The following is a 47,113-nucleotide window of genomic DNA, read 5'->3' as shown; positions in this document are numbered from 1 at the left end:
AGTCCAATCGCGCCTACCAAACAAAATCCGCTCTGCTGGGCGGTCTGGAAGGGTCAACCGAAAGGTTGGCCCTTTTTTGCGTCTTGCGTTTGACGAATCTTCTTGCGCATCCTTTCCTGGGTGTTTCGGTTGCATCGGAGTATCAATGGTTCGGTTGCTGGCAGTCTCCGGAAGCCTTCGGGCGGCCTCTTCAAATTCCTCGTTGCTTCGTGCCGCCGAGAGGCTCAGTCCGCAAGGCGTGGCGATCCAGCATTATCTGGACGTGGGGCAGTTGCCGCATTTCGACCCCGACCTGGCCGACAATCCTCCGGCAATTGTTTTGGCGCTGCGGGAACTGATCGGTCGGGCAGATGGCATTCTGATCTCTTGCCCCGAATATGCGCGTGGCATTCCTGGCTCGTTCAAGAACGCGCTGGATTGGCTCGTCGCCAGTCACGAGTTTCCCGGCAAACCGGTGGCGCTATTCAATGCCTCGCCGCGGGCGAGTCATGCCCAGGCGGCGTTGAGGCTGGTGCTGGAAACGATGTCGGCCAATATCGTCGAGCCGGCGTCGATTACCGTGAATCTTCTGGCCAAAGAGATGGATGACGTGGGCATTGCGGCCGACCCGCAGATTCGCCAACAAATCGTTTCAGCCCTGGAGGCATTCAAGGGCTGGATCAATGAAGAGGCTCGGGTTCCGTAGGCGTCGCCGCTCGCCGAGTCGATGAGCTGGGGAGGCCGCGATGCCCGTCATCCCTGACGCTCATCGCGGGCAGGCTTGCTCCCGCAATCAGTCAGACTTGCGGTCCTGCCGGACATCGATAAAGGGCAGGGAGCCGCTCGGCAATACCGTTGTCGGCAGCACACCATTCCAGCGTTCCGCCTTGGTCAGCTCCACCAGATTCTGGTTGCTCGCCAGTGCCTGGGCGCGGGCCTTGATCGCTTCGGCTTCAGCCCGGCCACGCAGTTCGGTGGCCTGGGCATCGGCCTTGGCCTGCGCCAACTGTGCATCGGCCTCGGCTTGGGCCTGGGTCACGCGGATCTGTGCCTGGACCTGTTCGGTCGCCAGCTGTTGCTCGCGGGTCTTGACCTGCACTTCGGCGGCCATGCGCGCCTCGATGGCTTTCTCATAGGCATCGCTGAAGTCGATGTTCTCGACCTGAACACTGTCGATCATCACCGGCCCGGTGATCGCCGTCTTGATCGCGGCGGAAATATCATTGACCAGTTGCACGCGGTTCTGCACGGCGGCCACGGCGTTGAACTGGCCGAAGACGTTCTCGACCTGGGTCGGTACCTGGCGGCTGATCAAACGGTCGCGAATGCCCTCGATATCCTTGAACTGGGTATACACCTTGGCGACATCGGAAGGGGCGACGTGCCACGAGACCGAGACCTTGAGCTGCGCCGATTGCTGGTCCTTGCTGTAGGCCTGGAGATTTTCATAGGCCGAGACCTGGCTCTGGGTGCTGATCAGCTTGACCGTTTCAATGAAGGGCGTCTTGAACGACAGCCCGGGGTCCACCACGCCGACGAGCGCGCCGTTTCTCAGAAGCACGCCGCGCTCGGTTTCATCCACGGTGTACCAGCTGCCGAAAAACACAATGAGCAGGATCAATGCAGCCGCACCGCCAACCGCGCTGCCGATCATATTACGGGTCATATCTCGTTCCTTTGATGAGCGGGAAAGCACTCCCTGGATACGCTGCCTGGGTGTTCAGGAAGCGCGCCCCGCCAACATGGCCAATAGTGTTGAGGTTGCCTCGCCGCCGCGACGGTTCCGGGCACCTTTCGAGCCGCCCATATCGGCGGCCCGACATGATAACCACCTGGCCCGTTCCATTCTGAGAAGCGACTCTCAGACCTGAGTGCAATCTGCAATCGGTGTTTTGTCCCGCTTTGGGAGTCGTGACCCATCAGTCATTATTTTTTGGTGACATTGAAAAGCCATATTGACCTATTGTCGGACAATCTGTAGATTGCGCCGCCTGTGTCAAGGAGCGACAAAAAATGGCTAACGGAATAGTCCAGCCTACCTGTTTGTGCTTGTGCGATAAATTCCTGATCAATTCTCATTCTCGCCAGACGACCGTTCTGACGCAGGATGCGGCTGTCTCGATCAATCATTCCGAGTTACTCGACCGCGTTGGACGGGTGCGCAGCGTGCTGCGTCAACGGGCCCTCCAGCGTGGGCAGGTGGTGGCCATTGCCTTGGCGTCCAGCTTTGGCGTGCTGTCGATGGTGCTGGCAGCCTGGGCCGAAGGCCTGGCCATTTCCCTGCTGCCCCATGAATTGGGCGCATCCTCCGGCAAGCTTGATGACGGCCGCTTGAGTGCCATGCTTGAGCTGATCGAGCCGGCCCTGATTCTCTGCAGTGAGCCGATTCAGCAGCAGTTGCCCCACGAGTGGGCGAGTCGACTCCTGACGGATGTCGCCCTGGGCGAAGCGCAGGGCGCCGTGCAAGCGCTGCATAAGCCGGCGCGTTGTGTCCCCGCCGACCTGGCCATTCTGCAGTTCACTTCCGGTAGCACCGGCATGCCCAAGGCGGTGTGCATCAGCCAGGCCATGCTCAGCGCCAATTGCCAGGCGATTGCCGAGCGCGTCGGGGTCAGCCCGCAGGACCGGATGGTCAGTTGGTTGCCGTTGCACCACGACATGGGCCTGTCGGCGATCACCCTGGCCTGGTGGTGCGGTATCGATCTGGTCCTGATGCCGACACGTGAGTTTTCCCGGCAGCCGCTCGCCTGGTTGCAGGCGCTATCGCACTACAAAGGCACCTTGTCACCCGCGCCGACCTCGGCCTTTGCCTTGCTCAATCGTCTGGCGGGGCGTGTACGTGACGGTGAACTGGATCTGTCCGCCTGGCGTTATGCCTGGGTCGGTGCCGAGCCGGTCTTCCATGACCATCTGCGGCAGTTCGAAACCGCCTTCGCTCCTCATGGCCTGCGGTCCGGGGTGGTGCAACCGGCCTATGGCATGGCCGAAGCCGTGGTGGCGGTTTCACTCAACCCGCCGGGGCAGCCGCTACGTGTACGTTGGCTGGATACCCGGGCCTTGCATGCGCTCGGAGAGGTCATCGAGTTGAGCGAGGGGGCAGCGGGTGCCGCCGCTTACCTGGGCAATGGCCAGGTGGTCGATGGGGTCGAGTTGCGCGTTGCCGATGAGCACGGGCTCGCATTGGGCGAGGGCAGCCTGGGGCATATCGAGATTCGCGGGGCTTCGGTGATCAGCCAGTACCTGAAGGTCGAGCCGGTCCGCCACCAGGACAACGACTGGTACAGCACCGGCGACCTGGGCTTCCTGCTCGACAACGAAATCTATATCACCGGACGGACCAAGGACCTCATCACCCGCGCCGGCGTCAATGTCAGCCCGCAGATCATCGAGTGGGCCCTTGAAAGCACCCTCGGACTGGCCGCGGGGTCGGTCGCCGCCTTTTCCTGCATCGACGGCCGCCTGGCCAGGGAGAGCGTGGTGGTGGTCATGGCGAGCAACGCGCTGGCCGGACGCGAGCTGGACGATCTGCGTCGCGAGGTGGCACGTACGGCAGTCCGGCACGCGGGTGTCCAGGTCGATGACCTGGTGCTGATCCGGCGCGCGGATTTCCCCAGGACCACCAGTGGCAAGATCCAGCGCCAGGCCTTGTGTCGACGCTATCTCAGCGGCGAATTGAGCAGCGCTGCCGCGACCCCGAGCCCTCTTTCCATCTAACCCACTTAGCCGCATGGATTGCCTGCGTGCAAGGAGCACCTGTGTTCGACGTTATCTGTCAGACGATTCGTAGTCTTTCGCTGCAAGGCATTTTGCCGGCCCACCTCAACAGCATGCCGTTGCAGCGCGATGATGCGTTGCTCGACCTTGGGCTCGACTCCCTCAGCCAATTGACCTTGCTCTCCGAGCTGCGCGGGCGGCTGGAGGTGAGCATTCCGTCCGATCCCATCGACGGCATGACCACCTTGCACGAGCTGGCGCAAATGCTTGAAGGGGCGAATGTGTTCGACCTGTCTCCGGCCATCTGAGGGGGCATGAACATGTCCGGTATTCCCAATAAAGCGGCCAGCTGGTTCGTCAGTGCCAGGGCCGACACCCTGGCTATCCTGATCGGTGGCCCGCTGATTTCCGTGGCCTTGTTGCTGGCGATCCTGCACGGCCCGGCTTTTCTGATCGGGGCCTTGCTGTTCGCCCTGTTCCTGGATATCCCCCATGTACTGCACACTCATGTGCGGCTGCTCGCCGAGCCATTGGAGTACCGGCGGCACAAGGTGCGTTTCTGGACCAGCCTGGGGCTGATCAGTGCCCTGTGTCTCGGGCTGTATGCATTCGGCGCCTTTGCCTGGCTGGTGGCGATCTGGGTGTATTGGCAGCCGTATCATGTGTGCAAGCAACACTTCGGTGTGGCCGCGCTGTATGCGCGCAAGTCCGGTTACAAGCACTCGACCGCGCCGATTCGCGCGATGGTGCTGGCTGGATTCGCCGCGCCGCTGCTGTACCGGATCAGTCATGGTGGCTTTCATTTCGGTGACTACCAGCTCTTCGGGCAGGCGCTGCCCTTTGCCAATATCACCATCCCCACGCCCCCGATCGATCCGATCTGGGCTGCCTTGGCCTATGCCGTGTTCGCCTTCGTGACCCTGCGTTTTATCGGGATGCAATGGCGCCAGAGCCAGCGTGGCGAGGCCTTGCCCAGGTTCGTGCTGGTCATGCTGGCGGTCTCCCTGGGACTGTACAACGCCGCCTACCTGCTGGTGGGTGACCTGTACGCGCTGATCCTGATCGGTACCAGCATCCATGCCTTGCAATACCACCTGGTCTGCACTTCGACCGTGCAGGCCGGCTTGCGCAGAACCCGTGAGCAGCCGGTCCCGTCGGGGCTTCTCGGCGCCGGTCATCGTTGGGTCAGGCAGATGGGCGAGCGGCCCTGGATCTGGTTCGCCAGCCTGGGGATGGCCAGTCTGTTGGTGCTGAGCCTGGAAATGCCTTCGGTCGGGCTGCTGCCCTTGATCGTCGTCCTCCACCACTTCTATCTGGACGGTGTGATTTGGAAGCGTCCTTGAACCCTGGGGCGGCAGCGGCCGGGCAGGGCGAGCGCGGCTTTATCGAGTCCCTGCGGCCGCTGGTCGACGATCTGCGCCGTCATCAGCCCTGGCGTTACTGGCTGGACTTCGGCGTCAACATCGCGGCGTTCTGGGCATCCTTGTCCCTGCTGGAGGTGGCCGGTCCGTGGCTTCAGGCCGGGTGCTACCCGGTGGCGGTGTTCACCCTGTATCGCTGCGCGATGTTTATCCATGAGCTCAGTCATATGCCCCGGCGCGCGGTGCGCGGATTCAACCTGGCATGGAACCTGACCTGCGGCATCCCTTTGCTGCTGCCGTCGTTCCTCTACCTCAGCCATATGGACCATCACACGCTGGCGCGTTATGGCACCCGCCAGGATCCGGAGTACCTGCCGTTCGAGCGGCGCTTCGCCAGCAGCATGGCGACGCTGGCGTTGGGCACACTGTTGACCCCGTTATTGCTGTGGGTGCGCTTCGCCCTGGCAGGTCCCCTGTCCTGGTTTGTGCCGGCGTTGCGCCGGGTGGTGGTCGAACGCTACAGCGCGGTGACCTTGCATGCCGCCTACCGTAACAACCCGGCGCGGCTGTCCGCCAGCCAGACGTACAACCGCATGCTCGAAGGCCTGACCAGTTTGTATGCCTGGGCATTGGTCGCCACTGCGGGCACGACGTTACTCCCCTGGAGCCGGATCGGCTGGTTCCTGGCGGTGATCTACGGGGTGCTGTTCATCAATATGTTCCGCACCTGGCTGGCGCACCGCTACGCCTCGCCCGGCCATCCTGTCTCGTTGCAGTGGCAATTGAGCGATTCCACCACCCATGCCCGCCAGGGCGGCTGGATCGAGTTGCTCGAACCCCTGAGCCAGCGTTATCACGCGATGCACCACCTGTTCCCGGCGTTGCCTTATCACGCGCTCAAGACCGCCCATGACCGGGTCATGGCGGCAGACGGCGCGGCCGCCGACCTGTACCGGCAGACCGCCGCGGCGCACCCGGCACCGACTTCCACTCCTTACCCGACAGAGAATCCTTCATGAGCCGCTGGCAAGAAATCAGTCCCTTCGAACAGCATGTCAACCCGGCCATCGGCGAGTTGATCCGCCGGGTCGGGCTCGACAAGACCTTTGTCCGTGGTGAGGGCTGTCATCTCTATGACGCGGCAGGGAAGGCCTATCTGGATTTCCTCGGCGCCTATGGGGCGCTGCCCTTCGGGCATAGCCCTGATGTGTTGCTGGCGGAGCTGGCGAGCTTCCAGCACAGCCGCGAGCCGATCTTCGTCCAGCCGTCGTGCCTGGCCGCCAGCGGCCTGTTGGCCCAACGCCTGCTGGAGCTGGCACCGGGCAAGTACCGCAGCGTGACCTTCCAGAACAGCGGGGCGGAGACGGTCGAAGCGGCGTTGAAAGCCTGTCTGGTGAAGACCGGTCGCAAGCGCATCCTGTCGACCCATCAGAGCTTTCACGGCAAGACCCTGGGCGCGTTGTCCGCCACGGGTTCGGATAAATACCAGGAAGGTTTCCAGGCGCCGCTGCCGGGTTTCGACTTTGTCGATTACGGCGACATCCAGGCCATCGAGGCGCAATTGCAGCGCTATCCGGGAGCCTATGCGGCGATCATCGTCGAGCCGATCCAGGGCGAGGGCGGCATCAACCTGCCGCCAGCCGATTACCTCCAGGCTGTTCGTTCGGCCTGTGATCGCCACGGCACGTTGTTGATCATCGACGAAGTGCAGACCGGGCTCGGGCGGACCGGCAAGCTCTTCGCCAGCGAAGGCGTGCAGGCCGACTGCCTGCTGCTGGCCAAGGCCCTGGGCGGTGGCGTCATGCCGATCGGTGCCTGCCTGCTGGCTGACAACGCCTACAGCGAAGACTTCCAGAACAAACACTCCTCGACCTTTGGCGGCAACACCCTGGCCTGCCGTATCGGCCTGAAAGTATTGGACCTGTTGCGCGACCAGCCTGAGTTGCTGGACGGCGTCCGGGACAATGGTGCCTATCTGCTGGAGCAACTGCAGGCGCTGGCGCAGCGTTACCCGACGTTCATCCGCGAGGTGCGGGGCGCCGGTTACCTGATCGGTATCGAGTTCACCCTCGACCGTAGTCATTACCCGCAGTTTCACGGCGGTTTCACCGGCATCATGGGCGAACAGGAAAGCCTGGTCCCGGTGCTGGCCAGCTACCTGTTGAATGTCGAAGGTGTACGCGTGGCCCCGACGCTCAATGGCGCCAGCGTCATGCGCGTAGAGCCGCCATTGATTGCCGGGCGTGCCGAGTGCGAACACTTCCTGCAAGCCCTGGCGCGGACCCTGCAACTGGTGGCCGAAGGGCGCACCGGCACATTGCTCGCGCATCTGCTGGAAGCCGAGGCCGGTTTCCCTGGCGCCCGGGGCCTGCCCTTGCATGTGGCGCGCTTCGACGAGCCGGTCGCCGACAATCATTTCGCCTTTATCCTGCATCCGCTGGAACTGGAGAACTACGCCGAGTTCGATGAAAGCCTCAGTCATTACTCGCGCCATTCCCTGCAACTGCTCGAGGAGCGCCTCAACCCGCTGCTCGATCCGTTTTTCGTCTCCACGGTCGAACTGACTTCGCCGGCCACCGGGCGCAAGGTCAGCGGTGACCTGATCATGGTGCCGCGTTCGGCGGCGCAGATGGCGGCGATGCCGGTGGAAGAGTCCTGTGCCCTGATCGGCCAGGCCATCGACATGGCCAAGGGGCGCGGCGCCAAACTGGTGGGCCTGGGCGGACATACCTCGATCGTCACCGGCGGCGGCCTGCGCCTGCTGGACAAAGGCATCCCTCTGACCACCGGCAACACCTACACCTTGCTCACGGCGGTCGAGGCTGCCTGTCGTGCGGTGCACCTGACGGGGCGGCGCATGCAGGATATGCGCGTCGCGGTCATCGGTGCCACGGGCAGTATCGGTTCGGCCATCGCCCGGCTGATCGCCGGCCAGGCCGGCCAACTGACCCTGGTCGGCAATCCCAAGAGCGCACGCTTCAACACGCCGCGCTTCGCCTCGGTGATCACCCAACTGGTGGCCTATGGCGCGCAGAGCGTGGCGGCAGAAGGCAGTGTCCTGGCGCGAATTGCCCTGCGTCTGGAAGGCCAGGATGCCACTGAGCTGGGCCGTGTGTTGCTGGACGAAAACGGCAGCCGGACGCCGCTCAAGTGGAGCAACGATGTCCAGCAGTCGCTGGCGGATGCCGATCTGGTATTGATCGCCACCAACAGCGCCGAGCGTTTCATCAGCGCCGACGATATCGCCGTCGGCACCATCCTTTGCGACATCTCGCGACCGGCCAATGTCAGCCAGGACATCGCCGCTCGCCGGCCCGATGTCCTGGTGCTCGACGGTGGCATTGTCGAGATGCCGGGCGCTGCGCGACTGGGTTCGCGCTACGGGATCCCCGACGACCTGGCCTACGCTTGCATGGCCGAGACCATGATGCTTGCCCTCGAAGGCGAATGGCGTCATGCGAGCCTCGGGCTGGACCTGAGCAATGACGACCTGGAGCTGATCGAGGGCCTGGCGGGACGCCACGGTTTCAAGCTGGCGGGCTTGCGCAGTTTTGACAAAGCCTTGGACCCACAGGCCTGGCAGCGTTACGCCGAACGTTTCCAACCGGTTGCCGAACCCATCTGAAGAGAGAGCACCTCACATGCCCGTATTGGAAAAGACCACGTTGATCAAAGGGCGCAGTTGCGCCGAAGTGTTCGATTTTTGCCTGGAAGGCGCCAACTTCCCGAAGATTTTCCCGGAGCGGGTCACGCCGCTGGGCAAGATCGATATCGCCGACCTGCGCATCGAGCAGGGGCGCGAGTTCCGCTTCCGGCACTGGATGTTCGGTTTTATCCCGGCCAACTGGACCGTGCGCATTCGTGAGGTCAAGGACAACCAGCACTTCATCGACGAGATGATCAAGGGGCCGCTCAGTGCCTTTCGCCATGAGCATTTGGTCGAGGCTGCCGAGGGCGGCACGCTCTACACCGACCGTGTCACCTACCGGGCCATTGGCGGTGCGCTGCTGGAGCGGCTGTTCGTCAATGCCTATATGAACCGCATCTTCGAGGCGCGTCATCGGAACATGCAACAGCTGTTGGACATCGCATGATTGCCGTTCAAGTAGTCGACAGCGCCAAGCGCCTGAAGCAGTTCATCGAATTGCCGTTCCGGCTGTATGCCGATGACCCGCTGTGGATTGCGCCGTTGCGCAGTGACATGAAGCGGATGCTTTCGCCACGGCACAACCCGTTTTTCCGTGAGGCCGAGATCGAGCATTTCCTCGCGCTGGATGCCCAGGGACAAGTGCAGGGCCGGATCAGCGTGAGTATCCATGCCGCCTACAACGAGCGGTTTGGCGATGAGCACGTGTTCTTCGGTTTCTTCGAGGTCGCACCGGACCCCGCCGTGGCCGAGGCTTTGTTCGAAGCCGTCGGCAACTGGGCCAAGGCACGCGGCAAGTCGCGCCTGCTGGGCCCCTACAGCTACACCTCGACCCAGGATGCGGCGTTGCTGCTGGAGAACATCGACGGACGCGCACCGACGCTGCTGCAGACCTACAACCCGCTCTGGTACGCCGACACCCTCAAGCAACTGGGTTTCGAACTGGCCTTTACCTTCAGCACCTACGGTGTGACCGCCGACCAGTACAAAGTCCGGCGCAAGGCCAACCGCAGCGACCGGGTAATGCCGGGCAGCCAGTTCAGCGTACGTACCGCCACCCGCGCCGATCTGCGTGGCAACCTCGATGAAGTCCGTTGCCTGTTCAACAGTGCCTTCGCCGCGAACTACGAGGTGGCGCCGATTTCCGCGGCGAGCTTCAAGTTCCAGATCGACAGCATCAAGACCTTCATTGACCTGGAGGGCATCAAGCTGATCGAGCTGGAGGGCCGCGCCGTGGCGTTTTTCCTGATCCTGCCGGACCTCAACCAGATCCTCGACAAGCTCAAGGGCAGCCTGGGGCTGTTCGACCTGTTCAAGCTGGGCCATTACAGACGTAGCGTCGAAGGTGCGGTGATCGCGCTGATCGGCGCCGATCCCACCGTGCAGGGCAGTGGCCTGGGCCGGTTGATCGGCGAAGAGATCGTGCGTTATGCCGAACCGCGCTTTAGCCGCGTGGACACCATGTGGATCGATGACCGCAACCCTTCCAGCTATGTGCTGGCACGCAACCTGGGCATGCGTCGGACCAAACGCTATGGCGTATTCGGACTCGATCTCGTTGAACCATCGCTCTGAAACGGAGTTGTAAACCGTATGGATACCCCCCTGATTTCCCTCGCGGGATTGAAGAAGTACTACCCCAGCGGCGATGGCCGCAGCCTGGTGCTCAACCATATCGACCTGGAGATTGCGCGGGCCAGCATGACCGTGATCCGCGGTATCTCCGGCTCGGGCAAGACCACCTTGCTCAATATCCTCGGTGGCCTGGACCGGGTCGACGAAGGCCGGGTGCGGGTTGGCGATGCGTTGCTCGACTCCATGGACTTTGCCGCCTTGACCCGCTTTCGCGCCGAGCGGGTCGGGTTCATCTTTCAGTTCCACAACCTGATCCCGACGCTGACGGTCAAGGAAAACGTGCTGACCGGCCTGGAGCCGATCCGCACGGTCACCCCCCAGGACCATCGGCGAGCCGAGGAATACCTGCACAAGGTCGGGCTGCTGGAGCATGCCGAGAAGTTTCCCGCCAAGCTCTCCGGCGGGCAGCAGCAGCGCGTGGCGATTGCCCGGGCGCTGATCAAGGAACCGCAACTGATCCTCGCCGACGAGCCGACCGGCAGCCTGGATGAGGAAACCGGGATGCGGGTGTTCGAGTTGTTGCGCCAGATGCAGGAAGAGAAACAGGTGACGGTGGTGATCGTCACCCATAACCCGGCGTTGGGGCAGCATGCCGACCAGGTCTACGAAATGCGCTCCGGTCACCTGCACAGGGCCGTCCAATGAATATGCTGGTCCGGCATGTGCTGCGTTCGATCCTGGTCATTCGTTACCGGCTGCTGACCATCGCGCTGATCTGCGCCTCGACCTTCGGCGTGCTGGTGGGGGCCTACTCGGCAATCGACAGCCTGTTCAATACGGTGGAAGACATCCAGTCGTCGGCCTCGATGGCCGGGCTGGAAGTGATCTTCGCTCCTGACGAGCAGATCAACCTGCCGGCGTTCGACGACATCCCCGGGGTGAGCGCCACCTATCCGCGCCTGTTGATGCCCGGGCTGGTGCCGCTGGGCGGCGAGCAGCCGGTAGCGGCGCTGATGATCAGTTCGCCGGCGCAGGACTTTTCCACGGTCAACCGGCTCAAGGTGCTCGACGGTCGGCTGCCCGATGCCCAGGACGCCGCCGGTGTGGTGCTGGAGCGCAACTGCGCCGAGTTCCATGGCAAGCGGGTCGGCGACCGCTTCAATTTCGTGTCCGGACAGGCCGATTACCCGGTCGAGGTCGTCGGCATCGTCGAGAGCCCGGAATACCTGGTGGCGCCGTTGAATCCCAGCGTTTATGTGCCCAGCAACGGTTCGTTGTGCGTGGTGTTCGCCGACCAGGCGCTGATGCGCCAACAGCTGGGGTTCGCGGCGGTAAACAGCCTGCTCTTCAGCCTGTCGGCGGATGCCGACCTTAGCTTGATCAAGCATGCCGTGACCGAGCGGGCACAGACCCGCCTGGCGGTCGATTATGTGCTGCCGCGCCAGGAACAGTTCAGCCAGAAGTTCCTCGAGCTGGACCTCAACACCTTCAAGGTGTTCCTGCCCACGGTGGTGCTGATCTTTGCCCTGTCGTCGACCCTGGTGGTGTTCTTCCTGATGTACCAGTGGGCCAAGGAGGAGCGGCCGCTGATCGCCATGTTCCTCACCCTCGGCTATACCCGTCGGCAGGTCGCCTGCGCCTACAGCTTGCCGGCGTTGATGCTGATCGTGGCGGCGCTGCTGCTGGGTTGCGGTTTTGCCCTGTTCGACATGTACGCCTTCGGCCTGAACTACGCGCGGGCCATCGGCATGCCGAAACCGCACCTGGTGTTTCAACTGCCTTATCTGTGGCGCGCCGGCCTGGTGCTCTGCGGCACCGTGGCCCTGGGCATGTACCTGCCCATGCGCTCGATCCTGAGCATTACGCCAATGGACGCCCTGCGCGATGTCGGTGCTGGCCAGGAACAACCGCTGGCCCAGCGCATGGTTGCCTGCCTGCGGCATATCGGTGGTCCGTTCTGGTTCCGTTACTCCCTGCGCAACCTGCTGCGCAGCTGGCGTATCAGTCTGGTGACCGTGCTCGCCATGGCGGCGAGCATCGCGATCACCATCGCCTTCTACATTTCCCTGACCTCCATGGAACGAACCGCCATCAGCAACGTCGAGCGTGACAGCTGGAGTCGCGTGGTCGATCTGGATGTGCCTTGGTGGGATGAAGATATCGCCCGTCTGCAGGCGCTGGCGCCGGGCAGTCGCTGGTCGACCTTCGTCAAGGGCGGGGCCCAGGTCAGTGGCCGTGGGCAGTTGGACAATGCCAGCCTGCTGGGGATCGAGCCGGCCGACGGCGTACGCCATGTCAACCTGATGCAGGGCCGCATGCTTCTGGACGGCGATCGTGATGGCGTGGTGATCGAGCGTCGTATCGCGATTGCCCAAGGTGTCGGTCCCGGTGATCGGCTGACCCTCAAGGTCCGTGGCAACGACTACGCGACGACCGTCATCGGGGTGTTCTCCGGGGCCCTGCCAGGCGAGGTGATCACCAGCAAGGACTACGCCCGGCGGATGCTGGCGCTGGATGAGCAGTTTACCGGGGCCTATCTGGTCGACGCCGGTGCGTCCGGCCTGGGAGACGCGCAGATCTACGCGGTGCCGGGTGTGGTGCGGGTGACCTCCAAGCAGGACATCGTCGCGGCCATCCTCGAAATCAGCTCGCATATCTGGGTGATCATCCATATCTCGGCGCTGATGAGCATCGCGATTGCCTTGCTGTTCGCCGTGACCAGCATGAACTTCAGCATTGTCGGGCGGCGCGCTGAATACGGGGTGCTGCGCATCCTCGGTTTCAGCGACCGCAACGTGTCGCTGATCATGCTCTGTGAAACCTTCAGCATTGCCGTGCTCGCCGGCCTGGTCGCCATGCCCCTGGGCTACGGGTTGGGCGCGGTGCTCAACCATCGCCTGACCGATGTCTGGTTCAAGATCAATACCGACCCGGCGTCGAGCGATTTCCTGCGGGTGATCCTGCCCGCGCTGCTGATCATTCCCTTCGCGGCGATGCCCGCCATTCGCCATGTGTTGCGCATCCCCGCAGTCGACACCCTCAAACTCAGGAATTTCGGATGACTCGCCGATTGCTTGCCGTTTTACCCGTATTGCTGGCCTGCTCCGGGCCGGTGCTGGCCGATGATGCCCTGTCGATCATGCAGGACTCCGACCGGCGCATGAAGGCCCAGGATGAACAGATCGACTACCGCATGGAACTGTTCGAGGCCGACCACTTGACGTTCACCCGTCAGCTCACGCGGCTGGACAAGCGCATGAGCGACCGTACCGGCACCCTGGTGCGCTTCACGGCGCCGGCGGCGGTGAAGAACGTCGCGTTGTTGATCGAGGACAGCGGTGCGGCGACCAACGATATCTGGTCCTACACCCCCTCGACCAAGAACCTGCGACGCCTCGCCGGTTCGCAGAAGCAGAACTGGTTCATGGGCACCGACTTCACCTACGAGGACTTCGAGGACTACAAGCTGGCCAGCTACCAGTTCGCCAGTCTGGGCAAGCCCGAACCCTGCCTGAGTTGGCCGGCCTGCCGCCGGATTGAAGCTCGGGCGCAGACCGAAGAGGCGCGCATCTCGGGTTATTCGCGCAAGGTCTACTACCTCGAGGAGAGTAGCCGTTACCCGGTGCAGATCGACTACTTCGACGCCCAGGGCACGCTGGTCAAGCAGCTCAAGACCGATGGCCTGCAGGTGGTGAGCGGCTTCAGCCGCCCGACCGCCCAGACCATGTTCAACCTGGCCGCGAACAAGAGCACCCGGATGATCGTCGAGAAGGTCAGCATCAACCCCGGCATTGCCGAGGCCAATTTCACCCAGCGCGCCCTGCGCACCGAACATTGATCCGAGTACCCATCATGTCGACTCAACCCCTGGAAACCGTGGTCCTGGAACTGTTGGCCACGACCCTTGAACTGGACATCACCGAGCTGGATATCCAGCTCAGCATCGACGAACTGGGGCTCGACTCTTTGGACGTGCTGAAGCTGACATACGCCATCGAGAAGCGCTTCCAGGTCAACCTGTCCAGCTACAGCCACACCGACATCAGTTCGGTGGCGCGCCTGATCGAGATCCTCGCCGAGCAACTGGCGGGCCTGCGAGTCGCTTCATGAATGAGGTCGTGATCACGGGCGTCGGTTGTGTATCGCCCTTCGGTATTGGTCGGCAAGCGTTGTGGGACGGCCTGACCCAGGCGCACTGCGCGATTGCCCGGGTGCCCTGGTTGCCAGGGAGTTGCAATGCCGGTGCGCTGCCCGAGCAGGCGATGGAAGGCCGCTTCAGCGCCAATGAGTTGTTGATGTTCGACCGCTCGACCCAGTTCGCCCTGCTGGCCGGGCGCGAGGCGTTGGACATGGCGGCCCTGGACATGGCTGCGGTCGATGCCCATCGCTGTGCGGTGTACATGGGCACGGCGGTGGGCGGCAGCGACTCCTTGCACAGCGCCTACCTGGACCTTTACCAGGCCGGTAGCCAGACCCTGGCGCCCTGGACGGTGCCCCGAGTGATGGCGAATGCTGCGGCCAGTCACCTGAGCCTGCGCCACGGTTTCAAGGGCCCGGCGATGACCTTGAGCACCGCCTGTGCCTCTTCGACCCAGGCCATCGGCGAGGCCTATCGACTGCTGCGTCACGGCGATGCCGACCTGGTGCTGGCCGGCGGCACCGATGCCTGTCTCAACCCGCTGGTGTGGAAAGCCTGGGAAGCATTGCGGGCCATGGCGCCGGACACCTGCCGCCCGTTTTCCGCCGGTCGCCGCGGCATGGTGCTGGGTGAGGGCGGGGGTGTGCTGGTCATGGAAACCCTGGCCCATGCCCAGGCCCGTGGTGCGCCGGTGTTGGCTCGGGTGCTGGGCTACGGCGTCAACAGCGATGCCGGGGATCTGCTCAAACCGTCGGTGGACGGCCCCGCGCTGGCGATGCGTCAGGCGATGGCCAGCAGTGGGCTGGCGCCCGAAAGCTTCACCTATATCAATGCCCATGGCACCGGCACCTTGCTCAACGACCGCTGTGAAACGGCGGCGATACGCCAGGTGTTCGGTGCCCACGCGGATCGCTTGCAGGTGTCCTCGGTCAAGTCGGCCATCGGCCACCTGATGGGCGCCGCCGGTGTGGTGGAACTGATCGGCGGGTTGATGGCGACCTTGCAGGAGCGGATTCCGCCGACCCTGAATTACCAGGCGGCGGATGCCGAGTGCGATCTGGACTACGTCACCGAAGGCGCCCGCCCGGCCCGGGTCGACGCCTGGTTGAAAAACTCCTTTGCCTTCGGCGGACTCAATGTCTCCCTGGCCCTGGGGCGAGCCGTGGAGGCTGGACAATGATCCTGGTGACGGGCGCCAGCGGTTGCCTGGGCAGTCACATCGTACGAGCCTTGCTGGCCCGCGGGGAGAGGGTTGCCGTGCTGGTCCTGGCGAACGACCCGGCGCCGGCCCTGGCGCAGGTGAGTGACCGGGTGGCGTGGCGGGTGGCCGATCTGCTCGATCCGGCCAGCCTGGAACGTGCGCTTGACGGCGTGGAGCAGATCTATCACGCCGCCGGCCTGGCGCTGCCTTACGAAAGCGCCCGGGCGCGGATGTTTGCGGTCAATGTGCAAGGCACGGTCAATCTGCTGCACGCCGCACGCCGTGCCGGTGTGCGGCGGGTGTTGCATGTGTCGTCGATTGCCGCGGTGGGCTATCCGGCTGGCGAGGCCGATGAATACATGGCCTACAACGGTACCGCCTTCAAGCTGGCATACATGCACAGCAAGCGCGAGGCCGAGGAGCGGGTCCGACAGTTTTGCCGGGAAGGCATGGATATCGTCATCGCTTGCCCTTCGGCCGTCATCGCCCCGCACTGCGATGTGCTGCATGGCTGGGGCAAGGTCATGCTCGACCTGCGCCAGCGTCACCTGCCGTTTATCCCGCCTGGCGGAATCGCCGTGATCGGTGCCGAGGACCTGATGCAAGGGCTGCTGGCAATCATGGACAAGGGCCAGCGCGGCGAGCGCTACATCCTCAGCAGCCTGAACGTCAGTTATCGCGAATTGTTCACCGGCATGGGCCGTGCGCTGGGGGTGTCCGAGCCGCGCTGGCAGCCGGCGGGGGCGACCCTCAAGTGGATCGTGGCGCTGCTGCGGCCGCTGGATCTGCTGACCTCGATCATCCCCTTGCGGCTCTCGGCGGATGTGGTTCGCCTGCTGGGGATGAATGTCTACTACCGCACCCACAAGGCCCGCCAGCAGGTGGGGTTCGCACCTCGGCAGACGCTGGAACAACTGGTCGGCGAGACGGCCCGTTGGTTGTTGGCTCGACAGGAGATTGAGCAATGAAGGCATGGACGGCATTTGCCCAGGCGGCACGTCCCGACACCCCGGCTGTTGTCGAGCTGAATCTGTGGTTGCAGGACTGGGCCAAGCGCCTGGATTTCCGTCTGATGGACGTGCGCCGCTGTCTTGCGCCACATCTGGTGCTGGCCCTGGGCAATCGCGGGGTGCTCGGCATGCAAGTCGCCGGGGAGCAGGGCGGCTTGCTCGGTTTTTCGACGTTCGAGCTGTTGCGGGTACAGCGCCAACTGGGCGCCATCGATCTGACCCTGGCGTTTTTCGTCGGGCTCAATAACGGCCTGGGCATTCGCCCGATCCAGCGCTTCGGCTCAGCCACCGCGAAAGCCCGCTACCTGCCACAACTGGCGACTGGCCGGATGCTCGCCGCTTTTGCCCTGACCGAGCAGGGGGCGGGTTCCAACCCGCTGAACATGGCGGCGACGGCACGGCGCCAGGGCGAGCATTGGCGTCTGGACGGACGCAAGTCCTGGTGCGGTTCCGCCGCCTGGGCCGGCGTTATTTCGGTGTTTGCACGGCATCTGGATGAGCAGGGGCGCGATTGCGGCTTTATTGGTTTTTGCCTGGACGCCGAGCAGCCGGGCCTGCGCCAGGGCAGCGAGGCACTGACCCTCGGCCTCAAGGGCATGGTCCAGAACCAGGTGCATTTCGACGCCGTCGAGGCCCGTGCGGAGCAGGTGCTGGGCAGCCCGTTCGCCGGGATGGCGGTCGCCAGCGACACCATGGTCTTCGGTCGCCTGGGCATTGCCGCCACCTGCGTCGGCGCCTTGTGGCGCTGCGTGCAACTGATGACGCGCTACAGTACGCGCCGTTCCCTGGGCACCCAGCGGCTCTGGGATCACGAGCATACCCAGACGCTGATCGGTGGTGCCGTCTGCGCCGCAACCGCCTTGGGTGGTTGGGTCGATGACCTGGCCACGGGGCTGGATCAAGGGTTGCCGACACCGCCGGCCGAGGTGCTGGCGGCGGTCAAGTGGCTCGCCAGCGAACTGCTGGGTGAAGTCAGCGACAGCGCCTTGCAGATGCTCGGTGCTCGTGGTTACTGCGATAACAACCCCATCGGCCAGCTCTGGCGCGATGCACGTATCACTCGTCTGTTCGAGGGCCCGTCGCAGACGCTGGCGGCGTTTATCGGCCAGCGTGTCTTGGAGCAACCGGCCGTCATCAGGACTTACCTGGCATCGCTGCCCCACGGCCAACTTGCCCTCCAGCGCCTGGAAACCTGGATATCCAGCGAAAGACTGCCGCCGCGGGGCAGCGAGCGCTTGTCCGGACAGGTGCTCCAGCTGGGACAGTGTGTCGCCTGGCTGATGCTCTCGGCCCAGGCCCTGGAAGAACATTGCCGGCCCTGGGTGATGTCACGCCTGGCGGCGGCGGAACGCGACTGGGAACATCTGGTCTCGCCGGGTTTCTCCCTGGCGGGACTGGGCGACTGGGTCGACGCCCGGATCGGTGCTTTCGACCGGCCGCGAGCCGATGAGGAGGTTGCGCTCGATGAGCTGCTCGTGTGTGGGGATGGCGCATGATCAACAGAACCTTGAGCCTGGGTGCGCTGATGTTGTTGGTCAGTGTCGACAGCCAGGCCGGCGCTCTTGACGCCGTGGACTTCAACGGCCGACTGGAAACCCGCCAGGCCGTGACCCGTGAGGGTGAGTGGGGGCTGGACGAGTATTCCGCACTGCTGGGCAGTGCCTGGCAAGGCGATTCGGGCTGGCGGCTGAAGGCGCAGGTCAGGGCGCTGCAGGAGAACAAGCTCGACGGCGATTACCACGAGATCGAACCGCGCGAACTGTTCGCCGAATACCAGGGCGAACGCTGTACCTCGACCGTCGGCGTGCAGCAGGTGGTGTGGGGCAGCGCCGATCGTTTGCGGGTGCTGGATGTCATTCATCCTTTCGACCGGCGCGAAGGTTACTTCGGTGACTATGTCCAGCAGCGTCGCCCGCTGGCGATGCTCAACAGTGAGTGCTCGGTGTTCGAGGACCAGTCGCTGCAGGTGTTGTTGATCCCGCAGACCCGCAAGGACCTGCTGCCGGCCAGCGACGGGCGTTTCGCCGAACCTCGGGTCAACGACCTGCTGACCGGCGTGCCCCGCAGCGAGGCGTCCGATCCGGACTGGCGCAAGCCGGCGGACTGGACCCCGGCAGTGCGTTGGAGCGGCAATGCCGCCGGCGTCGACTACTCCCTGAATGCCTGGCATGGCTGGCAAACCGAAGACACCTTGACCCCCGAGCTCACGCGCAACGGCTTGAGTTATCGCGAGCAATTGCAGCGCCGTACCTTGTTCGGCGGGTCGTTTGCCGTGCCCGTCGGACCGGTGGTGGTCAAGGGCGAGGCGGCGCTCACCCCGGATGCCTATCGCTATTACCGGGCGCCGGAAGGGATCGTCGATGTGAAGAAGAACCGCCAGCAGCAGTTGTTGCTGGGCGTCGACTACCTGACCGGAGACTGGTTCTTCGGCGTGCAGTATTACAACCTGTGGAAAGACGATGTCGACCAGGCCCTCGACCAGGATCGCTCGGAAATCGTCAGCCTGGCGATACGCCGGGAAATGCTCCAGGGACGGCTCTACCTGACGGCTTACGTCGCCCAGGACCTGCGACAGTCCGCGCAGTATGCCGCCCTGGAAATGCGCTATGACCTCGATGCCCACTGGCAACTGCGTAGCGGGCTCGATGTATTTGACGGCAGCCGGAGCAGCTTTGGCTACTACGAGGAGCAGACCCGTTGGGTCAATGCCGTGCGTTATTCATTCTGAGCCCCTGGGTGCAATCGAAACGTCCTCCGTGCTGCTCGGCGGGGTGAAGGTCACTGCCCGTAACAGTGCCGAGCCCCGCCCAATTCCCCTCCTGCTTCCTTCCCGTTTTGACGCTGTGGGTGCACCACGAACAGTCATGACGCCCCAAAATCGATCAATCATCCGGCTTCTTTTCTCTCTCGCCCGATGCTCGACCTGTCTGGTGTGAGGTTTCCAAATAGGAAACTTGTTGGGCGGATAAGTTGCTCCATTCACACTTTTATACCTTTTGAATACACGCCTAAACGACTTTTTATAGCCATTTATCCCTGTTTATATGGGGTTATGTATTTTTGGCTCGGTTCTTGATAAGTGAAAATCAAGTTATCTAATTGGAAACTCAAGGATCGTCCAATGCCGAGCAAAAAAATCGAAATGCCTGCGGCTGAAACCGCGACCGGGTCATCGGGCAGCACCGATCCGTTCAATGTCGGCAGTCGTTTGCGGGCGTTGCGCCAGGCCAAGGGCATGTTGATCGATGAGGTGGCGCAGAAGGTCGGCGTCAGCAAGTCCTTCATCAGCCGCTTCGAGCGCGACACGGTGCAGGCCTCGGTGGCGACCTTGCTGCGGATCTGCGAAGCCATCGGCATCAAGCCGGGCGAGCTGTTCGAGCCGCCGTCCACCCGCTTCGTCGCGGCCGGGCAGGGCGCGCCCATCAGCCTGGGCGGCGAGGGCATGCGCGAGTACCTGATCTGCGGCGCCGGCAACGAACACATGATGGCGCTCTATTCGGTGATCGAGCCCGGCGGTGGTTCCGGCACCGAACCCTACACGATCAAGGCCGCTGCCGATCTGGTGCACGTCCAGAGCGGCTGCCTGGAGATGCGCGTCGCCGAGGAAACCTACCTGCTGCGCGCCGGCGACACCCTGACTTTCGCGCCGAGCGATCCGCACACCTGGGTCAACCCGTCGAAGGATGAAGTGTGCACGGCGCTGTGGGTCATCGTGCCGCCACCGGCCTGACCCCGCTGGTCTTTCTTTCCCACTGGCATGAGGAGCGAATCGATGTACAAGCTGGCAGTGACCGATCTGCATAAAAGCTACGGCGACCATCAGGTGATCAAGGGCGTCAGTCTTGCTGCCCGGTCCGGCGACGTGGTGAGCATCATCGGTTCCAGTGGCTCGGGCAAAAGTACCTTTCTGCGTTGCATCAATCTGCTGGAGCACCCCAGCGCCGGGACCATCCAGGTCAACGGCGAGCTGCTCAATACCCGCCGCGATCGGCGCAGCGGTTCGTTGCGGGCCCAGGACCCGGCGCAGTTGCAGCGCATGCGCGGACGCCTGGCCATGGTCTTCCAGAACTTCTGCCTGTGGTCGCACATGACCGTGCTGGAAAACGTCATGGAGGCGCCGATGTACGTGCACGGCCTGAGCAAGGCCGAGGCTCGCGAGCGTGGTGAAGCCTATCTGCACAAGGTCGGCCTGAAGCCCTCCTGTCATGGCCAGTATCCCGCGCAACTGTCTGGCGGCCAGCAGCAACGCGTGGCCATTGCCCGGGCCCTGTGCATGGAGCCCGAGGTGATGCTGTTCGACGAGCCGACTTCCGCGCTCGACCCCGAGCTGGTCGGTGAAGTGCTCAAGGTCATGCAGACCCTGGCCGAGGAGGGCCGGACCATGGTGGTGGTGACCCACGAGATGGGTTTTGCCCGGCATCTGTCGACCCAGGCGTTGTTCCTGCACCAGGGCCGAATCGAAGAACAGGGCACCCCGGCGCAGTTGTTCGAGCAGCCGCGCAGCGAGCGCTTGCAGCAGTTTCTTTCCGGCCGTTTGAAGTAGGACGCCGCCATGTCGCGAGTCATGAACGATGTACCGCTGGCCCTGGATCGTATCGATGTCGCGATCCTCGACATCCTCCGGGATGAAGGCCGTATCACCTACCAGGAACTCTCCGAACGGGTGCACCTGACGCCCCGCCCTTGTCTGGAGCGTGTGCGCAAGCTGGAGAAGCTCGGGGTTATCCGTGGCTACGGCGCGATTATCGACCTGCCACGGTTGTCGCCCGGCGTTTCGCTGCTGGTGATGGTGGCGCTCTCCAACCAGAACGGCCGTGTGGCGCAACGGGCTTTCGAGTCGAAGATGTGTGAAAGCCGTGAGGTGATCGAGTGCCAATTGGTCGGTGGCGCCTTTGATTATTGCCTGCGCATGCACTGCCGTGACCTGGAGCATTACCGGGTGCTGACCGAGCAATGGTTCAACGATGTCGAGCTGCATATCGATCGCCTGGTCAGCCATCCGACCCTGGCCTGCGTGAAGCAGTCGGTCGTGCCCGCGAGTGCTTTTCTGCCTTGAGCCGGAGCTCCAAAACACCCAGCCGAAGCCGCTGTAGCCGGTTCGGAAAAACAGCCGTATCCCGCGTGACAATCGGCGTTTACGACGGATAGATCCAAGGCCTCGACGTTAGCCTGTAACCCTGAAAAGACGCTGTTTCAACGGCGCTGCCATGCCGCTGTTCAACACTGCCAAACCTACGACCCAACCCTAGGACGCACTTATGAACCGTATTTCCAAGCTGTTGTTCGCCACCTTCTCAATGGCAGTCGCTACCGGCGCCCTGGCAGAGCCGATCACCATCGCCACCGACGCGACGTTCCCGCCCTTCGAATCGGTGGACGGCACCGGCAAGCTGGTCGGCTATGACGTCGAACTGGCCCAGGCCGTCTGTGATGCGGCCAAGCTCGATTGCAAGATTATCAACGCGGCCTGGGACGGCATGATTCCCGGCCTGATCAGCAACAAGTACGACGCACTGATCTCGCAACTCACCGTTACCCAGGCGCGGCGCAAGATCCTCGCGTTCAGCGATGTCTACGACCACCCGGTGTTTCGCTTTGTCGCGCACAAGGGCGCCAACCTGACGATCTCGCCCGAGGGCCTCAAGGGCAAGGTGATTGCGGTGCAGACCGGCACGCCGATGGATGCCTACGTCACCAAGAACTACACACAGAGCACCATCAAGCGCTACGACAGCGGCAGCGCGCCTTATCTCGAACTGAGCAGCGGGCGTGCCGATGTGCACATGAGTTATCAGGCGCAGATCACCCACAGCTTCCTGAAGGGTGACAGCGGCAAGGACTTCGAACTGGTCGGTCCGCTGTTTACCGGCAAGGACGCTCCCGAGTTCGGCGAAGGCGTGGCTATTGCCATCAACCAGAAGAACGCCACGTTGCTCAAGCAGATCAACGAGGGCCTGGGCGAAGTGCGTGACAGTGGCAAGCTCGACGCCCTCAACCGCAAATACTTCGGCGCGCAGTAACGCCCATGTTGAGCGACTACATCAGCAGTGTCTTGAGCGCCGGCTGGATCACTTTCCAGTTGGCCCTGACGTCCCTGGCCCTGGCGGTGGTCCTGGGTCTGGCCGGGGCGTTGTGCAAGCGTTCGGAGCATCGGACATTGCGCGTGCTGGCCGAGATCTACACCACCCTGGTGCGGGGCATTCCCGACCTGGTGCTGATGCTGTTGATGTTCTACAGCCTGCCGGCCTTGCTCAACCAATGGATCGGCGCGGCGGGTGGCCGGTACAACGTCGATCCGAGCCCGTTCCTGTCCGGGGCGCTGACCCTGGGGGTGATCTTCGGGGCCTATATGACCGAGACCTTTCGCGGTGCGCTGGAAGGGATTCCAGCGGGCCAGTTGGAGGCGGCGCAAGCCTATGGCCTGGGGCGGGTGAAGACCTTGCGCAGCATCATCCTGCCGCAGATGGTGCGCCTGGCCTTGCCCGGCTTCACCAATAACTGGCTGGTGCTGGTCAAGGCTACCGCGCTGGTCTCGCTGATCGGCCTGCAAGACATCATGTTCCGGGCCAAGGGCGCCGCCGAAGCCACCGGCAAGCCCTTCACTTTCTATCTGTTGGCGGGCGGTTTCTACCTGCTGATCGCGGTGCTGTCCCTGGCCCTGGTCGGCTGGCTGGGCAAACGTTACTCGCAAGGCGTTCGGGAGTTGGCGCGATGAATTGGGATGTGATCTACGACAACCTGGACCTCTATGCCCAGGGCCTGCAACTGACCTTGCTGCTGACCGTGGTTGCACTGGGCATCAGCTTCTTTCTCGCCCTGGCCCTGGCGGTGGCGCGCAACGCGGCCAACCCGTGGCTGCGTAATAGCGTGGCAGCCTACACCCTGGTGTTTCGCGGTACGCCGCTGCTGATCCAGCTGTTCCTGATCTACTACGGGCTGGCCCAGTTCGACCTGTTGCGTGGCAGCGTGTTGTGGGTCTGGCTGTCCAATCCGCTGTTCTGCGTGTTGCTGGCTTTTATCCTCAATACCACGGCCTACACCACGGAAATCTTCGCTGGCGGCCTGCGTCACTTGCCGCCCGGCGAGATCGAAGCGGCGCGGGCCTACGGCATGACGCCCTGGACCCTGCTGCGTCGCATCATGCTGCCGGCGATGCTGACCCGGACCCTGTCGTTGTACGGCAACGAGACCATCATGATGCTGCATGCCACCTCGCTTGCCAGCACCGTCACCCTGATGGAAATCACCGGGGTGGCGCGCAACATCACCCTCAATCACTACATCCAGTTCGAACCCTATGTCACCGCCGGCGCCCTGTACCTGGGCCTGACGATGGTGCTGGTGGTGGCTTTCCGTTTCGCACAACAGCGCTGGGCCAGCTATCTGCAACCACGTCGGGGCTGAGCGGTCGTTCCCCTCTTTGTCCAACTATCCGGAGACATCTGCCATGAGTACTCGCGACAAGCGTCAATTCGATCTGCTGGGCGTCCCTTTCGACGGGGAGTCGACCCTGGGCTGGCCGGGCTCGCGCTTCGCCCCGGCGCGGGTGCGGGAAAGCGCCAAGTGGATCAATATGCGGATCCAGGACGGCAAGGTCTATTGCCTGGAGACCGACAGCTTCATGGAGGTCGGCGAGCATCTGCTGGTGGATCGTGGTGATGTCGCGGTGGTCCCCCATGACACCCAGAAGACCTTCCTCGCCACCAGCCAGGCGGTGTGCCAATCGATCGAGGCCGGCCGGGTGCCGGTGGTCATCGGCGGCGACGACAGCCTGTTGTTCCCCGTGGCCCAGGGTGTCTGCCAGGCACTGGAAGGGCGTATCGGCGTGATCCATTTCGACGCGCACCTGGACCTGATGGATGACAGCGTCAAGCAAGGTCGCTTCAGTCAATCGAGCGGCATGCGTCGGGCCTTGGAGCTGGAACAGATCCATGCGCTGGACTGCATCCAGGTCTGCGAGCGGCACTTCAACTTTCCCGCTTCGGGTCGCTTCAAGCATGACAACGACCTGATCCACCTGAGTGCGCGGGAAGTCCTGCGGCTTGGTCCGCAGGCTACGGTCGAGCGGATTCTCGAGCGGGTCAAGGGGGCCGATCATCTGTTCCTGTCGTTCGACATCGATGCCATCGATCCGGCCTTCGCGCCTGGTGCCGGTGCTCACGAGCCGGGCGGTATCAGTTCCGCCGAAGCACTGGAGATGGTCGAGTTGCTCGCCCCGCACTGTGCGGCGATGGCCATTACCGAGGTCAATCCAACCACTGACGTCGGTGACATGACCTCGACCCTGGCGGCGTACCTGGCGTTCTCCTTCGCGGTGTATGGCAGCCAGGCGCGGGGCTGAAATTCATCGGCTCTTGGGGGCGCGGGCGGGGAACCACTTCTGGAAAAGTGAATCATAGCTATGTGCCATCTCGGCACTTCACAAGGACGCCCAGTGATGCTCGCTCGTTTCAAACCCTCGTTCACGATTCCCGCCACCGGCTTGTTGGTACTTCTGTTGGGTGGCATGGTGCTTCCTGCTCAGGCTGCGGTAGAGGTCGATAGCCTCAGTGCCTCGGGTTTTGATCATCTCGCTGCGACCCATGGCGGTACGGGTTCCGGGCATTCGCTGCGCAGCACCGACTTCACGGTGGATGATCTGCAAAAGATGCAAAGCCAGCAGAAGCACAATGCCGACGAACTGGAGAGCCTGAAGAAGATCATCAATGATCAGGCACGTGTCATCGAGGAGCTCAAGCGCAACAGTGGTGCCAGCTCCAGCTCCAGTTCGAACAGCAGCGATCTTTCCGGCCTCAAGCGCAGTGTCAGCGATCAGGATCGCACTATCGAAAAGCTGGCCAGCCAGGTGGACGATCTCAAGCGCAGTTCAGGCTCAAGCTCCAGTTCGAGCTCCAGCGAGTTGTCCAGTCTCAAGCGCGATGTCAGTGACCAGCAGCGCGATCTGGAAAGTCTGAAACGCAACGTCGATGACCTGAGCAGAAAGGTGAAGTGACGACAGCAGCAATGACCCTCGCTTGAGCCCTGCTTTGATCGTTCCCATGCCCCGGCGTGGGAACGCTCGATCAGTCAGGAACTGGCCGCTGACTTCGGCGTCCGTCGGGTCCTGCCTGTCTTGGTTCCCGCCGCCTTGCGCTTCTTCTTCCAGGGCGCCGCCCCTTGTGCCGCCATCCCGGCCGGCATCGTGATCTGCAACTTCAACTCGACACAGCGGCCCACCTGCTTGCTCATCCAGGCCGCCTGCTTGGCGACAAACTCTTCCAGGCTCATCTCGCCGCTTTGCACCATGTCCAGCGCCTGTTCCCAGATCGCCGTGGTGCCCGGGTCGGCAATCGCCCGGGGGACCGCATCGATCAGGCTGAAGGCCGCCGGGGTCGCCGACAGGCTTTTGCCGTGCTTGACCAGGTAACTGCGATCGAGCAGGCCCTGGATGATGCCGGCGCGGGTCGCTTCAGTGCCGATACCGGTGGTGTCCTTGAGTTTCTGTTTGAGGCGCGGGTCTTCCACATACTTGGCGACGTTTTTCATCGCCTTGATCAGGTCGCCCTCGGTGAAAGGTTTTGGCGGTTGGGTCCAGAGGTCCTTGAGGTCGATCCGGCTCACCGCGCACTCGGTGCCTTCGCGCAACGCCGGCAAGGCCTGAGGCTCGGGGGCTTCGCGGCCCTTGGCCGGCGCCAGGGCTTCAGGCAGGGCGCGTTTCCAGCCCGGCTCGACGATCTGTTTGCCCACGGCTCGCAATGCCTGCGCCGCACAGTCGAAATCGGCCTGGGTCCGGTCGTATTCGTGATTGGGCAGGAACTGCGCCAGGTAACGGGCGCGAATCAGGCTGTAGACGGCGCGCGGCTTGCCCTGCAAACGTTCCAGGCTGGCGCCCGTGCCCGTCGGGATAATGCCGTGGTGGGCGGTGACCTTGGCATCGTTCCAGGCTCGCGAACGGCGCGTCGGATCGAGATAGGGCGCCAGTTTGCCCAGGCTCGGATCAGCCCGTTCCAGCGCCGCCAATACCCGGCCGGCGTCGCCATGCTGACTCAGGGGCAGAAAGCCGCAATCGCTGCGCGGGTAGGTGATGACCTTGTGGGTTTCGTACAACGCCTGGGCAATATCCAGTGTCTCCTGGGCGCCCAGCCCAAGCCTTTTCGAACAGACTTCCTGCAAGGTGCCAAGGTCGAAGGGCAGGGGTGCAGCCTCGCGAATCCGCTCGGTCTTGAGCTTCACCACCCTGGCGCTGGACGCCGCGCTCATGTCTGCGGCCGCCTGTTGGGCGAGGGTCTGGTTGAGGCAACGGTCCTGATCGTCACAGGCGTCCTGCGGCGCTCGCCACTGTGCGATAAAGGGCTGGCCGTCGTGCAGCAGGTGCACGTCGATCGCCCAGTAAGCCACCGGCACGAAGTCGGCGATGCTGCGATCGCGGTCCACGACCAGGCGCAGGGTTGGTGTCTGTACCCGCCCCACCGGTAACACACCCTGATAACCGGACTGGCGGCCGAGCAGGGTGAACAGGCGGCTCATGTTCATGCCGATCAGCCAGTCGGCCCGCGAGCGGCCCAGGGCCGAGTGATAAAGCGAGAAGGTCTCGCCGCCGGGCTTGAGCGCCGCCAGCGCCTTGCGGATCGAGGCATCGTCCAGTGCCGACAGCCAGAGCCGCTGGATCGGCCCGCGATAGCGACAATGTTCGACCAGCTCACGGGCGATCATTTCCCCTTCACGGTCGGCGTCGGTGGCAATCACCAGCTCATCGGCCTCGCCCAGCAGGCGTTTGACCGCCTTGTACTGACTGGCGGTCTTGGGTTTGACCTGCATCTTCCATTTTTCCGGAACGATCGGCAGGTCGGCCAGCACCCAGCGTTTGTAGCGGGCGTCGTAGGCATCCGGCGGGGCGGTTTCCAGCAGATGGCCGATGCACCAGGTGACAGTGGCATTCGGCCCCACCCAGCAGCCGTCGCCACGGCGGGTCGCACCGAGCACGGCGGCAATATCCTTGGCCTGGGAGGGCTTTTCACAGAGGAACAACCGCATAACCACTCTCATTTCATCGCGGGGTCTTGAAGTTGCACAGCATGCTCAGTGTCGAGCGTTCGGGCAATCATTATCTGTATAAACATACAGCTTGTTGTATCAACTATAGTCCATGCGCGCAGATGGCAGGCAAGACTCAATTGTCCCTTTTATAGAATCAATGATTCTCGATTTAGGGTAATTGTCTCGATTTGTTCAGGCGCCTAAAGTGACATCCAAGCCAGGCAGCACAGTCCTCCCAGCGGAGCGCGCCAGGCCCGCCTGACAAAACGAACGCACCACTACTCGACATCAAAAGGAACGCGCCATGTCTATTCGTGAACTGCTGAACCCAACCAACTCCACCCTGATCCTGATCGACCACCAGCCGCAGATGTCCTTCGGTGTGCAATCGATCGATCGCCAGACCCTGAAGAACAACACCGTGGGCCTGGCCAAGGCGGCGAAGATCTTCAATGTCCCGACGATCTTCACCTCGGTGGAAACCAAGAGCTTCAGCGGCTACATCTGGCCGGAACTGCTGGCAGTGCACCCGGACCAGCAGCCCATCGAGCGCACCTCGATGAACTCCTGGGAAGACAAGAAATTCGTCGAGGCGGTGAAGGCCACCGGTCGCAAGAAACTGATCATGGCGGCACTGTGGACCGAGGTGTGCCTGAACTTCCCGGCCCTGGAAGCCCTGGCTGAAGGTTATGAGGTGTACATCGTCACCGACGCATCCGGTGGTACCACCCAGGAAGCCCATGACATGTCCGTGCAGCGGATGATTCAAGCCGGCGCCGTCCCGGTGACCTGGCAGCAGGTACTGCTGGAATTCCAGCGTGACTGGGCGCACAAGGAAACCTACGACGCGGTGATGGACCTGGTGCGCGAGCACAGCGGCGCCTACGGCATGGGTGTGGATTACGCCTACACCATGGTGCACAACGCGCCGCAACGCCAAGCCAAGTCGTGAAGTGAGTCGGGCGCGCGGGGCGTGCCCGACACCCCATTGCCTCGAGCTTTCACAGGGAGACCCGATATGGTCACTCGCCCCTTGTTGTCCTCTCGCACTTCGGCTGACTGGGCACTGCTCTGGTTACGCCTGGCCGGTTCGGCCTTGTTGTTACGGGTCCATGGCTTGCCCAAGCTGCTGGACTTCCAGCATCAACTGACATTGATCGAAGACCCTTTCGGCCTGGGCGCGCACCTGACCCTGAGCCTGGCAATTTTCGCCGAGGTGTTGTGCCCGTTGCTGATCATCCTTGGCCTGCTGACCCGCCTGGCCACGCTGCCGGTGCTGTTCCTGCTGCTGGTTTCACTGGTGTGGGTGCATCCGGAGTGGAGCCTGGCCGAAGGGCAATTTGCCTGGCTGCTATTGATCGTCTTCGCCGCGTTGCTGATCGGCGGCTCCGGGGCCCTTGCACTGGACCCGCGCCTCACCGCGTTCACCCGCCTGCGGAGCCTCCGTCCATGAATATCGAATTGCTGGACGGTGTGGTGACCCTGTTGGTCCGCCACCGGATCAAGAAAGGCCAGGACCAGGCCTATGAAACCTGGCTGCGCCGCATCGTCACCATGGCGCGCAGTTATCCGGGGCACCTCGGTGTCGATGTGGTGCGTGGGCATAGCCACGGGCAAACGTTGTTTACCAGCGTGCTGCGTTTCGCCTCTACCGAACAACTGCAACGCTGGCTGGACTCCAATGACCGACGTGAGCTGGTGGCGGAGGCCCAGCCCATGCTGGCCGACGGCGATCAGACCGAAATCAACGCCGACCGCGAGTTCTGGTTCACCCCGGCCGAAGTCGGTTCGCCCAGTCCGGTGCCGCGTTGGAAGCAGGCTTGCGTGACCTTCCTGGTGATCCTGCCGCTGAGTTTTGTCGTACCGATGTTGTGGCGCCCGCTGTTCACACTGCTGCCCTGGTTGGGTGGCTATGTGCAAGCCAATGTGCTGATCACCCTGAGCATCGTGTTGTTGGTGGTCTATGTGTTCATGCCCCGTGTGACCCGCCTGTTCAGCCGCTGGCTGCAACCGGCCAGCCACTGATTTCGCTGACCGTTACATTCCGTCAAGCAAGGAGAACTGATATGAGCAATGTGATCGCTGACCTGATTCTGCACAACGGCCGCCTGCACACTGTCGACCGCGCCCAACCCAAGGCCACGGCGGTGGCGATCAAGGACGGGCGCTTTATCGCCGTGGGCAACGACGGTGAGGCCATGGCCTTGCGCGGCAGCGCCACCCAGGTGATCGACCTCAAGGGCCGCACCGTCATTCCCGGCCTCAACGACTCGCACCTGCACCTGATCCGTGGTGGCCTGAACTACAACCTCGAGCTGCGCTGGGAAGGCGTGCCCTCGTTGGTGGATGCGTTGCGCCTGCTCAAGGAACAGGCCGAGCGTACCCCCGCGCCGCAATGGGTGCGGGTGGTAGGCGGCTGGAACGAATTCCAGTTCGCCGAAAAGCGCATGCCGACCCTGGAAGAACTGAACAAGGCGGCGCCGGACACCCCGGTGTTTGTCCTGCACCTGTATGACCGCGCCTTGCTCAACCGGGCGGCACTGCGGGTGGTCGGCTACAACCGCGACACGCCGAACCCGCCGGGTGGCGAGATTGTCCGCGATGCCAAGGGCGAGCCGACCGGCATGCTGATTGCCCGGCCCAACGCGATGATTCTCTACTCGACCCTGGCCAAGGGGCCGAAGCTGCCCCTGGAGTATCAGGTCAACTCGACTCGCCAGTTCATGCGTGAACTCAACCGCCTGGGCGTCACCAGTGCCATCGATGCCGGCGGCGGCTTCCAGAACTACCCGGACGACTACGAAGTCATCAACGAACTGGCGGCCAAGCAGCAATTGACCGTACGGATCGCCTACAACCTGTTTACCCAGAAGCCCAAGGAAGAACTGGCGGACTTCAAGAACTGGACCAGCAAGGTGACCTACGGCCAGGGCGACGATTTCCTGCGGCACAACGGGGCCGGGGAGATGCTGGTGTTCTCGGCGGCGGATTTCGAGGACTTCCTCGAACCGCGTCCCGACCTGCCGCAGACCATGGAACAGGAACTGGAACCGGTGGTCCGCCATCTGGTGGAGCAGCGCTGGCCGTTCCGCCTGCACGCCACCTATGACGAATCCATTTCGCGGATGCTGGATGTCTTCGAGAAGGTCAATCGGGATATCCCGTTCAATGGCCTGCCGTGGTTTTTCGATCACTGTGAAACCATTACGCCGAAAAACATCGAGCGGGTGCGGGCGCTGGGCGGTGGCATCGCCATTCAGGACCGCATGGCCTTCCAGGGCGAATACTTCGTCGAACGTTACGGCGCCAAGGCCGCCGAGGCCACGCCGCCGATCAAGCGCATGCTGGCCGAAGGCGTGCCGGTGGGCGCGGGTACCGATGCCACGCGGGTGTCGAGCTACAACCCGTGGACCTCGCTGTACTGGATGGTCAGTGGTCGCACCGTCGGTGGGCTCGAGCTCTATCCCGAGGGGTTGCCACGGGAAACCGCGCTGGAGCTGTACACCCATGGCAGTGCCTGGTTTTCCTCGGAGCAGGGCAAGAAAGGCCAGATCAAGGTCGGGCAACTGGCGGACCTGGTGGCCTTGTCGGCGGACTATTTCAGCGTCGACGCCGAAGCCATCAAGTGGATCGAATCGGTGTTGACGGTGGTCGACGGCAAGGTGGTGCACGCGGCGGGTGATTTCGACAAGCTTGCACCCGCCACGTTGCCGGTGACTCCAGATTGGTCGCCGGTGGTCAAGGTGCCGGGACACTGGCGGCCTAACTCGTCCTTGCAGGCCCAGGTGCACCAGTGCAGCGGTCCTTGCGGGGTGCATGCCCACGGTCATGAGCGGGCGCGGATGTCGAGTGTGCCGGTCAGTGACTTCCAGGGGTTCTGGGGGGCCTTTGGTTGTTCGTGTTTTGCTTTCTGAGTCGAAGACCGGGCGGGGCGCTTGCGCCTCGCCCGGCTTCAGAAACGATCCCAGGCCGGTAAACCTTCGAATTCAGCGGCCATATAGTCGATAAATTGACGGACCTTGGACGGCACGTATCGGGCCGTCGGGTAGACGGCCTGTATGGTCAGATCGGGGACGCTGAAATCGGGCAGTATCCTCACCAGATCGCCGGCGGCCAGTGCTTGCCCGAACACAAAGGTCGGGCCGTAGGCGATCCCGAGTCCGGCCAGGGCCGCCGCCAGCAGCATGTGCATGTTATTGGCGTACATGCGCACCGGCCCTTCGATCAGATGGGGTTGCTGTTGTGCGTCGCTCAAGGTCCAGGCGCCGCTGGAGACGGCTTCGCTGAAGGCCAGGCGTGGACTGTCACGCAGGTCCTCGGGGCGCGACGGTACACCTTCCCTTTGCAGAAATGCAGGGGCCGCGCAGAGCACCATGCGGCATGGGGCCAGCGCTCGGGCAATCAATTCCGAATCCGGCAGGCGGCCGATTCGGATGGCGATGTCGATACCGGCGGTATGCAAGTCCACATAACGATCATCGAGCACGATCTCGGTATCGAGCTGCGGGTGCTCGGCCATGAAACGCGCCAGCGGTTGTGCCATGTGCAGGGAGCCGAAGGTCACCGGCGCGCAAATGCGCAATTTCCCGCGCAGGGCATGCTGGGTATCGCTGGCTTCGCGGTCGGCTTCTTCAAGGGCTTCGAGAATACGCTGGCAACGAGCATGGTAGGCCCGACCGGCCTCGGTCAGGCTCAGGCTGCGGGTACTGCGCTGGATCAGCCGCACATTCAACTCGGCCTCCAGGGCACTCAGGTACTTGCCGGCCATTGAAGCGGAAAGCCCGAAACGCCGGCCTGCGGCCACCAGGCTGCCAGCTTCGACGGCGGCGCTGAACACCTTGAGGCTCATGAAACGGTCCATAACGTGCTCCAGTCGATAGTCTGGTGATTAGCTGATGATAGAAGGTAGGGGATTATCGCTTTATTTGCGCTGATCTACGATCGCCTCCAGACATTCAGTCTCTGGAGATCGACATGAAAGTAGTTTCCAACGGTGTTCAACTTGAAGTCAGCGACCGTGGCGCCAGCTCGCCAGCCCTGGTGTTCCTGCACTACTGGGGCGGTTCGTCACGCACTTGGGACGATGTGCGCGCGGCGCTGCCGAGTGATTACCGCAGCGTTGCCCATGACCATCGCGGCTGGGGCGACTCCCAGGCACCGGCCAGCGGCTATGCCCTGGCTGATTTTGTCGAAGATACCCTGGCGGTGATTGCTGCGTTGAACCTGAGCCGCTACGTGCTGATCGGCCATTCGATGGGGGGCAAGATCGCGCAGCTGTTCGCCTCGCGGCGCCCGGTCGGTCTGGTCGGGCTGGTGCTGGTGGCGCCTTCGCCGCCGGGACCGCTGCGGCTCCCGGTAGAGGTGCAAGCCGCGATGGAGAAGGCTTATGAGTCACGTGAGTCGGTGGCGATGGCCCTCGAACATATGCTGACCGCCAAACCCTTGAGCCCGAAGCATCTCGAGCAGGTGATCGAGGACAGTCTGCGTGGCGCACCGCAAGCCAAGGCCGCCTGGCCTTGTGAGACCAGCAAAGAGGACATCACTGCTGACGTGACGGGTATCGAGGTGCCGACCCTGGTGATTGCCGGTGAGCTGGACCGGGTCGATCCGGTCGAGGTATTGCGAGCAGAAGTCCTCTCGCGAATTCCCCAGGCCACTCTGTGTGAACTGGCGGGTACCGGGCATCTGTCGCCGCTGGAGTCGGCGGATGAGGTTGCCGGGGCTATCCAGCGCTTTGTCGAAGGACTTGGCCGGTGATGCGGATGCTCCGCGAAAGTGGCCGGGTTTGCGGCCTTTATGTCGTATCGATAGCCGGTCCCGGTTTGGCACTATCGGTCCACCTTCTTCAGGAAAATGCTCATGACTAGCGCCGTCACCGTCACATTGCTGATGAACATAAAACCTGAGTTCATGGAGGCGTTCATCGAGGGCCTGCCTGAGCTGACCCGTGGCACGTCTTCGGCGGCTGGCGCCTTGTCCGTGCGGGTACTGCGTCAGCATCAGGACAGCCAGGCGATCTTCTTCGTCGAACAATGGGAGAACGAAGCCGCGTTCCACGCTTATATCGCCTGGCGCGAGGCACGCGGCGATATGGCGCACCTGGGGCAACTGCTGTCTGCTCCTCCTCAGATCAATCTGTGGTCTTCCTTGAGCGAGAGCCCGTAACGGCCGGTGTATCCTCAATGTGCGTCGGGCGACGCTGCCGCCGCAGGCGGTGGTTTCACTTTATGCATCAGTGGAACCAGGGCCGTGGCGATGATGAAACAGACCATGATCACCAGGAAGGTATCGGCATAACTCTGGGTCTGCGCCTCACGATAGGCCAGTTGCCAGAGTTGCTGCAGGCTGGCGGTGGTGCCTTCGCTGCCGCTCTGGCCGAGGGCCGCGAAGTTGCTGCCGACCGTGGCCATCCACTGGTTCAACGCTTCGTTGGTGCTGTTCAGATGCTCGGCCAGCCGGTTGAAATGCAGGTTGGTCCGATCATTGAGAATCGTCGCGCAAGCCGCGATACCAATGGCGCCGCCGAGGTTGCGCATCAGGTTGAACAGGCCCGAAGCCTGTTTCAGTCGCGACGGTGCCAGGGCGCCGAGGGTCAGGGTCACGGTGGGTGGCACGGCGAATTGCTGGGCCATGCCCCGCAGTGCCTGGGGTAACATCAGCTCCTTGCCGCCCCAGTCATGGGTCAGCGGCGAGAAGTCCCACATCGACACGGCAAACAGGCCCAACCCGACCATCATCAGCCAGCGCAGGTCGACCCGGTTGGCAAAAAATGCGTACAGCGGAATCGCCGCCAGCTGGAACAGGCCGGTGGAGAACACTGCCAGGCCGATGTCCAGAGCGCTGTAGCCACGCACCCGGCCGAGAAACAGTGGGGTCAGGTAAATGGTCGCGAACAGCCCGATACCGGTGACGAAGGAGAAGAAGCAACCCAGGGCGAAATTGCGTTCCTTGAGGGCGCGCAGGTCAACCACCGGATTGGCCACCATCAGGCTGCGGCTGACAAAGGCCAGTCCCGCCAGGCCGGAAATCCATGCCGTCGCGAGGATGGTGCTGTCACTGAACCAGTTCCAGCGCGGGCCTTCTTCCAGGGTGTATTCCAGGCAGCCGAGAAACACTGCCATCAGCAGCATGCTCAGGTAGTCGGCGCCCTTGATCAGGCGCAGATCGGGTTCGTCGATCCGCACCAGCATCGGCACCACCACGGCGACGAACACGCCGGGCACCAGGTTGATGTAGAACAACCAGTGCCAGGAAGAAATATCGGTGATCCAGCCGCCGATCACAGGGCCCAGGGTCGGTGCCAGGGAGGCGATGGCGCCGATGGTCGAGGCGGCGATAACGCGCTGCTTGCCGCTGAAGAACATGAACGCCGAGGTAAACACCAGGGGGATCATCGAGCCGCCGAGGAAGCCCTGCAAGGCGCGAAACGCGATCATGCTCTGGATGTTCCAGGCCGCGCCGCAGAGCAGGCTGGCCAGGGTGAACCCCACCGCCGAGGCACAGAACAGCCAGCGCGTGGAAAACACCCGCGACAACCAGCCCGACAGTGGTATCACGATGATTTCGGCGATCAGGTAGCTGGTCTGCACCCAGGCGGTTTCATCGGTGCCGGCCGACAGTCCGCCGCCGATATCGCGCAACGAAGCGGAGACGATCTGGATATCCAGCAGGGCGATAAACATGCCCACGCAGAGGGTGGCGAAGGCGAACACCTTGACCGAGGTGCTCATCGACGCCGCGTCGAAAGGCTTGGCCGGGGCGCGAGTACTCATGGCGTGCTGACCAGCTGGCGAGCGGTTTCTTCGTCAGCGGGGCGAATAACAACGCCATTGGCCGTGTGCAGGGTATCCACCTCGGCGGTGACCGAGAGCCCTGGGCGCAGTTGTCCGAGCACGCCGTCCACCGGCGCTCGCAGTTCGGTGTAGGAAAGGTTCAGGCGGGCCATGTCGCGTTCGGCGACCGCTTGCATCAGCGCGGCCTTGGCTTGCAGCTTCTGGGTTTCGATCACGTCCACCTGGCGCTGGTTGGCCAACAATGTGGCTTGCGCCTTGGCGCCATTGGCCTGGGCGGTCTTGAAGGTGGCGTCGACCCGTTGGGCGCTTTCCACCGACACCGCCGAGCGGCCTACCAGACTTTCATAACGGGCATGGTCGTTACGCGAACGCACCGTTTCCGCATTGGCCGCATCGATACCGGCCCGGGCCTGGCTGATCACCGCGTGTTGCAACTGCTCGGTGGCGTCGAGGTTGGCCAACTGCGCCTGTTGGGCCGCCACCGCGCCTTCGGCCTTTTGCAGGGCGGCGACGTAGTCGCGGTCATCGATCTTCACCAGCAGGTCGCCAGCGTGGACGAACTGGTTGTCGGTGACTTTGAGCTCGGCGATATAACCCGGCACTTTCGGCCCGATCACCGTCACGTCGGCGCCGATATAGGCGTCGTCGGTGCTTTCGATAAAGCGCCCGACCGTCCACCAGTGCAGGCCGTAGAAACCGGCGAAGACCACTGCGCCAGTGACCACCGTCAGCAGCAGGAGGCGCTTGAGCAGCACCGGTTTTTTCTGAACGGCCAGTTCAGGGGCAGCGGCCGAGGACAGGTTGGTCATGACGGAGTTACCGGTTGGCAGGGAGGGGGTGAGCGATGTCAGGGGTTTGCAGCGCCGCCAGTTGGCGGCGTTTTTCAAAGCGTCGACGCATGGGCTCGTCGGCAGCCGGGCCGGCCACGACCTTGTGGCGCCGACTGATGGCCTGCCCGGAGCGACTGTCGATCAGGGCCAGTTCGACGAGTTCGCCGCTGGCGTCGTCGACCAGTTGAGTCGCAGGACCTTCGGGTGAGAGGTGCTTGTTACCCCAGTCCATCAAGGTCAGCAGCACCGGTCTGAAGTCCCGGCCACGATCGGTCAACAGGTAGTCGAAGCGCGGCGGGGCATCGTTGTAGGCCTGGCGTTCGAGCAAGCCGCTTTCCACCAGGTCATTGAGACGACGGGTGAGGATACTGGGGGCGATCCCTAGGCTTTCCTGGAACTGATCGAAACGGCTGAGACCGTAGAAGGCATCCCGCAGGATCAGGATGTTCCACCACTGGCCGACCTGTTCAAGGCTGCGTGCCACGGGACAGTGCAGGTGAGCCAGGCTTGTCCTTTTCATGGTTGGGGCCTCGGAGCGTATTAATGATTACGTACGTCATATTATGTTCGTAATATAGACAGGCGACTTTCAATTTGCAAGTCACTCCTTGCAAGTATTTTCAGGCGAGGGGGGAGGTGGGCAGAGGGAAGGTTCGGGCTGGATGGGGGGCACACGGGGGCATGGGATCTTGAGAGCAGTACCGAACCGTGTGGGAGCCGGCTTGCCGGCGATGAGGCCCGCAAACCCTGCGTCGACTATCCGGCCGTCATCGCCAGCAAGCCGGTTCCCAAAAGGGGAGGGTGATCAGCCGTGCTGGCAGGCGTTGCCCAGGCGGATAAAGTTCATTTCGTGGCGCACGCCCTGGCCGTCGACGTAGATCACGTGCCCCTGTACCGGACCACAATCGGACGCGGCGGCGCTGTCGGCGCGCACGGCCTTGGCCATGTCGAGGTCTTCGGAATAGTCATAGGGTTCGGCGTTGGCGCTGGCGGTTGCACCCTGGCCTTGGGGAGCAGCGGTCGCATCGCCTTGGGCGGTGGCAACCAGGCTGAACAGCGATAGCAGGACAAACAGAAGGTATTTCATGGCGGTCTCCGGAAAGACATCCCCCTCACCTGACGGTAGTGAGGCAGTGGCGCCATTTTACGAACGGCATCGCCTGCAATAGAACGGATCCTTGCCAATAGCGGATATCAGCGTGATCGATACTGGGCAGGCGCCGGAAACTACGGGCGTTGTTCGGGAAACAGATGGGCCTTCAGGAAGTCGATGAACACCCGCAGCTTCAGCGACGGGTATTTGCCGGAAGGCCACATCAGCCGGTAGACGCCGGACTCGGAACAGTCCTCAAGGACCTTGACCAGCTTCCCGCGCTCCAGCCATTCGCGGATGGCGAAGTCCGGCAGGTAGGCGATGCCGATCCCCTGCACGGCGAACACGATGCGCGCTTCCAGATTGTTGCAGACCATCGAGGTGGGCAGTTGCAGATCGATGTCCTGGGCTTCGCGGGTCAATGGCCAGACCTGCAACTTGCCGGTGTTGGGGAAGCGAAATTGAATACAGCTGTGCCGTATCAGGTCGATGGGCGACTGGGGTACACCGTATTTTTCGAAATAGTCCGGCGAGCCCACCAGGATCATTTGATACGTGCCGATATGGCGGGAGGTCAGGCTGGAGTCGGGGACTTCGCCGCTGCGAATCACCGCGTCGTAGCCTTCTTCGATGACATCGACCCGGCGATCGTCGAAGGTCAGGTCCAGGTCGATGGCCGGATAGGCTTTCTTGAACTGGGCCAGGACCGGCAGAAAGGGCTCGTCGACCAGCGGCAGGCTGATCTTCAGGCGTCCGCTGGGGGCCGTCGTGGTCTGCGAGAACTCGGCCTCGGCGGCTTCGATTTCGGCCAGGATGCGCAGGCTGCGTTCGAGGAAACGCGAGCCTTCCTCGGTCAGGGTGACGCTGCGCGTGCTGCGGTTGAACAGGCGCACGCCGAAGCGTTCCTCCAGCCGCACGATGCTCTTGCCGATGGCCGAGGCGGATACCCCCAGCAGGCGGCCGGTGGCGACAAAACTACGGGTCTGCGCCACGGATACGAAGACATTCAAGCTGCTCAAGCTATCCATTTTTCACTCTCGACCATCGACCTTGAATCCTGCTTTTTTGCTCTGTCGCACAGACCTGATTGCGGGGCGGCCGGCTAGCTATCCTAACCTTATTGCGGAATAAAACCTCCGCAGATAGCGGATCTTGTACCCACTTAATCGAAGTCTTGAGGGCTCTTATGATCACCATATCGCTCATCAACCGAGATCACTGTCATGTCCGAAGTCATGAACCGCTGGGAAATTTCCTCGTTCGGCCTGGATAACCTGGAGCTGGCTGCTATGCCGCGTCCTGTCCCGAAAGCCGGGGAAATCCTGGTCAAAATCGAAGCAGTGTCGCTCAACTACCGTGATACCCAAGTGGTCGAGAATGGCATGACGGCGGCCCTGGCCTTTCCGTTCACCCCGGCCTCCGATATGGCCGGGACCGTTGTCGCGGTGGGAGAGGGCGTCACTCGTTTCAGTGTAGGCGAGCGTGTCATCTCCACCTACATTACCAACTGGATCGATGGTAATCCAAAGACCTGGGCCGAAATGCCGACCCAGGGCGGGCCGATTCAAGGGATGCTCGCGCAGTACGTCACGACGCCGGCCGAGTGGTGTGTCCGCGCGCCGAAAAACCTGACCCCGGTGGAGGCCAGCACGCTGCCCATCGCCGCTTTGACCGCCTGGATGGCGCTGATCGAGTTGGGGCACTTGCATGCCGGGCAGACCGTGGTGGTCCAGGGCACCGGCGGTGTTTCGTTGTTCGCCGTGCAGTTGGCAGCTGCCAGTGGCGCGAAGGTGATTGTCACCAGCAGCAGTGACGCGAAGATCACCGAGGCGCTCAAGCTCGGTGCCAGCCATGGCATCAATCGCACCACCACGCCTGAATGGCAAACGGCAGTGCTGGAGCTGACCGACGGTCGCGGCGCCGATCATGTACTGGAAATGGCCGGTGGCGACAACCTGGGGCGCTCCCTGCAAGCGGTGGTCCCCGGTGGCCGGGTTTCCATTATCGGCCTGCTGGAGTCCGATGAGTTACGCACTCCGATCATGCCGCTGCTGGGCAGCCGCGCGTCGATTGTTGCGGTGGCGGTAGGGCCGCGTCGTGCGCTGGAAGATCTGGTACGGATGATCGATCACCACGGGATCAAGCCGGTGATCGATGCCACCTACGCCTTCGCGCAAGTCCCCGAGGCGTTCGCGCACCTGAACCGTGGCGCGTTCGGCAAGGTCGTGATCGACTTTGCGCTGGCATCGAAATGACTCGTTCGATCAAACCCATGAGCGTCATGCCCTTTATCATGCTCGGGCTGTTCGGCCTCTATACCCTGGAACTGGGCGTGGTCGGCATCCTGCCGCTGATCGTCGAACGCTTCGGCGTGACGGTGGCCCAGGCCGGCCTGCTGATGAGCCTGTTCGCGTTTATCGTGGCGGCTTGCGGCCCGTTCCTGGTGCTGGTGTTTTCCCGCTTCGAGCGCAAGAAGGTGCTGGTCGGGGCGCTCTTGTGCTTTTCCCTGTGCAGTGTCTTGTCGGCCTATGCGCCGAACTACTCGACGCTGATGGCCCTGCGCATCGTGCCGGCGATGCTGCATCCGGTGTTCTTTTCGGCGGCGTTCGCAGCGGCTATTTCGCTCTATCCCAGGGCGCGCGCCGCCCATGCGAGCACCGTGGCCTTTATCGGCACGACCCTCGGCCTGGTGTTCGGCATCCCGATTACCGCCTGGGTGGCCGGACGTTTTTCCTATGAGACTTCGATCCTGTTCTGCGCCGTGGCCACCTTCCTGGCGGGACTGGGCTTGTGGCTGCGGTTGCCGCGCCAGGTCGCCGCGCCGGAAAGTTTCGCCAGTCAGCTGTCGATCCTGCGCAAACCGCCAGTGTGGTTGGCGATCATCGGTACGCTGCTGGTGTTCACCACCAAGTTCGCGGTCTACAGCTATGCCGCCGAGTACCTGAAAAGCCAGACCGGCCTTGGGGGAGAGACCATCAGCCTGCTGCTGGTGGTCTTCGGCGTCGGTGGGGTGCTGGGGAATATGCTGGCGGGCAGGGCGCTGGCCCGTCACCTGGTCAGGACTGTGCTGCTGTTTCCGATCCTGCTGAGCCTGGCCTACGGGATGCTCTACTGCTTCGGCAGCGCTTCGCTTTGGTCGATGCTGCCGATCGTGTTCGTCTGGGGGGCGATTCATACCAGTGGCATGGTCATCACCCAGATGTGGTTGACCAGTGCCGCCCCTGAAGCCCATTCGTTCGCCACCAGCCTGTATGTGTCGGCGGCCAATGCGGGGATTGCCATCGGCGCCTGGGTCGGTGGCCTGTTCATCAATGCCTATGGCCTGCCGGGTACGATCGCCTGTGGCTTGCTGTTCGCGGCGTTGTCCTTGCTGGTGATCGTGGTGAAGTCGCTGCTCTACCGGACGCCTTCCGAAACGCAGGTGCTGCAAACCGCCTGATCCGTTCCGCTCGGGTTCAGTGCTGCTGGCGCAAGGCGGCGATGAATACCTGCAGCGCCGAAGACATCTGCCGGTTGCTCGGGTAGTACAGGTAGAAGCTGGGGAAGGGCGTCGACCATTCCTCCAGCAGCGGCACCAGCGCGCCGCTGTCCAGTTCGGTCTTGAGCCACTCGCGAATCCACACGGTGATACCCAGGCCATCGACCGCCGATTGCAGCGCCACGGCACAATCGCTCACCACCAGGGAGCCCTTGACGCTGAGTTCGAACGGCGTGCCGTTGTTGAAAAAACGCCACTTGTACAGCCCGGACTCACCGGCGCGGCGCCAGTTCACACAACTGTGTTGCAGCAATTCCACCGGCGTCTGGGGGCGGCCGCGGAGCTGCAAGTATTTGGGCGAGGCCACGGCAATCTGGGTCAGCGGCTCGCTGAGCCTGAGGGCGACCATGTCCTGCTCGATGAATTCCCCCAGGCGGATGGCCGCATCATGGCCTTGGGCGACGATGTCGGTGGTGCTGTCGTCGGTGGTCAGTTCGAGCTGGATGTCCGGGTAGGCGGCCTGGAAGGCCGGCAGGATCGGCTGGATAAAGTGCAGCATCGCCACTTGCGGAGCACTGATACGCAGCGTGCCGATGGGGGTGTCGCGGTATTCGTTGAGCGCCTCCAGTGCTGACTCCAGGTCGGCGAAAACGCTGCGCAGACGTTCGAACAGGCGGGCACCGGCTTCCGTGGTCGACACGCTGCGGGTCGTCCGGTTCAGCAAGCGCACCCCCAGGCGTTCTTCCAGGCCCTTGATGGTCTGGCTCAGGGCGGATGCCGAGACGCCGAGCGACTGGGCCGCACGGGAAAAATTGCGCGCCTGGGCCACCGCGAAAAAGGCCTTGAGGTTGGCGAATTCCTGATCGCGCATTATATATGCGCTCCTTCATAATGCTTGAAGAAAGTTCCGTATTCTAAATAAAAGGTGCGGGTCGGACAATGCGCTCAATCGGCGATCCTGCCCGTGCCACCGAAGGAACTGTCATGTCATTCCCCGCTCATTTTGACCTGCTGAACTCAGCCCTCGCGCCTTTGCCCGATCAACATCGCCTTCTGCTACTCAAGGGCGGAATGGTCGTCACCCTGGATGATCAACTGGGTAACTTCGTCGAGGGTGACGTTTTGATCCGTGGCACCGAGATCGTCGAAGTCGGCGTCAACCTCAGCGCCGAGGGGGCCGATATCATTGACGCCAAGGGCATGATCGTCATTCCCGGGATGGTCGACACCCATCGCCATGCCTGGGAAGGCCAGTTGCGGCGCATCAACCCGGACTCTCCGTCCCTGGAAGACTATTGCAACGCCACGCACTTTTCCTTCGCCAAGTACTACCGGCCCCAGGACATGTACGTGGGCAACATGCTGACCGCCCTGGGCTGCATCAATGCCGGCATCACCACCATCATCGACAACTCTCACAATGCCCGTAGTGGCGCGCACTCCGATGCAGCCATCGAAGCCCTGCAGGACGCTGGCATCCGCGCGGTGCATGCGCCGGGTGCGCCATTGTCCGGCGAATGGGACTCGGCCCAGTGGCCCGGTGACCTGCGTCGCTTGAAGGGCAAGTATGCAAGCGGTGACGACTCGCTGGTGACCCTGGCAATGATGTCGCAGATCGACCGCGAGCAATGGGCGGTGGCCCGCGAGCTGGGCCTGAATATCGTTACCGAGTTCTTCGGTGCCGGTATGGCCAGTGAACTTGAAGCGCTGCACGAAGAGGGCCTGCTGGGTCCGGACAATATCTTCAACCACTGCACCTGCCTGCCGGACCACGGCTGGTCGATCCTGCGCAACGCCGGGGTGAAGGTCAATGTCTGCCCGCGTTCCGACGCGCACTACGGTCTTGAGGACGGGGTGTTCGCCTGGCAGAAGGCTGTCGACCACGGGATGAACCCGGGCCTGAGCGTCGATAACGAAAGCTCCTACGGCGGCGACATGTTCGGTGAAATGCGCGTGGCTTTCTATCTGCAACGCGCCGCGGCTCATAGCGCACGTTTTCACGGCAAGTCTTCCGTGCCCGATCTGGTGAGTACCCGGCAATTGCTCAAGGCCGCGACTCTCGACGGTGCGGCGTGCGCCGGACTCGACTCGCGCATCGGCAGTCTTACACCGGGCAAGCAGGCGGACATCGTGATGATCCGCACCGACAACCTCAGCCTCTATCCGTCCAACAATGCGCTGGGCACGGTGGTCCATGCCGCGGAGCGCGGCGATATCGACACCGTGATCATCGCCGGGCGGATTCGCAAGCAGGCTGGTGTGGTGCTGGGGGTGGATCGCCCGCAACTGGAACTGGCAACCGAAGAGTCCCGTGAGTACCTGTTCGCGGCCGCCGGTTACACCCCGGATCCTTTTGCGGAAGATTTTTCTCCCCTGCATTCCCACTGATGGAGGTGGCCGTCATGTTCCTGATGTCCTTTGCGCTGGCCTTCCTGGCCGGCATCGCGATAGCGCTGCAAGCGGCGGTCAACAGCCAACTGGCTGGGGCCATGACAGGCAATACCCTGGCGGCCGCTTTCTATTCCTTCTTCACCGGCATGCTGGTGCTGGGTGTCCTTGCTTTCTTTCGCGGTGGCTTGGGCGATTCCCTCAATGTGATTCCGAGCCAGCCGGGCTGGCGATTGGTGGGCGGGGTGCTCGGTGCCGGGGCGATTTTCTGCACGGTCTGGCTGGCGCCGCGCATCGGTTTGGCGAACCTGCTGGTCCTGGTGATCGCCGGCCAGTTGCTGTCCTCGGTGGCGATTGACCATTTCGGCTGGCTCGGCAGTGCGGTGCGGCCTGCCGCGACCTTGAAAATCGTCGGTGCCAGCGTGGTTTTGCTTGGGGTTGCCCTGACGCTCTTCGGTGACCGTCTGAAGGAGTTGCTGCCGTGAGCGTCTTCATCCATGCCGCAAGCGCCAAGGGCCTGCCGGTCCTGGCTGGCGCGGTGGCCCTGACGGGGTTCAGTGCCTGGGCTCGCGCGGATTTCTTCGGCGACTCCCATGCCTCTTTCGAAACGCGCAATGTGTATTTCAATCGCGACTTCCGTGATGGTCCTTCCAGTTTGCAATCCAGGCGCGACGAATGGGCGCAAGGCCTGATGCTGAAGCTGGAGTCGGGCTACACCCCGGGAGTGGTGGGTTTCGGTGTGGACGCGTTGGGTATGCTGGGCATCCGCCTGGACTCCAGTCCCGAGCGGGCGGGGAGTGGCCTGCTGCCGGTCCGCTCTGATGGGCGTGCTGCGGCGCAGTACGGCAAGCTGGGGCTGACGGCCAAGCTGAAAGTTTCCGCGACCGAGCTGAAGGCCGGGGCGCTGATCCCTTCGTTGCCTACGCTACGGCCCAACGATGGCATGATTCTGCCGCAGTCGTTCGAGGGCTTGATGCTGACTTCCCGGGAGTTTCCTGATCTGGTGGTGACCGCGGCCCAATTGGACAAAGTGAAGGGGCGCAATGATACGAGTTATGAAGACATCGCCCTGAACAACAAGAACAACCGGTTTACCCGTAACGCCCCGGGCGGCCGACTGCACCTTGCCGGTTTTGACCGCAAGCTGGGTGATGATCTCAAGTTCAGCTATCACTACGCCGGGTTGAGCGATGTCTACCGGCAGCATTTTCTCGGGTTGATTGCCAGCCGACCCCTGGCGTCCGGTACGTTGAGCGCCGATCTGCGGTTTTTTGCGAGTGAGGACCAAGGCGCTGCCCGAGGTGGAAAAATCGACAACCAGGCGCTCAATGGCATGTTCGGCTACGGACAGGGTGGGCACAAGGTCAGCCTGGGTTACCAGCGTATGTCGGGGGCCAGCGCCTTTCCCTACATAGAAGGCAGTGACGCGTACCTGGTGAACTTTGCCCAGATCGGCGATTTTGCCGAGGCGAAGGAGCGCTCCTGGCAAGCGCGTTACGATTACGATTTCGAGTCGATGGGCATTCCCGGATTGACCTTCATGAGCCGCTATATTTCTGGCGACCATGCCCAAATGCCGGGTGTTTCAGGCAGGGGTCAGGAGTGGGAGCGCAACACCGAGGTGCGTTATATGATCCAGAGTGGGGCGTTCAAGAACCTGGCATTGCGGTTGCGCAATGCGACGTACCGTTCGTCGTTCAGCCGGGACGCCGACGAGACCCGGATATTGCTCACTTATACCAAGGCCTTGTGGTAAGCGACGTTCCTGAAAACACCGCAAACCCCTGTAGGAGCCGACTTGCTGGCGATGCGATCTGATGGTCGACATCGCTGTCGTCTGAAAGAACGCCGTCGCCAGCAAGCCTGCTCCTACAATGACCGTATGTTACTTGCCGCCCAGGGCGCCACCGGCCGCGCCGCCGAGGCCGGCGCCGATGGCTCCTCCGGTCTTGCCGCCCAACTGGTTGCCCAGCAGCGAACCACCGGCTGCGCCGAGGCCACCGCCAATGGCGGCTTTGGTTTTCTTGCCTTTCTTGGCCGCTACCGCACCACCGGCCGCGCCGCCCAGACCTGCGCCGAGTGCTGCGCCGGTGCTGCCGCCCATCTTCTGGCCCAATACGTTGCCCAGGGCGCCGCCCAGACCACCGCCGACCGCGGCCTGTGTGCCGCCTGCCGCCATGGCGCCTTGGGCAAACAGGGCGCTGAGGGCCAGGACGGTAAGTGCTTTACGCATGTTGCAAACCTCGAAAGAAAATGGAACGGCAATTGTCGCCGTCCCCGGTTGGCGAAGCAAATACTCTTGTGGGTGATATCAACGCATTCGACGGACTCTTTCGGGACTAAAAAGCCAGTGTTTGTGCCCCATTCTGGTTCACCCCAAACCATGAAAAACATGTGGTTATTGAAGGGGTTATGTCAATAGGAATCTAAAAAACATCTTGTTACAGATTGTCGCAGTGGGTTAATATCGCGTCGCGTTCACCTACCACGGTTTATGCATTTTTAAGCCCCAAGCGTCCATCAGCCGCTTGGGCTTTTTTTTGCCCGGAGTTTTTCTGGCGACGTCGGCAAGTCTTATTGAACCTTGGTGGGGGCTCTGGCGCCATTTTGTTGAGACAGTCTCTTTGTTTTCGAGGCCATGACTAAACCTCATGCCCCCATGACTTTTAATGGTTACAGCCCCCGCCAACCCCAGTGATAAAAAAGCGCAAACACCAGCTCACTCATAAAAACAAAGAGCGTTTGCACCATGACCCAGCCCCACTGCCGCGTCCTCGCCAGCTTCCTGCTGCGCTCTGCGTTTCCTGACTTTGACCGTTCGTGCCCCAGGGCCCGTGCGCGTTTCTGATCACCCTCAATTCCCTGCGTCCGCGAGATAAAACCCCATGAAAGAACAAGACCTGTACATCGGCGAAGGTTTCGAAGGCCCCGGCGTGAACGCCGCCCATATCAATATCCTCATCGGCCCGCGCAACGGTCCGGCCGGCCAGGCCTTCGCCAACAGCCTGGCATCGCCGAGCCAGGGGCATTGCCCATTTATGGTGATCGCCCAGCCGAATATCCCGGTCAAGCCGATGACCCTCTACGTCAACAAGGCCGCCATCGGCAGCGACTTCCACGGCAATGCCACCTGGGGCGCGTCCCAGGCCGGGATCGCCAAGGCCGTGCTCGAAGCCCTGCTCGACGGCACCCTGCCGGCCGAAGCCGAGGACGAGTGGGCCATCGTCACCGCCAACTGGGTCAACCCTTCCTGCGATGACCTCGATGCCGTCTACCTGAACAACTACAACGCCTGCCGCACCGCGATCCGCGCCGCCCTGACCGGCCTGCCGGTACGTGCCCAGCTCGCCGATGTGGTCAACCACATCGCCAACCCTTTCTACACCCCGAAAGCCTGAGGTCCGCGCCATGCAATACATTCGTCTGGGCAATTCCGGCCTGCAGGTTTCCAAGCTCTGCCTCGGCACCATGAACATGGGCACGCCGGACTGGAAACCATGGATCTTCGATGAGAAGAAAAGCGAACCGATCGTCAAGCACGCGCTGGACAACGGGGTGAACTTCATCGACCTGGCGGACTTCTATTCCGCCGGCGTCGGCGAGGAAGTGGTGGGGCGCATTCTCAAGCGCCTGACCCGTCGCGAGGACATCGTGGTGACCACCAAGGTCGGCTACGGCACCCGCAGCGGGATCAACGCCAGCGGCCATTCACGCAAGCACATCATGGACAGCATCGACGCGTCCCTCAAACGCCTGGATATGGATTACGTCGATGTTTTCATGCTGCATTACTTCGATGTGAACACTCCGGTCGAGGAAACCATGAGCGCCATGAACGACATCGTGCGTTCCGGCAAGGCCCGTTATATCGGGGTCTCGACCATGCTCACC

The 47,113-nt window shown here is 62.6% G+C and carries 46 protein-coding genes and 1 pseudogene (1 of these 47 cut by a window edge); 37 read left to right on the top strand and 10 right to left on the bottom strand.

What is annotated here, in order from left to right; all coding sequences use genetic code 11:
- The first annotated feature begins 145 nt into the window (after window positions 1–145).
- Window positions 146–685 (top strand): NADPH-dependent FMN reductase, encoded by a 540-nt coding sequence (locus tag CWE01_RS26880; RefSeq protein ID WP_100943583.1) that lies wholly within the window; start codon window positions 146–148, stop codon window positions 683–685.
- Between the two features lie 87 nt (window positions 686–772).
- On the opposite strand, the gene CWE01_RS26875 is transcribed toward CWE01_RS26880, so the two are convergent.
- Window positions 773–1,645, bottom strand: coding sequence for an SPFH domain-containing protein (locus CWE01_RS26875; protein WP_100943582.1), 873 nt, complete (start codon window positions 1,643–1,645; stop codon window positions 773–775).
- Window positions 1,646–1,992: 347 nt separating this feature from the next.
- On the opposite strand from CWE01_RS26875, the gene CWE01_RS26870 reads away from it, so the two are divergent.
- The 23 genes from CWE01_RS26870 to CWE01_RS26765 all read left to right on the top strand — a co-directional run bounded on the left by CWE01_RS26870 (window position 1,993) and on the right by CWE01_RS26765 (window position 25,616).
- On the top strand, window positions 1,993–3,693 hold the full coding sequence (locus CWE01_RS26870; protein WP_100943581.1) for an AMP-binding protein: 1,701 nt from the start codon (window positions 1,993–1,995) through the stop codon (window positions 3,691–3,693).
- Between the two features lie 41 nt (window positions 3,694–3,734).
- A complete protein-coding gene (locus CWE01_RS26865; protein ID WP_100943580.1) occupies window positions 3,735–4,001 on the top strand; it encodes a phosphopantetheine-binding protein in 267 nt (88 codons plus the stop codon).
- A 12-nt stretch (window positions 4,002–4,013) separates the two neighbouring features.
- A complete protein-coding gene (locus CWE01_RS33400) occupies window positions 4,014–5,036 on the top strand; it encodes a hypothetical protein (protein WP_157815283.1) in 1,023 nt (340 codons plus the stop codon).
- Window positions 5,021–6,073, top strand: coding sequence for a fatty acid desaturase (locus CWE01_RS26860; protein ID WP_157815282.1), 1,053 nt, complete (start codon window positions 5,021–5,023; stop codon window positions 6,071–6,073). The genes CWE01_RS33400 and CWE01_RS26860 overlap by 16 nt, the downstream gene beginning before the upstream one ends.
- On the top strand, window positions 6,070–8,679 hold the full coding sequence (locus CWE01_RS26855) for an aminotransferase class III-fold pyridoxal phosphate-dependent enzyme (RefSeq protein ID WP_218176956.1): 2,610 nt from the start codon (window positions 6,070–6,072) through the stop codon (window positions 8,677–8,679). The genes CWE01_RS26860 and CWE01_RS26855 overlap by 4 nt, the downstream gene beginning before the upstream one ends.
- Window positions 8,680–8,695: 16 nt before the next feature.
- Entirely contained in the window at window positions 8,696–9,148 is a 453-nt protein-coding gene (locus CWE01_RS26850; RefSeq protein ID WP_100943578.1) for an SRPBCC family protein, read from the top strand.
- The gene (locus CWE01_RS26845; RefSeq protein ID WP_100943577.1) at window positions 9,145–10,275 is read left to right on the top strand and encodes a hypothetical protein; all 1,131 of its coding nucleotides are present in this window, start codon (window positions 9,145–9,147) and stop codon (window positions 10,273–10,275) included. The genes CWE01_RS26850 and CWE01_RS26845 overlap by 4 nt, the downstream gene beginning before the upstream one ends.
- An 18-nt stretch (window positions 10,276–10,293) precedes the next feature.
- Window positions 10,294–10,980 (top strand): ABC transporter ATP-binding protein, encoded by a 687-nt coding sequence (locus CWE01_RS26840; protein WP_100943576.1) that lies wholly within the window; start codon window positions 10,294–10,296, stop codon window positions 10,978–10,980.
- Window positions 10,977–13,337, top strand: coding sequence for an ABC transporter permease (locus CWE01_RS26835; RefSeq protein WP_100943575.1), 2,361 nt, complete (start codon window positions 10,977–10,979; stop codon window positions 13,335–13,337). The genes CWE01_RS26840 and CWE01_RS26835 overlap by 4 nt, the downstream gene beginning before the upstream one ends.
- Window positions 13,334–14,113, top strand: coding sequence for an outer membrane lipoprotein-sorting protein (locus CWE01_RS26830; protein ID WP_100943574.1), 780 nt, complete (start codon window positions 13,334–13,336; stop codon window positions 14,111–14,113). The genes CWE01_RS26835 and CWE01_RS26830 overlap by 4 nt, the downstream gene beginning before the upstream one ends.
- A 14-nt stretch (window positions 14,114–14,127) precedes the next feature.
- The gene (locus CWE01_RS26825; RefSeq protein ID WP_100943573.1) at window positions 14,128–14,385 is read left to right on the top strand and encodes an acyl carrier protein; all 258 of its coding nucleotides are present in this window, start codon (window positions 14,128–14,130) and stop codon (window positions 14,383–14,385) included.
- On the top strand, window positions 14,382–15,593 hold the full coding sequence (locus CWE01_RS26820; RefSeq protein ID WP_100943572.1) for a beta-ketoacyl synthase: 1,212 nt from the start codon (window positions 14,382–14,384) through the stop codon (window positions 15,591–15,593). Before CWE01_RS26825 ends, CWE01_RS26820 begins: the two co-directional genes overlap by 4 nt.
- The gene (locus CWE01_RS26815) at window positions 15,590–16,582 is read left to right on the top strand and encodes an SDR family NAD(P)-dependent oxidoreductase (protein WP_100943571.1); all 993 of its coding nucleotides are present in this window, start codon (window positions 15,590–15,592) and stop codon (window positions 16,580–16,582) included. Before CWE01_RS26820 ends, CWE01_RS26815 begins: the two co-directional genes overlap by 4 nt.
- Window positions 16,579–18,120, top strand: a complete 1,542-nt coding sequence (locus tag CWE01_RS26810) for an acyl-CoA dehydrogenase family protein (RefSeq protein WP_100943570.1) — start codon at window positions 16,579–16,581, stop codon at window positions 18,118–18,120. Before CWE01_RS26815 ends, CWE01_RS26810 begins: the two co-directional genes overlap by 4 nt.
- Complete coding sequence (locus CWE01_RS26805; RefSeq protein WP_100943569.1) at window positions 18,117–19,352, top strand: hypothetical protein; 1,236 nt, start codon at window positions 18,117–18,119, stop codon at window positions 19,350–19,352. Before CWE01_RS26810 ends, CWE01_RS26805 begins: the two co-directional genes overlap by 4 nt.
- 393 nt (window positions 19,353–19,745) lie before the next feature.
- Window positions 19,746–20,354 carry an XRE family transcriptional regulator gene (locus CWE01_RS26800; RefSeq protein ID WP_218176955.1) on the top strand — a complete coding sequence of 203 codons (609 nt, stop codon included), beginning with the start codon at window positions 19,746–19,748 and terminating at the stop codon, window positions 20,352–20,354.
- Between the two features lie 42 nt (window positions 20,355–20,396).
- Window positions 20,397–21,167, top strand: a complete 771-nt coding sequence (locus CWE01_RS26795) for an ABC transporter ATP-binding protein (protein ID WP_100943568.1) — start codon at window positions 20,397–20,399, stop codon at window positions 21,165–21,167.
- A 9-nt stretch (window positions 21,168–21,176) separates the two neighbouring features.
- The gene (locus tag CWE01_RS26790; RefSeq protein ID WP_100943567.1) at window positions 21,177–21,680 is read left to right on the top strand and encodes an Lrp/AsnC family transcriptional regulator; all 504 of its coding nucleotides are present in this window, start codon (window positions 21,177–21,179) and stop codon (window positions 21,678–21,680) included.
- Window positions 21,681–21,882: 202 nt separating this feature from the next.
- Complete coding sequence (locus tag CWE01_RS26785; RefSeq protein ID WP_100943566.1) at window positions 21,883–22,644, top strand: transporter substrate-binding domain-containing protein; 762 nt, start codon at window positions 21,883–21,885, stop codon at window positions 22,642–22,644.
- A 5-nt stretch (window positions 22,645–22,649) separates the two neighbouring features.
- Window positions 22,650–23,339 carry an ABC transporter permease gene (locus tag CWE01_RS26780; RefSeq protein WP_100943565.1) on the top strand — a complete coding sequence of 230 codons (690 nt, stop codon included), beginning with the start codon at window positions 22,650–22,652 and terminating at the stop codon, window positions 23,337–23,339.
- On the top strand, window positions 23,336–24,028 hold the full coding sequence (locus CWE01_RS26775) for an ABC transporter permease (protein WP_100943564.1): 693 nt from the start codon (window positions 23,336–23,338) through the stop codon (window positions 24,026–24,028). The genes CWE01_RS26780 and CWE01_RS26775 overlap by 4 nt, the downstream gene beginning before the upstream one ends.
- Before the next feature lie 43 nt (window positions 24,029–24,071).
- Window positions 24,072–24,965 carry an agmatinase family protein gene (locus tag CWE01_RS26770; RefSeq protein WP_100943563.1) on the top strand — a complete coding sequence of 298 codons (894 nt, stop codon included), beginning with the start codon at window positions 24,072–24,074 and terminating at the stop codon, window positions 24,963–24,965.
- Between the two features lie 96 nt (window positions 24,966–25,061).
- A complete protein-coding gene (locus tag CWE01_RS26765; protein WP_100943562.1) occupies window positions 25,062–25,616 on the top strand; it encodes a hypothetical protein in 555 nt (184 codons plus the stop codon).
- 74 nt (window positions 25,617–25,690) lie between these two features.
- Here the strand turns inward: CWE01_RS26765 and CWE01_RS26760 are convergent, their stop codons facing one another.
- The gene (locus tag CWE01_RS26760) at window positions 25,691–27,637 is read right to left on the bottom strand and encodes a DNA topoisomerase III (RefSeq protein ID WP_100943561.1); all 1,947 of its coding nucleotides are present in this window, start codon (window positions 27,635–27,637) and stop codon (window positions 25,691–25,693) included.
- Between the two features lie 307 nt (window positions 27,638–27,944).
- On the opposite strand from CWE01_RS26760, the gene CWE01_RS26755 reads away from it, so the two are divergent.
- The 4 genes from CWE01_RS26755 to CWE01_RS26740 all read left to right on the top strand — a co-directional run bounded on the left by CWE01_RS26755 (window position 27,945) and on the right by CWE01_RS26740 (window position 31,554).
- Window positions 27,945–28,592 (top strand): hydrolase, encoded by a 648-nt coding sequence (locus tag CWE01_RS26755; protein ID WP_100943560.1) that lies wholly within the window; start codon window positions 27,945–27,947, stop codon window positions 28,590–28,592.
- A 66-nt stretch (window positions 28,593–28,658) separates the two neighbouring features.
- Complete coding sequence (locus CWE01_RS26750; protein ID WP_100943559.1) at window positions 28,659–29,093, top strand: DoxX family protein; 435 nt, start codon at window positions 28,659–28,661, stop codon at window positions 29,091–29,093.
- Window positions 29,090–29,665 carry an antibiotic biosynthesis monooxygenase gene (locus CWE01_RS26745; protein WP_100943558.1) on the top strand — a complete coding sequence of 192 codons (576 nt, stop codon included), beginning with the start codon at window positions 29,090–29,092 and terminating at the stop codon, window positions 29,663–29,665. Before CWE01_RS26750 ends, CWE01_RS26745 begins: the two co-directional genes overlap by 4 nt.
- Window positions 29,666–29,715: 50 nt before the next feature.
- Window positions 29,716–31,554, top strand: a complete 1,839-nt coding sequence (locus CWE01_RS26740; protein WP_100943587.1) for an amidohydrolase — start codon at window positions 29,716–29,718, stop codon at window positions 31,552–31,554.
- Window positions 31,555–31,592: 38 nt separating this feature from the next.
- Here the strand turns inward: CWE01_RS26740 and CWE01_RS26735 are convergent, their stop codons facing one another.
- Window positions 31,593–32,501, bottom strand: coding sequence for a LysR family transcriptional regulator (locus tag CWE01_RS26735; RefSeq protein WP_100943557.1), 909 nt, complete (start codon window positions 32,499–32,501; stop codon window positions 31,593–31,595).
- Window positions 32,502–32,614: 113 nt separating this feature from the next.
- Here CWE01_RS26735 and CWE01_RS26730 point away from each other — a divergent pair, with 113 nt between their 5' ends.
- Together CWE01_RS26730 and CWE01_RS26725 are read left to right on the top strand one after the other, a co-directional pair.
- Window positions 32,615–33,397, top strand: a complete 783-nt coding sequence (locus tag CWE01_RS26730) for an alpha/beta fold hydrolase (protein WP_100943556.1) — start codon at window positions 32,615–32,617, stop codon at window positions 33,395–33,397.
- 102 nt (window positions 33,398–33,499) lie between these two features.
- Window positions 33,500–33,805, top strand: coding sequence for a putative quinol monooxygenase (locus tag CWE01_RS26725; protein WP_157815281.1), 306 nt, complete (start codon window positions 33,500–33,502; stop codon window positions 33,803–33,805).
- Between the two features lie 14 nt (window positions 33,806–33,819).
- Here the strand turns inward: CWE01_RS26725 and CWE01_RS26720 are convergent, their stop codons facing one another.
- From CWE01_RS26720 to CWE01_RS26700, 5 genes and pseudogenes are all read right to left on the bottom strand, one after another.
- Window positions 33,820–35,412, bottom strand: coding sequence for a DHA2 family efflux MFS transporter permease subunit (locus CWE01_RS26720; protein ID WP_100943554.1), 1,593 nt, complete (start codon window positions 35,410–35,412; stop codon window positions 33,820–33,822).
- A gap of 80 nt (window positions 35,413–35,492) precedes the next feature.
- A pseudogene (locus CWE01_RS26715) lies at window positions 35,493–36,242 on the bottom strand (HlyD family secretion protein); the annotation flags it as partial.
- Between the two features lie 7 nt (window positions 36,243–36,249).
- Complete coding sequence (locus CWE01_RS26710; protein ID WP_100943552.1) at window positions 36,250–36,783, bottom strand: helix-turn-helix domain-containing protein; 534 nt, start codon at window positions 36,781–36,783, stop codon at window positions 36,250–36,252.
- A gap of 285 nt (window positions 36,784–37,068) precedes the next feature.
- Window positions 37,069–37,350 carry a DUF2790 domain-containing protein gene (locus CWE01_RS26705; protein WP_100943551.1) on the bottom strand — a complete coding sequence of 94 codons (282 nt, stop codon included), beginning with the start codon at window positions 37,348–37,350 and terminating at the stop codon, window positions 37,069–37,071.
- 140 nt (window positions 37,351–37,490) lie between these two features.
- Complete coding sequence (locus CWE01_RS26700; protein WP_100943550.1) at window positions 37,491–38,384, bottom strand: LysR family transcriptional regulator; 894 nt, start codon at window positions 38,382–38,384, stop codon at window positions 37,491–37,493.
- 195 nt (window positions 38,385–38,579) lie between these two features.
- Here CWE01_RS26700 and CWE01_RS26695 point away from each other — a divergent pair, with 195 nt between their 5' ends.
- A complete protein-coding gene (locus CWE01_RS26695) occupies window positions 38,580–39,611 on the top strand; it encodes an NAD(P)-dependent alcohol dehydrogenase (RefSeq protein ID WP_100943549.1) in 1,032 nt (343 codons plus the stop codon).
- On the top strand, window positions 39,608–40,795 hold the full coding sequence (locus CWE01_RS26690; protein WP_100943548.1) for an MFS transporter: 1,188 nt from the start codon (window positions 39,608–39,610) through the stop codon (window positions 40,793–40,795). The genes CWE01_RS26695 and CWE01_RS26690 overlap by 4 nt, the downstream gene beginning before the upstream one ends.
- 16 nt (window positions 40,796–40,811) lie before the next feature.
- Here the strand turns inward: CWE01_RS26690 and CWE01_RS26685 are convergent, their stop codons facing one another.
- Window positions 40,812–41,705 (bottom strand): LysR family transcriptional regulator, encoded by an 894-nt coding sequence (locus CWE01_RS26685; protein ID WP_100943547.1) that lies wholly within the window; start codon window positions 41,703–41,705, stop codon window positions 40,812–40,814.
- 113 nt (window positions 41,706–41,818) lie between these two features.
- On the opposite strand from CWE01_RS26685, the gene CWE01_RS26680 reads away from it, so the two are divergent.
- Genes CWE01_RS26680 through CWE01_RS26670 form a run of 3 tightly spaced genes read left to right on the top strand, consistent with a single transcriptional unit; the run spans window position 41,819 to window position 44,978 of the window.
- Window positions 41,819–43,222: an amidohydrolase family protein gene (locus tag CWE01_RS26680; RefSeq protein ID WP_100943546.1), complete on the top strand. Its 1,404-nt coding sequence runs from the start codon at window positions 41,819–41,821 to the stop codon at window positions 43,220–43,222.
- A 14-nt stretch (window positions 43,223–43,236) separates the two neighbouring features.
- Window positions 43,237–43,707, top strand: a complete 471-nt coding sequence (locus CWE01_RS26675) for a DMT family transporter (protein ID WP_100943586.1) — start codon at window positions 43,237–43,239, stop codon at window positions 43,705–43,707.
- Window positions 43,704–44,978, top strand: a complete 1,275-nt coding sequence (locus CWE01_RS26670; RefSeq protein WP_100943545.1) for an OprD family porin — start codon at window positions 43,704–43,706, stop codon at window positions 44,976–44,978. The genes CWE01_RS26675 and CWE01_RS26670 overlap by 4 nt, the downstream gene beginning before the upstream one ends.
- 129 nt (window positions 44,979–45,107) lie before the next feature.
- Here the strand turns inward: CWE01_RS26670 and CWE01_RS26665 are convergent, their stop codons facing one another.
- Complete coding sequence (locus CWE01_RS26665) at window positions 45,108–45,455, bottom strand: bacteriocin (RefSeq protein WP_100943544.1); 348 nt, start codon at window positions 45,453–45,455, stop codon at window positions 45,108–45,110.
- 652 nt (window positions 45,456–46,107) lie between these two features.
- Here CWE01_RS26665 and fae point away from each other — a divergent pair.
- A complete protein-coding gene (gene fae / locus CWE01_RS26660; protein ID WP_100943543.1) occupies window positions 46,108–46,620 on the top strand; it encodes a formaldehyde-activating enzyme in 513 nt (170 codons plus the stop codon).
- A gap of 10 nt (window positions 46,621–46,630) precedes the next feature.
- A protein-coding gene (locus tag CWE01_RS26655; RefSeq protein WP_100943542.1) for an aldo/keto reductase crosses the window boundary here: on the top strand, window positions 46,631–47,113 show its 5' portion. It continues 552 nt past the right edge of the window; 483 of the gene's 1,035 nt are visible here — the first part of the coding sequence; its start codon is at window positions 46,631–46,633; the stop codon falls past the right edge of the window.

The sequence above is a fragment of the Pseudomonas sp. QS1027 genome (genome assembly GCF_002814235.1).
Taxonomy (GTDB): Bacteria; Pseudomonadota; Gammaproteobacteria; order Pseudomonadales; family Pseudomonadaceae; genus Aquipseudomonas.
This window is presented reverse-complemented; position numbering and strand designations above follow the sequence as displayed.

Coding starts and splice junctions, on each gene's coding strand:
- CWE01_RS26840 (WP_100943576.1), top strand. CDS start 10,294: ATGGATACCCCCCTGATTTCCCTCGCGGGATTGAAGAAGTACTACCCC.
- CWE01_RS26730 (WP_100943556.1), top strand. CDS start 32,615: ATGAAAGTAGTTTCCAACGGTGTTCAACTTGAAGTCAGCGACCGTGGC.
- CWE01_RS26785 (WP_100943566.1), top strand. CDS start 21,883: ATGAACCGTATTTCCAAGCTGTTGTTCGCCACCTTCTCAATGGCAGTC.
- CWE01_RS26695 (WP_100943549.1), top strand. CDS start 38,580: ATGTCCGAAGTCATGAACCGCTGGGAAATTTCCTCGTTCGGCCTGGAT.
- CWE01_RS26745 (WP_100943558.1), top strand. CDS start 29,090: ATGAATATCGAATTGCTGGACGGTGTGGTGACCCTGTTGGTCCGCCAC.
- CWE01_RS26800 (WP_218176955.1), top strand. CDS start 19,746: ATGCCGAGCAAAAAAATCGAAATGCCTGCGGCTGAAACCGCGACCGGG.
- CWE01_RS26780 (WP_100943565.1), top strand. CDS start 22,650: ATGTTGAGCGACTACATCAGCAGTGTCTTGAGCGCCGGCTGGATCACT.
- CWE01_RS26855 (WP_218176956.1), top strand. CDS start 6,070: ATGAGCCGCTGGCAAGAAATCAGTCCCTTCGAACAGCATGTCAACCCG.
- CWE01_RS26805 (WP_100943569.1), top strand. CDS start 18,117: ATGATCAACAGAACCTTGAGCCTGGGTGCGCTGATGTTGTTGGTCAGT.
- CWE01_RS26820 (WP_100943572.1), top strand. CDS start 14,382: ATGAATGAGGTCGTGATCACGGGCGTCGGTTGTGTATCGCCCTTCGGT.
- CWE01_RS26700 (WP_100943550.1), bottom strand. CDS start 38,384: ATGGATAGCTTGAGCAGCTTGAATGTCTTCGTATCCGTGGCGCAGACC.
- CWE01_RS26850 (WP_100943578.1), top strand. CDS start 8,696: ATGCCCGTATTGGAAAAGACCACGTTGATCAAAGGGCGCAGTTGCGCC.
- CWE01_RS26790 (WP_100943567.1), top strand. CDS start 21,177: ATGTCGCGAGTCATGAACGATGTACCGCTGGCCCTGGATCGTATCGAT.
- CWE01_RS26810 (WP_100943570.1), top strand. CDS start 16,579: ATGAAGGCATGGACGGCATTTGCCCAGGCGGCACGTCCCGACACCCCG.
- CWE01_RS26760 (WP_100943561.1), bottom strand. CDS start 27,637: ATGCGGTTGTTCCTCTGTGAAAAGCCCTCCCAGGCCAAGGATATTGCC.
- CWE01_RS26675 (WP_100943586.1), top strand. CDS start 43,237: ATGTTCCTGATGTCCTTTGCGCTGGCCTTCCTGGCCGGCATCGCGATA.
- CWE01_RS26750 (WP_100943559.1), top strand. CDS start 28,659: ATGGTCACTCGCCCCTTGTTGTCCTCTCGCACTTCGGCTGACTGGGCA.
- CWE01_RS26875 (WP_100943582.1), bottom strand. CDS start 1,645: ATGACCCGTAATATGATCGGCAGCGCGGTTGGCGGTGCGGCTGCATTG.
- CWE01_RS26845 (WP_100943577.1), top strand. CDS start 9,145: ATGATTGCCGTTCAAGTAGTCGACAGCGCCAAGCGCCTGAAGCAGTTC.
- CWE01_RS26720 (WP_100943554.1), bottom strand. CDS start 35,412: ATGAGTACTCGCGCCCCGGCCAAGCCTTTCGACGCGGCGTCGATGAGC.
- CWE01_RS26665 (WP_100943544.1), bottom strand. CDS start 45,455: ATGCGTAAAGCACTTACCGTCCTGGCCCTCAGCGCCCTGTTTGCCCAA.
- CWE01_RS26870 (WP_100943581.1), top strand. CDS start 1,993: ATGGCTAACGGAATAGTCCAGCCTACCTGTTTGTGCTTGTGCGATAAA.
- CWE01_RS26710 (WP_100943552.1), bottom strand. CDS start 36,783: ATGAAAAGGACAAGCCTGGCTCACCTGCACTGTCCCGTGGCACGCAGC.
- CWE01_RS26765 (WP_100943562.1), top strand. CDS start 25,062: ATGCTCGCTCGTTTCAAACCCTCGTTCACGATTCCCGCCACCGGCTTG.
- CWE01_RS26825 (WP_100943573.1), top strand. CDS start 14,128: ATGTCGACTCAACCCCTGGAAACCGTGGTCCTGGAACTGTTGGCCACG.
- CWE01_RS26830 (WP_100943574.1), top strand. CDS start 13,334: ATGACTCGCCGATTGCTTGCCGTTTTACCCGTATTGCTGGCCTGCTCC.
- CWE01_RS26705 (WP_100943551.1), bottom strand. CDS start 37,350: ATGAAATACCTTCTGTTTGTCCTGCTATCGCTGTTCAGCCTGGTTGCC.
- CWE01_RS26835 (WP_100943575.1), top strand. CDS start 10,977: ATGAATATGCTGGTCCGGCATGTGCTGCGTTCGATCCTGGTCATTCGT.
- CWE01_RS33400 (WP_157815283.1), top strand. CDS start 4,014: ATGTCCGGTATTCCCAATAAAGCGGCCAGCTGGTTCGTCAGTGCCAGG.
- CWE01_RS26685 (WP_100943547.1), bottom strand. CDS start 41,705: ATGCGCGATCAGGAATTCGCCAACCTCAAGGCCTTTTTCGCGGTGGCC.
- CWE01_RS26880 (WP_100943583.1), top strand. CDS start 146: ATGGTTCGGTTGCTGGCAGTCTCCGGAAGCCTTCGGGCGGCCTCTTCA.
- CWE01_RS26795 (WP_100943568.1), top strand. CDS start 20,397: ATGTACAAGCTGGCAGTGACCGATCTGCATAAAAGCTACGGCGACCAT.
- CWE01_RS26755 (WP_100943560.1), top strand. CDS start 27,945: ATGTCTATTCGTGAACTGCTGAACCCAACCAACTCCACCCTGATCCTG.
- CWE01_RS26770 (WP_100943563.1), top strand. CDS start 24,072: ATGAGTACTCGCGACAAGCGTCAATTCGATCTGCTGGGCGTCCCTTTC.
- CWE01_RS26775 (WP_100943564.1), top strand. CDS start 23,336: ATGAATTGGGATGTGATCTACGACAACCTGGACCTCTATGCCCAGGGC.
- CWE01_RS26680 (WP_100943546.1), top strand. CDS start 41,819: ATGTCATTCCCCGCTCATTTTGACCTGCTGAACTCAGCCCTCGCGCCT.
- CWE01_RS26690 (WP_100943548.1), top strand. CDS start 39,608: ATGACTCGTTCGATCAAACCCATGAGCGTCATGCCCTTTATCATGCTC.
- CWE01_RS26735 (WP_100943557.1), bottom strand. CDS start 32,501: ATGGACCGTTTCATGAGCCTCAAGGTGTTCAGCGCCGCCGTCGAAGCT.
- CWE01_RS26815 (WP_100943571.1), top strand. CDS start 15,590: ATGATCCTGGTGACGGGCGCCAGCGGTTGCCTGGGCAGTCACATCGTA.
- CWE01_RS26725 (WP_157815281.1), top strand. CDS start 33,500: ATGACTAGCGCCGTCACCGTCACATTGCTGATGAACATAAAACCTGAG.
- fae (WP_100943543.1), top strand. CDS start 46,108: ATGAAAGAACAAGACCTGTACATCGGCGAAGGTTTCGAAGGCCCCGGC.